The 40,874-nt window shown below is 59.1% G+C and carries 34 protein-coding genes and 2 pseudogenes (1 of these 36 only partly in view); 16 read left to right on the top strand and 20 right to left on the bottom strand.

Annotated elements, in window-relative coordinates; genetic code table 11:
- Window positions 1–939: 939 nt before the first annotated feature.
- Complete coding sequence (locus tag AC1DUP_RS31470) at window positions 940–1,236, top strand: hypothetical protein (RefSeq protein WP_113296442.1); 297 nt, start codon at window positions 940–942, stop codon at window positions 1,234–1,236.
- A 318-nt stretch (window positions 1,237–1,554) separates the two neighbouring features.
- On the opposite strand, the gene AC1DUP_RS31465 is transcribed toward AC1DUP_RS31470, so the two are convergent.
- On the bottom strand, window positions 1,555–2,730 hold the full coding sequence (locus tag AC1DUP_RS31465; protein ID WP_477836681.1) for an adenylate/guanylate cyclase domain-containing protein: 1,176 nt from the start codon (window positions 2,728–2,730) through the stop codon (window positions 1,555–1,557).
- Between the two features lie 252 nt (window positions 2,731–2,982).
- On the opposite strand from AC1DUP_RS31465, the gene AC1DUP_RS31460 reads away from it, so the two are divergent.
- Window positions 2,983–3,180: a hypothetical protein gene (locus tag AC1DUP_RS31460; protein ID WP_113296441.1), complete on the top strand. Its 198-nt coding sequence runs from the start codon at window positions 2,983–2,985 to the stop codon at window positions 3,178–3,180.
- Window positions 3,181–3,327: 147 nt separating this feature from the next.
- On the opposite strand, the gene AC1DUP_RS31455 is transcribed toward AC1DUP_RS31460, so the two are convergent.
- The 7 genes from AC1DUP_RS31455 to AC1DUP_RS31425 form a co-directional block, all read right to left on the bottom strand.
- Window positions 3,328–5,163, bottom strand: coding sequence for an ABC transporter ATP-binding protein (locus AC1DUP_RS31455; RefSeq protein ID WP_477836680.1), 1,836 nt, complete (start codon window positions 5,161–5,163; stop codon window positions 3,328–3,330).
- Between the two features lie 34 nt (window positions 5,164–5,197).
- On the bottom strand, window positions 5,198–6,394 hold the full coding sequence (locus AC1DUP_RS31450) for an aminotransferase class V-fold PLP-dependent enzyme (RefSeq protein ID WP_477836679.1): 1,197 nt from the start codon (window positions 6,392–6,394) through the stop codon (window positions 5,198–5,200).
- 48 nt (window positions 6,395–6,442) lie between these two features.
- Window positions 6,443–6,973, bottom strand: coding sequence for a RidA family protein (locus tag AC1DUP_RS31445; RefSeq protein WP_477836678.1), 531 nt, complete (start codon window positions 6,971–6,973; stop codon window positions 6,443–6,445).
- A 21-nt stretch (window positions 6,974–6,994) separates the two neighbouring features.
- Window positions 6,995–8,203, bottom strand: coding sequence for an amidohydrolase/deacetylase family metallohydrolase (locus tag AC1DUP_RS31440; RefSeq protein WP_113296437.1), 1,209 nt, complete (start codon window positions 8,201–8,203; stop codon window positions 6,995–6,997).
- 1 nt (window position 8,204) lies between these two features.
- On the bottom strand, window positions 8,205–9,074 hold the full coding sequence (locus tag AC1DUP_RS31435; RefSeq protein ID WP_477836677.1) for an ABC transporter permease: 870 nt from the start codon (window positions 9,072–9,074) through the stop codon (window positions 8,205–8,207).
- Window positions 9,074–10,015 carry an ABC transporter permease gene (locus AC1DUP_RS31430; RefSeq protein WP_162748517.1) on the bottom strand — a complete coding sequence of 314 codons (942 nt, stop codon included), beginning with the start codon at window positions 10,013–10,015 and terminating at the stop codon, window positions 9,074–9,076. Before AC1DUP_RS31430 ends, AC1DUP_RS31435 begins: the two co-directional genes overlap by 1 nt.
- Window positions 10,016–10,093: 78 nt before the next feature.
- Complete coding sequence (locus tag AC1DUP_RS31425; protein WP_477836676.1) at window positions 10,094–11,620, bottom strand: ABC transporter substrate-binding protein; 1,527 nt, start codon at window positions 11,618–11,620, stop codon at window positions 10,094–10,096.
- Between the two features lie 522 nt (window positions 11,621–12,142).
- On the opposite strand from AC1DUP_RS31425, the gene AC1DUP_RS31420 reads away from it, so the two are divergent.
- Genes AC1DUP_RS31420 through AC1DUP_RS31395 form a run of 6 tightly spaced genes read left to right on the top strand, consistent with a single transcriptional unit; the run spans window position 12,143 to window position 21,365 of the window.
- Complete coding sequence (locus tag AC1DUP_RS31420; protein WP_477836675.1) at window positions 12,143–13,141, top strand: NAD-dependent epimerase/dehydratase family protein; 999 nt, start codon at window positions 12,143–12,145, stop codon at window positions 13,139–13,141.
- Window positions 13,142–13,174: 33 nt separating this feature from the next.
- A complete protein-coding gene (locus AC1DUP_RS31415) occupies window positions 13,175–14,353 on the top strand; it encodes a glycosyltransferase family 2 protein (protein WP_477836674.1) in 1,179 nt (392 codons plus the stop codon).
- Window positions 14,347–17,358: a glycosyltransferase gene (locus tag AC1DUP_RS31410; protein WP_477836689.1), complete on the top strand. Its 3,012-nt coding sequence runs from the start codon at window positions 14,347–14,349 to the stop codon at window positions 17,356–17,358. Before AC1DUP_RS31415 ends, AC1DUP_RS31410 begins: the two co-directional genes overlap by 7 nt.
- Before the next feature lie 6 nt (window positions 17,359–17,364).
- On the top strand, window positions 17,365–18,456 hold the full coding sequence (locus tag AC1DUP_RS31405; RefSeq protein ID WP_477836673.1) for a glycosyltransferase family 2 protein: 1,092 nt from the start codon (window positions 17,365–17,367) through the stop codon (window positions 18,454–18,456).
- The gene (locus tag AC1DUP_RS31400; protein ID WP_477836672.1) at window positions 18,453–20,201 is read left to right on the top strand and encodes an ABC transporter ATP-binding protein; all 1,749 of its coding nucleotides are present in this window, start codon (window positions 18,453–18,455) and stop codon (window positions 20,199–20,201) included. The genes AC1DUP_RS31405 and AC1DUP_RS31400 overlap by 4 nt, the downstream gene beginning before the upstream one ends.
- 3 nt (window positions 20,202–20,204) lie before the next feature.
- Complete coding sequence (locus AC1DUP_RS31395; protein ID WP_477836671.1) at window positions 20,205–21,365, top strand: glycosyltransferase family 2 protein; 1,161 nt, start codon at window positions 20,205–20,207, stop codon at window positions 21,363–21,365.
- Here the strand turns inward: AC1DUP_RS31395 and AC1DUP_RS31390 are convergent.
- Entirely contained in the window at window positions 21,362–22,276 is a 915-nt protein-coding gene (locus AC1DUP_RS31390) for a DMT family transporter (RefSeq protein WP_477836670.1), read from the bottom strand. The genes AC1DUP_RS31395 and AC1DUP_RS31390 overlap by 4 nt on opposite strands.
- A gap of 298 nt (window positions 22,277–22,574) precedes the next feature.
- Here AC1DUP_RS31390 and AC1DUP_RS31385 point away from each other — a divergent pair, with 298 nt between their 5' ends.
- Window positions 22,575–23,777, top strand: a complete 1,203-nt coding sequence (locus AC1DUP_RS31385) for an ROK family transcriptional regulator (protein ID WP_477836669.1) — start codon at window positions 22,575–22,577, stop codon at window positions 23,775–23,777.
- Window positions 23,778–23,868: 91 nt separating this feature from the next.
- Here the strand turns inward: AC1DUP_RS31385 and AC1DUP_RS31380 are convergent, their stop codons facing one another.
- Complete coding sequence (locus AC1DUP_RS31380; protein ID WP_477836668.1) at window positions 23,869–24,870, bottom strand: NADP-dependent oxidoreductase; 1,002 nt, start codon at window positions 24,868–24,870, stop codon at window positions 23,869–23,871.
- Between the two features lie 50 nt (window positions 24,871–24,920).
- Window positions 24,921–25,736 (bottom strand): oxidoreductase, encoded by an 816-nt coding sequence (locus AC1DUP_RS31375; RefSeq protein ID WP_477836667.1) that lies wholly within the window; start codon window positions 25,734–25,736, stop codon window positions 24,921–24,923.
- Between the two features lie 85 nt (window positions 25,737–25,821).
- On the opposite strand from AC1DUP_RS31375, the gene AC1DUP_RS31370 reads away from it, so the two are divergent.
- The gene (locus AC1DUP_RS31370) at window positions 25,822–26,283 is read left to right on the top strand and encodes a winged helix-turn-helix transcriptional regulator (protein WP_113508620.1); all 462 of its coding nucleotides are present in this window, start codon (window positions 25,822–25,824) and stop codon (window positions 26,281–26,283) included.
- A 125-nt stretch (window positions 26,284–26,408) separates the two neighbouring features.
- Here AC1DUP_RS31370 and AC1DUP_RS31365 read toward each other — a convergent pair whose 3' ends face one another.
- The 7 genes from AC1DUP_RS31365 to AC1DUP_RS31335 are packed head-to-tail and all read right to left on the bottom strand — an operon-like array spanning window position 26,409 to window position 34,276.
- Window positions 26,409–28,436, bottom strand: coding sequence for a beta-N-acetylhexosaminidase (locus AC1DUP_RS31365; protein ID WP_477836666.1), 2,028 nt, complete (start codon window positions 28,434–28,436; stop codon window positions 26,409–26,411).
- Between the two features lie 25 nt (window positions 28,437–28,461).
- Window positions 28,462–28,932 (bottom strand): GNAT family N-acetyltransferase, encoded by a 471-nt coding sequence (locus AC1DUP_RS31360; protein WP_477836665.1) that lies wholly within the window; start codon window positions 28,930–28,932, stop codon window positions 28,462–28,464.
- A 13-nt stretch (window positions 28,933–28,945) separates the two neighbouring features.
- Entirely contained in the window at window positions 28,946–29,872 is a 927-nt protein-coding gene (locus AC1DUP_RS31355) for an ABC transporter ATP-binding protein (protein WP_477836664.1), read from the bottom strand.
- Window positions 29,869–30,684 carry an ABC transporter ATP-binding protein gene (locus AC1DUP_RS31350; RefSeq protein ID WP_113309519.1) on the bottom strand — a complete coding sequence of 272 codons (816 nt, stop codon included), beginning with the start codon at window positions 30,682–30,684 and terminating at the stop codon, window positions 29,869–29,871. Before AC1DUP_RS31350 ends, AC1DUP_RS31355 begins: the two co-directional genes overlap by 4 nt.
- Window positions 30,681–31,583, bottom strand: coding sequence for an ABC transporter permease (locus tag AC1DUP_RS31345; protein WP_113296421.1), 903 nt, complete (start codon window positions 31,581–31,583; stop codon window positions 30,681–30,683). The genes AC1DUP_RS31350 and AC1DUP_RS31345 overlap by 4 nt, the downstream gene beginning before the upstream one ends.
- Window positions 31,583–32,563 (bottom strand): ABC transporter permease, encoded by a 981-nt coding sequence (locus tag AC1DUP_RS31340; RefSeq protein WP_477836663.1) that lies wholly within the window; start codon window positions 32,561–32,563, stop codon window positions 31,583–31,585. The genes AC1DUP_RS31345 and AC1DUP_RS31340 overlap by 1 nt, the downstream gene beginning before the upstream one ends.
- A gap of 18 nt (window positions 32,564–32,581) precedes the next feature.
- Window positions 32,582–34,276, bottom strand: coding sequence for an ABC transporter substrate-binding protein (locus AC1DUP_RS31335; protein ID WP_477836662.1), 1,695 nt, complete (start codon window positions 34,274–34,276; stop codon window positions 32,582–32,584).
- Window positions 34,277–34,468: 192 nt separating this feature from the next.
- Here AC1DUP_RS31335 and AC1DUP_RS31330 point away from each other — a divergent pair.
- From AC1DUP_RS31330 to AC1DUP_RS31310, 5 genes and pseudogenes are all read left to right on the top strand, one after another.
- Window positions 34,469–34,693: pseudogene (locus tag AC1DUP_RS31330) on the top strand (Ku protein); the annotation flags it as partial.
- Between the two features lie 290 nt (window positions 34,694–34,983).
- On the top strand, window positions 34,984–35,349 hold the full coding sequence (locus tag AC1DUP_RS31325) for a hypothetical protein (RefSeq protein ID WP_477836661.1): 366 nt from the start codon (window positions 34,984–34,986) through the stop codon (window positions 35,347–35,349).
- A gap of 442 nt (window positions 35,350–35,791) precedes the next feature.
- On the top strand, window positions 35,792–36,556 hold the full coding sequence (locus tag AC1DUP_RS31320; RefSeq protein WP_477836660.1) for a class I SAM-dependent methyltransferase: 765 nt from the start codon (window positions 35,792–35,794) through the stop codon (window positions 36,554–36,556).
- A 937-nt stretch (window positions 36,557–37,493) separates the two neighbouring features.
- Entirely contained in the window at window positions 37,494–37,985 is a 492-nt protein-coding gene (locus tag AC1DUP_RS31315) for a P-loop nucleotide/nucleoside kinase family protein (RefSeq protein WP_164576934.1), read from the top strand.
- Between the two features lie 173 nt (window positions 37,986–38,158).
- Window positions 38,159–38,248, top strand: a pseudogene (locus tag AC1DUP_RS31310) (SOS response-associated peptidase); the annotation flags it as partial.
- A 146-nt stretch (window positions 38,249–38,394) separates the two neighbouring features.
- On the opposite strand, the gene AC1DUP_RS31305 reads toward AC1DUP_RS31310, so the two are convergent.
- The gene (locus AC1DUP_RS31305; protein WP_477836659.1) at window positions 38,395–39,513 is read right to left on the bottom strand and encodes an alkene reductase; all 1,119 of its coding nucleotides are present in this window, start codon (window positions 39,511–39,513) and stop codon (window positions 38,395–38,397) included.
- A gap of 154 nt (window positions 39,514–39,667) precedes the next feature.
- On the opposite strand from AC1DUP_RS31305, the gene AC1DUP_RS31300 reads away from it, so the two are divergent.
- Window positions 39,668–40,027 (top strand): winged helix-turn-helix transcriptional regulator, encoded by a 360-nt coding sequence (locus AC1DUP_RS31300; protein ID WP_477836658.1) that lies wholly within the window; start codon window positions 39,668–39,670, stop codon window positions 40,025–40,027.
- A 38-nt stretch (window positions 40,028–40,065) separates the two neighbouring features.
- Here the strand turns inward: AC1DUP_RS31300 and AC1DUP_RS31295 are convergent, their stop codons facing one another.
- On the bottom strand, window positions 40,066–40,874 hold the 3' portion of the coding sequence (locus AC1DUP_RS31295) for an MBL fold metallo-hydrolase (RefSeq protein ID WP_477836657.1). The gene runs 70 nt beyond the window's last position; the window shows 809 of its 879 coding nt (coding positions 71–879); its start codon lies off the right edge, out of view; the stop codon is at window positions 40,066–40,068.

The raw sequence follows: 40,874 nt of genomic DNA, 5'->3' as shown, positions 1-40,874 counted from the left end.
TCGGCACCTTGCGTGCGACGAGGTGGTGAAGCCGCCGTCGATCGGCGAGGGATAGTTGCTGATAGCATCGGGACATGCCAAAATCTCCAAAGTGAAGCCATTGAAATCATTGGCATGTCGCACTTGGAAATAGAATGTACCCCCTTACASATGAAAATCGCATAATCTATCTTATGGAACTATTAGCTGTATTGTGAAAAGGCACCTCCGTCTTTCGCAAAGCAATGCACGTCAAAATCTCCAAACTCCAAAAGATGTGCATTCTCAACGTTTACGGGTAAGCGGTTGTATCAACGGCCAAAACTCCGATTGAAGGCCCTACACCATATACAGCTGAGACGCCCGCGTATCTTCCAATCCAAGACGATCTGGCGCTCGCCCGGAATGGCGCGAGAACTTCGTCACAGCATGCGATTACGATCGCTGCGTCGCCGGAGCTTGCGCATCGCATCAGTTAGGCAAGAATATCGTCGGCCGATTAGCTCGAGCCACCAATGCTAACTTCGTGCAGTTGCCGTCTCTGTGGGAGCCGAGTTCTCCAACCACATCGTGTGCTAACGTATGAGTATCGATCACCTACTGGCTTAAACTCGCCTAGCGTCGATCGTCGCGCTAGCGCCGACCAGTCAACAATGTCACTTTGAGCTGCTACCGGGCACGACTCTATTCGCAGCCCCCCGGATCAGGACGCCGAACACGCAGCTGCGAACGGCCATCAGTGCGCTTCATTGTTTCTGATGCAGCCGGTTGCCGAACCCGGCGGTACCGTGCCCCGACATGTCACCGCAGTCGCGAGCAATTCCAATTGTTCACCATTCCCTGAGAAGTCCAAGCCGATTGACCACTGTCGGATGATCTATTCAGCAATTTCAGATAATACCGGAGGCATCGATAGCTGGATCGCCTCGGAGTAACATCGTGAAATCTCGATTGTCGTCCATGTTTGTACTTTCAGCATTCGCGCTGCTTGTTGGTTCGACGCTTGCTTCAGCCGAAGGCTGGCAAACCGACGCGCAAGGCACTTCCAACTGGCATGTTTCGCCTCCAATCGGGCAGTGCAACGTCAGTCGTGCCAGGAACAGAGCGATACGCGCCGGGATTTATCGAAGCGAGATCGTCTATCGCGACGAGAACCTACTAACCTTCAGGGGGCTGACGCTTAACGGAGATCGCAAGGAGATCACCTTTGGAAACGAGGCAAGCTGCCCGGAACTGGAGTCGAGAGACATTCCATAGATTGCAGACGGGCCGAAGCTGCGGCTTCAGTCTTTTCGCAGGAAGTAAAGGATCCTCCATACGCAGCTCCTGCGAATACCCGCGCCACGCCCTGTAGCATTCTCAGACCTTCAGGGCTCACAGCAGCTCTCGATCTTCCCAAGGAAGACACGGAGAAGATCTGCTTCCACAATGCCGAGGCCTTGTTCGGGCACTACGCAAAGCTCGCATGATGCGCGGCCACATACGTCTGCGAGGTGGCGCAGATGACACGGCGTCCGCTCTTCTGACGGTTCATTCCCGCCCGCTAAAGCCCGCAGAATCCGATAGCGTGAATGGTCAATCTGGCCAGGCGTAAATCGCGGCTGGACGAGCGACGCCCTTGAGTGGAAAAATGCCCGCTTTCTCGAAACGGCCTGGCGTCTGCGAAACGAAATCGGCGGATGCCAGCAGGCTGTGGCCGATTTCGTCGGCCAGCTTCTCCATGCGCGCCGCTTCGTTGACCGCCCTGCCGATCGCCGTGAAGTCGAGGCGGCGGGCCGCACCGACGTTCCCATAAAAGACCTCGCCGACGTGAAGGACGATATCGACGAGAAGCCCTGGCTGTCCCGCTTCCTCTCGCCTGCGATTGACATCACCATTGGCGTCCATGGCGGTTCGAGCCGCCGATAGCGCGCGGCGGCATGCCTCGGCCGGGTTGTCTATATCGGCAGGGAAGATGGCGAGCAGACTGTCGCCCATAAACTTCAGGATCTCGCCGCCCTCCTGCTCGACCGGGGCGCCGATCGCCTCGAAGTGTTCATTGAGCCAGGCAACGATGCGTTCGGGCGCATGCCTTTCATTGAGTGACGTGAAATTCTTGAGATCAGCCAGAAGGATCGCCGCATAGATCGCGGTACCGTCGCCGCGCCGTATATGGCCACCTAGGATACGACTGCTGCTTCCGGCACCCGTGTAGACCGCGAGCACGTCGGTGGCAACGCGTGTGGTCGCGATCCGGCAACAGGTAAGAGTGAGGGCTGGCATCAACCGCCGCAGTTCGGCAATCTGATGATCGGAAAATCCCTCGGGATGATCGACAGCGAGGGAGAAGCTGACACCTGCAAGCGCAGTATCCCCGGGAAATCGGGCCAGTTTCATCAGGTAATCGGTGGCTCCAAGCTCGGCTAGCTCCGTCAGCAGCGGAATCGGCGGCGCGTCCGGTCCGGGCGGCAATTTCCAGCGGGCGTAATCGAGGTCGTTCGCCAGGAGATAAGCAACAGGCGAGCGCTGGAACAACTCTTGGCCCGCTTCGTCATGTCCTTGAACTTCCGTCAAAAAGCCGGACGATCGGTACCATGCGACCGAAGACCCGCGTTGTACGGGATCAATCGACGGCATAGCGATCGACGCACGGATGATCGGGTATCCGAGGTCCATCAGCCGCTCCGCCACACCCTGCAGAACGGTCTCGATCGTATCGGTCGATAGTCCCTCGGCAATAATCCAGTCGATCAGTTCCTGCAAATGTGGCATCATATATCTCTTGGCCTCCGGGATTTGTGGAGGTCTGTCGTTCTACCGCAATTTCGTCAATGGTCCATTGGCCGTGTTATTCACGGGCACAGGACCGGAACGCAACAAAAATGCTTGATGCTCGCGTCGGCGGCACCAAAAAGGATGGAACAAAATCAACGCAGGCGCGTAATCGTTCTCTGGGACACCACGAACCTATTATCGCCCTAACAAGAAGCACAACCCACCTCGAGGAAGGAGAGGAATGTGTCTATGACCTCACGCAATGCTCACGTTGTACCGCACGACGATCACGTGGTCACCGCCAAGGAGGCCCTGGAGGGACTTTATCTGAGGCTTGAAATGGAGGCGGAGGTTCGCTTGGTCGCTGCGGCGTTGCGCGCCGGCTGGACGGCGGACGAAGCGCTTGAAGCGATTGACCAACTTCGAGCCGACGATACCAGGCACTAGGGCGTGGTGCGTGCATTCGCACTTGTTAAAGACGCCCTAACTCGTTGAATCCAAGCATCAGGCTTCCGAAAATCGATTTCGATTTTCGAGCCAATGCCGTAGGCTTTCTTGAAGCAGCCACAGATGTCGTGGCGGCGAAAGCCGCCCTCAGTTTGCCACCAGATGCCCCGGCGATACCTCGCGGTACCCGAGCGGCTTGATCTTATAATCGACAGGCCGGATCGGGCTTTTGATCTCGTCGTTAGCAACAACGCGTTTTTCGCGACGGCGGTCGGGATCGGGGACCGGCACAGCTGCCATCAACTTCTTGGTATAGTCATGCTGCGGATTGCCGAAAACGGCCGCTCGCGGGCCGATTTCGACAATCTCACCGAGATACATGACGGCGACGCGATGGCTGACGCGCTCGACGACGGCCATGTCATGCGAGATGAACAGGAAGGCGAGGTTGAGGCTCTGCTGCAGATCGAGCATCAGGTTGATGACCTGCGCCTTGATCGAAACGTCTAGTGCCGAGACGCTCTCATCCGCCACGATGACCTTCGGCTCCAGTGCAAGCGCACGCGCAATACAGATACGCTGGCGCTGACCGCCGGAGAATTCATGCGGGAAGCGCGAAGCCATGTCGGGTGTCAGTCCGACTTTGGCGAGGAGGTCTGCGACGCGCTCCTTTGCCTGCTTTGCCGTACCCATCCTGTGCTCGAGATAAGGCTCGGCAATGGCATCGCCGACGCGGATACGCGGATTGAGGCTGGCGAAGGGGTCCTGGAAGATCATCTGCACGGTCTTGCGCATCTCGCGCATGCCCGCCTTGCCGAGCGCCAGCACATCCTTGCCATCGGCAATGACAGAACCGCTCTGCGCCTCAATCAGCCGCATGATTGCGCGCCCGGTTGTCGACTTGCCGCAGCCGGACTCGCCGACGAGCGATAGCGTCTCGCCCGCATGGAGATCGAAGGATACGTTCTCGACCGCATGGACGCGACCGGTCAGCTTGCCAAAGAGGCCCGAATGAATATCGAAGCGCTTGGTGAGGTTCTTCACCTCCAATACCGGACGGGCGGCTGCCGCGACTGTATCGGCCGTCTCGACCGGCGTGTCAGATTCTCCGGTCGCCGTATTGACGACAGGAAAGCGCAGCGGCCGCTCGTAGCCCTGCATGGAGCCGAGTACCGGGACGGCAGACAGCAGGGCGCGGGTATAGGGATGTTTGCCGCGGTGAAAGATATCCGCCGTCACCCCCGTTTCCACTTGCTCGCCGCGATACATGACGACGGTACGGTCGGCGATCTCGGCAACGACGCCCATGTCATGGGTGATGAACAGAACCGAGGTCCCCTCCTCTTCCTGCAGCATCTTGATCAGATCCAGGATCTGGCCCTGGATCGTCACGTCGAGTGCCGTCGTCGGCTCGTCGGCGATCAGGAGCTTCGGCCGCGAGGCAAGCGCCATTGCGATCATCACGCGCTGGCGCATGCCGCCGGAAAAGCGGTGGGGATATTCGTCGAAGCGCGAGGCGGCCGAGGGGATGCGCACTTTTTCAAGCAGCCGGATCGTCTCGGCGCGGGCTTCTGCCTTCGACATTGGCCTGTGGCAGAGCAATGCCTCGGATATCTGGTCGCCGATCGTGAAGAGCGGATTGAGGCTCGTCATCGGCTCCTGGAAGATCATAGCGACATCATTGCCGCGAACCTTGCGCATTTCGCCTTCCGGCAGGGCCAGAAGATCGCGCCCGCCGAGCATGATCTTGCCTTCGATGCGGCTCGAATCCAACTGCAGAAGGCGCATGATCGACAGGGAAGTCACACTCTTGCCGGAGCCGCTTTCGCCGACGATAGCGACTGTCTCTGCCGGTGCGACATCAAAGGAAATATTGCGAACGACCGGCTTCCAGGCGCCATCGACCAGAAACGATGTCGTCAGATTCTGGACGGAGAGGACCGGCTCTGCCGCTGCGATGGATTGTGCCTGGATGCCTGTCATGATCGCTTCCTTAAAATTCGCCCCGGATATCAGATCAGTCCGGCCACTTCAGCACGCCTTCGAAACGACGCTTGCTGCGATCTTCGATCGGTGTCGCGATGATCTCGTTGGAGGCACGCGCCTTGTCGAGCTCTTCGGCCAGGCGGCTGGCGACGATCTTTTCCTGGCCCGGATGCAGGTTGCAGGGGTCGAGATAGAAGTAGCGATGCTCGACTTCGTGGTCGCGGACGACGATCGGCGGAGAGCCGCGGCCGAGAGCATCGGCAAGATCCCAGGCGGTGATATGGGCCTCATCGGTATTGATGATCACGCGCATGCGATCGAGCGGGTTGTTGGTCGGGTCCGGTTCTATCAGCGCGGTAACGCCGGGGCGGCCGTCAAGCGTCTGTTTCCAGAGGTTGAGATAGCTCGTCTCGCGCGCGCGGATACCGGCATTATCGCGCTTTTCCCAGGCCTCCAGCGCCGCCATGACGCCAAAAATGCTTTCCTTGCCGACCTTCATGCCGCGGCCGATGCCCATGTTCTGCAGGAAGGCGTAGCGCACCAGCTCCTTTTTGCCGGCGACGATGCCCGAGGTTGGGCCGCCCAGGAACTTGTGGCCGGAATAGAGCGCCACATCGGCCCCCTGCTCCAGGAATATCTTGAGATCATATTCCGAGGCCGCATCGACGATAACGGGAACGCCCTTGGCATGGGCGATCTCGACGAATTCCTTGAGGTTCAGCAGGCCATAGTCGACGACATGATGCGAAACGACATAGACGGCGGCCGCCGTCTTTTCGGTAATTGCCTGTTCCATATGGAAACGGTGGGTGGATGTCGCCTGGCCGACCAGCACCGCCTTGCCCCCGGCAAGCCGGATCGCCTGATCGACGGGCGCGCCGTAGCTCACGATGTGGCCCATCTGGACAAGAACTTCGTTCTTTTCCGGGACGACATCCGGCAGCTTCTCGATGGCGAGCAGATTGTTGCCAGTGATGGCGCCTGCGACGGCGAGCGAAATGCCTGCCGAGCACGAGGCGGTCACGAAACCCGCCTCGCCGCCGGTCAGCCGCGCGATGACGGCGCTCGCCTTGCGCTGCAAATCGTTGACCTCGACGAAATGCGGTAGGATCGACGACATGGCGGCGATAGCCTCGGGAACGACGATCGAGGCGCCGAGGCTGGTCATGGTGCCAGAAACGTTGATGACCGGGCGAAGGCCGATCGATGTGCGGATGTCCTCAGACATGGGTGTCTCCAATTTCAATCTGTTGGGCCCGAGCAATCATGCGCATCCTCATCTCAGCGCGACGATGGCCTCGATTTCGACGGTGATGTTTCCTGGCAGCGATCCGAAGCCGACTGCAGAGCGGGCATGTTGCCCGATCTCCTCACCAAAGACATCGATGAGGAGATCCGAGCAGCCGTTGATAACTGCAGGATGGTCGACGAAATGCGGCACGGCATTGACCATGCCGAGCAGCTTGACAACGCGCTTGACACGCGAAAGGTCGCCGAGCGCCTCATGCATGACGGAAAGCAGATTGATGCCGGTCAGCTTTGCATGCTGGTAGGCGGCTTCGACGCCGACCTCGGCGCCGACCTTGCCGACATGCATGAATCCATCTGGCTCGCGAGGCCCCTGCCCCGACAGGTAAAGCATGTTGCCCTCCTGCACATGGGTGACGAAGTTGGCGATCGGCGGCGGTGGAGCCGGAAGCTGGATGCCAAGCGCTGCTAGCCGCTCGTAGGGCGACGTGCTGGGTTGACCTGCGGTAACGGGCGGGCCGGCGGTGGCGGAAGACTGGTTCACGCAAACTCCTGTCATGCTATGTCTTGAGTTCTGGTCTTACCGGTAGGAATAACCGTGGCTGTGGCGCACGAGCTTGCGGGCGCGCGGCACATAACGGCTGGAAGTGAAGGCCTCGTTGCCCAGCACCGCATAGCGCGGCTCGAAAAGCTTCTTCAGCACCGAGACGTCACCATTGGAATCTGTCGCCTCAAGGTCGGAATCGACGAGATCGAAGACAGTGAACTCGGCGGTAGCACCAACAGTCAGACGGTTTTCCATCGACAGCTTGATGACGGATGCCGGCGCATGGGTCACAGCATTGATCACCTTGTCGAAGGGCATGCCGACTGACAGAAGCTTCGACATGGTGGTGGCCAGATCCCAGACCGGGAAGTTCAGCGAATGGCCATGCAGGTCGGTTGAAATCGAATACGGCAGGAGACCGCGGGCAATCGCCGCTTCCGCCACCTTGAAGGAGAAGGAGGCGCCGCCATGGCCAATGTCGAGGCGGATGCCTTCGGATGCACAGCGTTCGGCGAGATTGAAGAGGTCTTCATCCTCCATGATGCTGGAGCCCGCCTTGCCATTGAAGCAGTGGGTGACGACATCGCCGGGACCGAGGATTTCAAGCACTTCATCGTAGAGGGCCGGCGGCTCGCCGACATGCACCATCATCGGCACCTTGAGGATCTTGGCGATCTTCTTGCCGAGCTTTACGGGGGTGACACCCCAGGAGCCGGTGATCACATGGCTGGCGCGCACCTTGATGCCGACGATATGCTCGCTGTTTTCGGCATAGCATTCGAGAATACGGTCAAGATCGATATCCCTGATGTCGCGCAGTTCCGCGACGCGGTTGCAGGCCACCAGTCCGATGGAGCCGAGATTGAGGAAGGCCTTGATGCGTTCCTTGGACGGCTCGATGATATATTCACGGAAGCCGTGGAAATTGGCCTCCCCGGCAGAACCGGCATCGACCAGCGTCGTTACACCGCGCTCGACGCCGCATTCGGATGGGCGCAGCGAGATGTCCGTGCCGCCGTGCCAGATATGCACATGCAGGTCGACCCAGCCGGGGGAGACAAAGGCGCCCTTACCGTCGATGCGTGTCACGTCGTCAGCCGCCGCCAGGGATGGGCCGAGGCCGGCGATCTTGCCATCGGCATCGACCAGGATATCGATCGCGCCATCGGGCGTGCCAGTGCCAAAGCCGACAGGCCTGATATTGGTGAGGAGGAGCGGCTTGCCCGCTTTTTCACCGGTCATTTTAGAGATCCTTTCGAAGTTTGGGATCGAGCATATCGCGCAGACCGTCACCGACCATCTGCAGCGAAAGCACCGAGAGAATGATGGCGATACCCGGAAACAGCGTCATCCAGTCGGCCTGGCCGATATATTGCCGGCCAGCGGCAATCATCGTGCCCCAGGTCGGGATTTCCGGGCTGACGCCGAGACCGAGGAAAGACAGGCCCGCTTCCGCAAGCATTGCGCTCGCAAAGAGGAACGTCGCCTGCACCAGGATCGGCGAAAGCAGGTTTCTCAACACATGCCGGGTCATGATGTGGAAGGTCGAAATGCCGAGCGCCTGAGCCGCCTCGACATAGGGCAGTTCGCGGATAACGAGCGTCGAGGCGCGGACGATGCGGGCCAGGCGCGGCGCATAGACGATCGACAGCGCGATGATCACAGTCGTCAGCGACGGACCGAGAGCCGCAACGAGTGCGATCGCAAGCAGGATGTCGGGAAAGGCCATCATCGCATCGATGAGGCGGGCGATCGGCGTGTCAAGATTCTTGAAGAAGCCGGCGAGCAGGCCGAGCGTAACCCCGATCACTGCCGAAAGTGCTACGACCGCGACGCCCACGAGCAGAGACAGGCGGCCGGCAAAGATCGTGCGTGACAGCACATCCCGGCCGAACTCGTCCGTGCCGAAGAAATATGTCCCGCTCGGCGGCTTCAGACGGTTGATGATCGAAAGCTTCGACGGCGAATAGGGTGCAACCCATGGCGCCAGGATCGCCAGCAGCACGAAAATTGTGAGAATGAGCAAGCCAACGACGACTGTCTTGCGCTTTAAAAACTGGCGGATGAATTTGCGGCCTTCGCTTTCGACCGGCTTGATCACGATATCCGTCATCAGTAGCGCACCCTCGGATCGACGAGCAGGTAGAGCATGTCGATCACAAAATTGATCAGGACGTAGAGCGCGGCGATCACCAGAAGCGCTCCCTGGATAACAGGATAGTCACGACGCAAAACAGCCGAGACCACGAGATTGCCGACGCCCGGAAGGCCGAAGACGGTCTCCGTCACGACTGCGCCCGAGATCAGCACGGCAGCGGTCAGACCAAGGACGGTCAGGATCGGGATAAGTGCATTCTTCAAAGCGTGCTTGAGGATCACCCTGCGTTCGATCAGGCCTTTGGCCCGAGCTGTCCGGATATAATCGTCACCCAGCACATCGAGCATCGAGGCGCGCGTGAAGCGCAGGATGAGCGCGGAGGAGACGATGCCGAGCGCGAATGCAGGCAGCGTGAGGTGATACATGCGATCGAGGAATGTCGAGCCCGGTCCGCCGTATCCGGAGACCGGGAACAGGCCGAAGCGGACGGCGAACACCTGCATGAGGATGAGGCCGAGCCAGAAGCTCGGAATGCTTGCGGCAAACATTGCAAGCGTCGTTGCCGCCTGGTCGATGAAGGAACCCCGGCGGTAGGCGGCATAGATACCGATCGGAAGGGCGATGAGGCTGGCGATAACAAGCGAAAAGATCGTCAGGAAGAAGGTCGGTTCGGCGCGATCGAACAGCGCCGCGGTGACCGGCATGTTGAGGAAAATCGACTGTCCAAGATCGCCCTTCAGGAGCTGGCCGATATAAAAGAGATATTGCACGCCGATCGATCGGTCGAGGCCAAGGCTGGCGCGCAGATCGGCGATATCCTGCGACGTCGCATCCGGACCGAGCATGACGGCCGCCGGATCGCCGGGGGTGACGCGCACGATGATGAAGACGATCGTGACGACGAGAAACATCACCACGATCATGCCGAGCAGGCGCTGGAAAATGTAACGTATCATGAAGTCTGTCCCGGTGCCGGGCAGGCACGATGGAAAAGGGATGCCGGCGCAGGCGCACCGGCATCCTGCGATGGAGCGTTACTTCTTGACGGATGCGTTCCAGAAATACGGCCACGGAGCCGGTTCGACGCCTTCAAGCTTGGTCGATTTGGCCGAGACGGCGTTGAAATCGCCGATCTTCATGTAGGGCAATTCGTCATACATGGCCTTCTGGACATCGGCCCAGAGTGCGATGCGCTTCTGCGGATCGACCTCGGAAGTGAAGGCATCGACGGTGGCCTTGCGCGCCGGCGTATCCCACCAGCCGGGCGAGCTGGGAGACAGCGAACCGATCAGTGCCGGTTCCGGCAGGAAGGGGCTGTGGGTGATGTAGATATCCCAGAGCTTCGGATCTGTGCGGCGCTGCGTCAGCGTCGCCCAGTCGACGACCTGCAGATCGACGGCGAAGCCGGCAGCCTTCAGATATTCGGCCGCGACCTGCGCCATCTTGTAGTGGAATTCATACTGGCGGCTGGTGAGAATGCGGATCGGCTCACCATTGTAGCCGGCCTTCTTTGCCGCTGCGGTGGCCCCTTCTGAATCGGCGACGTTATAATTGCCCTCGACACCTGCATTCGTATTCCAGACGTAGGGCTTGGGATAAATGTCGCCGTCGAGCGTATAGAAATCCGTGCTGCCGAAAGCGGCGGCGAGCATGTCTTCCATGCTGAGCGCCTGGCGGATTGCCTTGCGGACCTCGACGTTCTTGGCAATGCCTTCCTTCGTGTTGAACACGAAGACGGGATAGCCGAAGGGCTTCAGGATGACGGGCTGCGAAGCGCTCGATGCCTTCAGCTTGTCGAAGGATTCGACCGGGATCGAGTCGACATAATCGTACTGACCTGAAACGGCGGCCTCGACGCGCGTGTTCGGATCCGGAACCGGCACGAAGCGGATTTCGTCGAGATACTGGTGGCGGGCACCGCCATAACCGTCACTCTCGCCGTCACGCGACTTATAGCCGTCGAAACGGACGAGCTGGATGTACTGGTCCGCCTTGCGCTCTTTCAGCATGTAAGGACCGGTGCCGATGAATTCCTTCATCGGTTCATCCTGCTTTTCAGCGGGAATGATGATGGCGGCGGAGTTGTTGAAGGCGAGCAGCGAGGTCAACGGCGCATAGGGTTGCTTCAGCGCGATCTTGACGGTCGCCGGATCGACGGCGGTGATGGAGTCGATGAAGCCTGCGACCTGCTTGCCGCGCGAGGCGATCTTGATCCAGCGGTTGAGCGAGGCAACGACATCTTCCGAGGTCATATCGGAGTTATCGTGAAACTTGATGCCGGTGCGCAGCTTGATCGTATAGGTCTTACCGTCGGCGCTGATTTCCGGCAGGCTTTCGGCCAGAAGTGGCGTGACATTCCACTTCTTGTCAAACGTGTAGAGCGTTTCGAAAATATGCTGCGTGACGATGCCGACGAGATCGGCGGTCGAGGACATAGGGTCAAGCGTCGGCGGCTCGCCGATCGTTGCGACGTTGATAACGCCGCCCTTTTCCTGAGCCATCAAGGTTGTCGGCAAGGCGACCAGCGCAGTGCCGAGAAGGAATGCGACAAAAGTCTTCATTTCATGCTCCCGGTTTAATGTTCCACAATTATGTTATGTCGGTTTTTATAATAGAATAGCGAGGGAAGTGGTTCTGTCAATCGGGAAAGTGGCTCCATCGGTAAAAATGAGCAGGAGCGCGGCCGGATCCAAAATCGCCCGCAATTTCAGTTGTTTCGCGATGGCGCAGGCAAGCTCGCCAACCTGGAATTAAATGCGCCGGGGTCGCGTATCCGTCTCGTTCTTTAATCGTTCCGGTGGTTCAACCGGAAGAGGCAAACGATGTCGGACTTAAGTCCGTGTTGGTCAGCGCGCAAAAAAGTTAGAACGCGATTACGTTGCTTTTATCGAGGACATCGAGGTGCGCCGAAGGCGGACATCATATCCTTTTCTGAAACGGTGCATTGGATGGAGATCATTCTTGGCGCATCGATTTGCATTTAGAGCCGTTGCAAGAATCCCAAGTAACCGCCACTCGCCCGGACTGAACAATCAAAGTCCTAAATCCCAGAAATGCGAAACATGTCATCTGCTGGAGAAGTCATGAAGAAAGTGCTTGTAGCAGGCGGAGCCGGTTTTCTCGGATCGCATTTGTGCGATAGGCTTTTAAATCGCACCGACATCGAAAAATTGGTTGTTGTTGATAATCTTTGGACTGGCCGCGAGGCGAATATCTCCCACATCCGGGACCCCCGCTTCTACTTCGTGCGGTCCGACGTGGAAGAGCTTCAGACGTCGGACAAGTTTGACGAAATATTCCACCTTGCTTCTCCGGCCTCGCCGCCGTGGTACATGAAGGAACCCAAGAGAACCATTTCGGCAAATCTCATTGGAGCCTTCCGTCTTCTGGACCTCCTGAAAAAAGGGGGCCGCTTCTGCTTCACCTCTTCCTCGGAAGTCTATGGCGATCCGCTCGTCTCACCGCAGCCGGAGTCCTATAAGGGCCAGGTCGATTGCACCGGGCCACGCTCATCCTATGACGAAAGCAAACGCTGCACGGAGTCCTTGCTGTTCGAGATGCAGCGCACGCAGGGTCTGGACGTCAAAATCGTTCGACCCTTTAACGTATATGGACCGAGGACGCGGCCAGACGACGGGCGAGCTGTCTCGAACTTCGTCGCCCAGGCCCTGACCGGCCGCCCCATTACGGTGTTCGGGGATGGCCTCCAATCCCGAAGCTGGGGGTATGTCGATGACATCATTGACGGCTTCGCAAGTTACTTCTGGATGAACGAGACCGATTACAGGGGCCCGCTCAACGTCGGGAACGATCGGGAGATATCAGTCCTGGAAGTAGCTCAGTATGTCTCGCGCCTGATGGGCGGGATTCCGATCGTCTTTGAGCCCTCACCGCCGCATGATCCGACAAACAGACGACCAGATCTGACGAATGCAAACTACGTGATGCCCGAATGGTCGTGCACGATCAGCTATGAGGAAGGCGTTGCAAAAACACTGGACTGGTTCAGTCAGGAGATGAAAATTGCCACGGCACAGGCAGCTCAGGCGGGCTCCCGCCCGCTGGCCAAGGCGGGACGCTAAACGGTTCACCGGCATCTGGCACAGAGAGTAGCAATGAGGGACGTCATACCGCGTGACATGAAAGACAATGTCTTTCCTGTGCCTATCCAATACCTGGATCTTTCGTCGGATGACGTCGGTGCGAATGTCCCGGCGATCGACGCCGGGCTCGTCGTCTTCGTCTTCGAAGGCCTTCCCGTCGGTCAGGCCTATATCGAGAGGTCAGAAATCCCGGGCGCCCTGGCTGCGCGCGCCGTCTTGCCAGAGACCATCGAACACGCTCGGGACGTGATGCGGGCACCGATCAGGAACCGCGACGTCAGCCTCCTGATCTGCACCAAGGATCGGCCGGACGAACTAGCTAGATGTCTCGCATCAATCCCCACGCAGTCTTTGCCTCCGGCTGAGGTGATCGTCGTCGACAACGCGTCAGCCGGTGATGGCACGCGTCGGGCCGTCGAGGCAGCCGGTGCAACCTATGTGCGCGAAAACAGGGTCGGATTGGACTACGCCCGCAATGCCGCCGTGCGCGCGGCAAAGACCGAGTTCGTGGCGTTCACGGATGACGACGTAGTCCTGCACGAGCGGTGGCTGGAGAACCTGATGAAGGCCTTTGATCAGCCGGATATCGGATGCGTCACCGGCCTTGTCCTTCCTGGAGAGCTTTCCACGCCCGCGCAGCTGATCTTCGAAACCCATTGGGGATTTGGCAGAGGCTATAAGCGTCTGGATTTCGGCCAGGACTTCTATCGCCAAAGCGCACCATACGGGGCGCCTGCCTGGCTGATCGGCGCGGGCGCAAGCCAGGCATTCCGCCGCCAGATATTCGACGATATCGGATTGTTCGACGTGCGGCTGGATATGGGCGCAGCCGGGTGTTCGGGCGATTCGGAATTCTGGAATCGCCTTCTCCATTACGGCGGCACCTGTCGCTACGAACCGACGGCGGTTTCCTGGCATTTCCATCGTAAGGATATGAAGGGGCTCGCCAGGCAGATCCGCCAATACATGAGCGGCCATGTGGCGGCCTTGCTGGTGCAGTACCAGAACACCGGCAACCGGGGCAATCTGCGGCGCATCCTGGTCGCCTTGCCACAATATTATCTTCAGAGGTTGAGGAAACGGCTGCCCAAGGGGGCGACCTCGGACAACTTCTTTCTCAGGGAGGAGATATTGGGATGCCTGAACGGCGCCTGGTATGTCCTTCGCCGCTGGAAGATGCCGGCATGGTAACCGGACCGAAGCCGGATATATCGTTCCTTATCCCCGCTTATAGCGCGGCGGAAACTCTGGCAGACTGCCTTGGCAGCTTGCAGAAACAGTCGGTGTCAAACTGGCAGGCAGTCGTCGTCGATGACGGTTCGAAAGACGATACCTGGAATGTGCTCGAAGGCTTTGCGAAAGCCGACAGCCGGATCCTGATCCATCGTCAGGCGAATGCCGGCGCATCCGCGGCGCGTAACGCGGCCGCCGGGTTTGCGACCGCTCCTCTGCTCTGCATGCTTGATGCGGACGACTGGTTGGACGCCGTTTTCATCCAAAACATGCTACCGGTTGCGACCGATGGCCAACAACCCATCGTTGCCTATTGCAGCTATCGCCGTGTCACGCCGGACGGCCGGATGCTGAGTGTCGAAATACCCCCTGATCTCGCAGGCGACAGGGCAAAGCGGGAATTCTCGTCGTTCTGTGCGCTCGCTATTCATACGGTGGTCTTTCCCAGAGACCTTTTCATCCGGTTGGGCGGTTTGGATGTCCAACTGCAGACTTGCGAGGAATGGGATCTCTGGCTCCGTATGGCCTTTGCCGGAGTTTCGTTCCGGCAGGTCGAAGGATGCCTTGCCTTCTATCGCATGAAAACCGGCTCGCTCTCGGGTGATCCGCTGAAAATGCTGAGGGATGCCGTCCGTGTCACCACCAGCGCGCAAGCGCTGCGCTTGAAAGAAGGGCTGTCGCCGGATGCTGAGGACGCCCGATGGACGGCGCCTGCGCTCGGTCAATTGCGAATGCTCACCTGGGCCGCCTCAGTCAACCTGTGCGCGGGAGACGAACTTGCCGCGCTTGCAGAGGTTCTGCCCGAATTTCCCAACTCTTCCGGTTACGAAAACTTCCTGACCGAAGGGATATTGCATGGATTGCAGATCGGTCTGAAGGTAGCGCGCCCCGCCGATCTCGTCGATTCGTTGGAACGTTGGACGCCGGCCTTCCTCGATCTCATACAATTGCTTGAACAGCACTCTCTACCCGGAACCGGTCGCCGGATGGAAGAATTGATTGTCTGGTCAATTTCGGCACCCGACATGTCTCGCTCCTTCGCACTCGGCCATCTCCAGGTGGCCGCCATCGACACCGAGAAGCTCGCCTGGATCACCCGGGTTGACGAGGCCGATACACTGCTCCTGCACGTCTTTGCCGCAGGGCTATATGTCGGATCGCATGTCGGCGCCTTGTGGGGAGACCTTTCTGTACGCACTCAAGTCCAACTCATTATCGATGAGTTGCAGGCCGGAAATTGCTTGCCGACGCCTTTAACGTTCTCTTATGCGCGCTCTTGGACGGCCGCAGCCCTTCGCAATAGGAGGGCTTTCGGCAAAATCGTCCGGCAACGCAGCGGGCGACGGCGCCAGATCGAACATCTCTTCAAAGCGGTACATCTGACCGCGCTCGTCGAAACTGCAGCTGGCGGACGAGCGGATAATGTTCCACTCTTGCTGGAGGCGAAATCCCGCTATCAGCAGCGGCTCGCCGCCCCCTTGGTCGCGACGACGGACCAGTCTCCCGAAGCAGGAGACCACCAAACGGTACTGCATGAAGCAACGACAAAAAAAGAATATTGGGAGCGTTTCTTCGAACGCCCGGACCCCTGGAACTACGTCTCAGTCTACGAACAGGTCAAATACGAGCAGACGCTGAGCCTTGTTCCCGATGGGGTCGCAAGAACCCTGGAGCTTGCCTGCGCGGAAGGTGTGTTCACGGCAAAACTCGCACAGAAGGTCGGTTTTGTGACAGCAGCGGACATCTCCAGCCGCGCGATTGAAAGGGCATCCGAGAGATGCCGGGACCTTCCAAATGTGGAGCTTCGCGTCCTGGATTTCGTCGAAGCCGAACTTCCGCCCGAGCAGGATCTAATCGTCTGTTCGGAAGTTCTCTACTACCTGGATAACGAGGCAAGCCTGGAACAGGTATGCCGGAAAATCGCGGGTGCCCTGAAGCCGGGCGGTTACCTTGTCACGGCCCACGCCCATCTCCGGCGCGACGAGCCCGGCAGGACCGGTTTCGACTGGAACAATCCTTTTGGTGTGGGAACAATCAAGGAGGTCCTGTCAAACCTTCCTGACCTTGTGCTGGAAGAAACGGTTGAGACCGAGCTTTATGCCATTCACCGGTTCGCAAAGCGAAATACGGCAATACCGGTCGTGCGTATCGAGCCCCACGGTGTGCCTCTCGATACGGACGTCGTCAAAGACATTATCTGGGGCCCGGCGGGCATCGACCGCGAGGTCGCATGGACGAACGAGGTCGGGACCTCAGTTCCGGTGCTCATGTATCACAGGATTGCGCTCGACGGGCCGGACTCGCTCCGTCGCTTTCGGGTCGCACCGGAAACCTTCCGTAAACAGATGCAGTTCCTGCGGCGGCAGGGCTATTATGCGCTGACGGCCGAAAGCCTGACCAGCCTGTTATGTGAGGGCAAACCCATCCGCGGGCGACCCGTCGTTCTGACTTTTGACGACGCCTATCTCGATTTTCTCACCGACGCATTCCCGATCCTGGTTGAAAACGGGTTCAGCGCGGACGTCTTCGTGGTGACGGACAAGGTGGGCGGCAGGTCGGATTGGGATGCCGGTTACGGGGATACGGCACCGCTGATGTCCTGGAGCGATATCCAGAGCCTGCAGCGGCAAGGAATCCGTTTCGGGTCTCATCTGGCGTCTCACAGGCCGGCAAGTTCGCTCGACAACACTACATTGCTGGGCGAAGCAGTACTTTCACGCGACGCCCTGGAAAGCCGGCTGGGTGAGGCCGTGACGTCCATCGCCCTTCCCTTCGGTTCTACCGATTTCCGTGTGCCTGGCATTCTTGCTCACGCGGGCTACGAGATCGGCTTTTCGACAAAGCCCGCGAGAACGAGCTCTGTGGACCACCCCTTGTCACTGCCACGCCTTGAAATTCGCGGTGACCTCCCCCTCACTGCCTTTGCCGAGCTGATGGGCCAACCTGACGCCTTCATTGGATAGCGAGCCATGAACCTCGATCCTCTCCCCTTGGTCACGGTTATCATTCCTGCTTACAACGCCGAGAAAACACTCGCGAATACGCTTCGCAGCGTATCGAACCAGACTCATCAACGCCTTGAAATCCTCGTGGTCGACGATGGTTCGTTGGATGGAACGTACGAACTGGCAAACGAATATCGCCTTCAAGATCCACGCATCAGGGTCCTGAGACAGGAAAACGGCGGCGTGGCTCGTGCCCGCAACTACGGAATCCACGAAGCGGCAGGCAGCTACATCGCCCCGATCGACGCCGACGATCTCTGGCATCCCCGCAAAATCGAATTGCAACTCCGAGCGCTCGCAAGCCTTCCCGGCGGGCGCGGGGTCGCCTACAACTGGTATGCTGCCATAGACGCGAATGACGTGATTTTCGCCCATTCGAGACCCGTGCTGTATAAAGGCGGCGTCTTCGAAATCATGGTCCGGGAGAATTTTATCGGTAACGGTAGTACGCCGCTCATGCCGCGCACTGATGTTCTGGCATGTGGCGGCTACGATCCGTCGCTGCGCGACCAAGAGGCCGAGGGATGCGAAGACTACAAGCTTTACCTGGCGCTGGCCGAAAGGCTGCCTTTCGCCCCCGCCGTTGATTTTCTGACCGGATACCGTTTTACCCAGGGAAACATGTCGAGCAATGCCTGTCGCATGCTGAGATCTCATGCCTTGGTAATGACAGAGGTCAAGAGACGTTACCCGCATCTTGCTGCCGCCGCCACCGCCGCCGAATTCGATACGGCACGGTGGTATTTCGCCAAGGCGTTCTCCAGCCAGGACCATGATCAGGTCAGAAAGCTGGCGCCGATAATTGCCGGGCGGTTCCCGTTGAGGCTCGCCCTTCACGGTGCCCGCCTTGTCTGGCGTTCAGCCAAACGTCGAGCACGGCGATTGGCAAATCGATTGCCAGACCGCGCAACCGGCAAGCCACCTGCCCCGCCGATAGGGGAAGGGACGACAGCCGTCGCTTTTCCCGAGAATGGCACGTCATTCCGTCACCGTTTTGAAGTGACGGCTATTGGCCAGACTGGCGAATTCATCGAGCCACGCGCGGGTGGCGCATGACGACGAGGCGAAAATCCGCTTCCGGCAAGCCGACGGGTGCCTTCAACCTGGTCGTCGCAGCCCGTTTCCGCGAGCTTCTAAAACTCGTGCCGTCGCTCCGGCTGAAGACGTCGGTGATGATCGTGATTGGCATCCTGAGCGGCCTCATGGAAATGGTGGGGATCACTTTCCTTGTGAGCCTCGTTTTTGTTCTCGGCCAACAGGGCTCTGCTTCCGGCACTGCAATCGCCGGGCTGCCCGCGCTTTTCGGCGGGTTCGAAGCCGCGATATCGAAGTCGATGCTGGTCACCATCCTCATCTGCGCGATCATCCTCCGGATCGTTCTGGGCTTTGCCAATTCGATCATCGCGAGCATCGTCAGCCATCAGATCAGCGGCAGCATCCGACATCGTCTTTACTTAAAGATCCTGACGATCCCATTTCAGCGGTTTCAGCATTACGAACGCAGCGACCTCATGAATGTGATCGCAACGGAATCCTATGCGGTCGCTTCGGCTCACGCGAGCCTGGTCCGCCTCGGAATCAATCTCGGGACCATCGTCATCTTCGGCATCGGAATGCTCATAATGGCATGGCCGATCGCCGTACTCGGGCTTGTTTTCGGCGTTATCCATAACCTGACTCTCGGCCTGTTTGCCGGGGCCTATCGGCGTGTCGGGGTGACCGCCCTTGCGGCAATGGAGGACCTGACACAACTTACCTGGACCACACTGCAGACCTTGAAGGCAGTGAAGAGCTTCGGTCTGGAAAAGCGCCACGAAAGCATTTTCGATGTCCTTTCCACAGATGCCGGTAAAACATGGTCCCGTTCCGACCGGATGGGTGCGGTAACTTCACTTCTGAGCGAGGTACTGACATTCGGCGTGATCCTGACGATCATTCTGTCTTCGCAATTTCTTCCGGTCGACTTCCGCGCGGCGTTGTCGGCCACCATTCTTCTTTACAGGCTTCAACCGCATATCAAGGAGTTCGATTCCCAGATCCTTGGCCTCCATGCCATGGAGGCCTCCTTGCAGAACATTCTGACGATAATTTCCGAGGCGGACGATGTCAGACAGGTGGCCTGCGGAGAAAAGCTCAAACATCAGCGGAAGGAGATCGTTTTCCACGATGTTTCGTTCTCCTATGAAGGGAACATCGTTCCCGCCGTCAGCCATGTCAGCTTTTCCATCAGGACAGGGGAGACGACCGCCCTGACGGGGCCAAGCGGCTCCGGCAAGACAACTATCCTCAACATGCTGCTCGATCTCATTCAGCCGAGTGAGGGTCGCATAACCCTCGACGGCAAGGATCTTTCAACCATCGAACGATCGAGCTGGCTGCGGCTACTCTCAGTCTCGGGCCAGGACGTCGAATTGATGGAAGGCACGGTCCTCGACAACATCCGGTTCCGCCGCGAAATTTCCGCGGAAGATATCCGCTGGGCCGCAGATGTGGCTTGCGCGACGGAGTTCATCGAGAAACTGCCTTCCGGCTTCGATGAATGGCTGGGCGATGAGGCGATAAGGCTTTCGGGTGGCCAGCGCCAGCGCATCGGCCTGGCGCGTGCGCTTGCTGGCCGGCCTGAGATACTGCTCCTGGACGAAGCTACCAATGCGCTTGACGAGGCGACCGAAGCGCGCGTGCTTTCCCTCCTGCTCAAGGAATACCAGGGTCGAACACTGATTATCGTCAGCCACCGATCGTCCGTTGCCAGCCGGATGAAGCATCAGATCTGTCTCGTCCCGCCAGTGATACAGGAATAATCAATGGATCGAGGAGACGCTTTTTATTCCGCCCAGCCCTTGGTTTCAGTCGTCATTCCGGCCTTCAACGCTTCCACATATATTGAGCGTACGCTTCGATCCGCGGCACGCCAGACCTATCCGGCCCTGGAGATCATTGTTGTCAATGACGGTTCGACGGACGACACGGCAAAACTGGTCGAGCAAATCGCGATGACGGATCCACGGATCCGCCTCCTCTCTACACCGAACCGTGGTGTCGCTGCCGCTAGGAATGCCGGCATCGAGGCATCATCAGGTCGATTTGTGGCATTCCTTGACGCCGACGATCTCTGGCACCCGACGAAAGTCGAGAAGCAGGTAAACGCTCTCAATCGCTTATCCTCGCGGTGGGCTGCGGTCTATGCGCTGCATTATATTATCAATCAGAACGACGAGATCATTCGGCCCGGCGCATCCAATGTCGCAAGGGGATATATCTATGCCCGGCATCTGACTTTCAAATATATAGGCAATGGAAGCGCGCTTCTTGTGCGACGGGACGTTGCGCTCGAGATCGGTGGGTTTGATAGCTCATACGCAGCAGCAGGTATCGGAGGCTGCGAAGATCTCGATTTCGAGTTCAGGCTGGCCGCACGCTATTGTATCGAAGTCATCCCCGAACGCCTGGTGGGATACAGAGAATATCCCGGCAATATGTCATCCAATCACGTACGAATGGGCCAAGGTGCTTTAGAAGTTGTAAAGCGCTCGCTGGCCGCAAATCCGCAGGTTCCGAGATATGCAGCCAGGAGCGCTGTCGCGCTCACTCAAAAATACGCGTTCTGGCAATACAGACAGGCCAAGAGTCTGCGCCTGCTGCTCGCCACTGCATGGGTAATTTTTCAACACGACCCACGTTTCATACTTCGGTTGATATGGCAAGCGAGCCGACGTATCGTGAAGCGAGGAATGACTTTCAAGGCAACAACAGAGCGCGGTGAAAACCCGCTGCGACTGAATGAACCGAGATTCGACGATCAAATCGTCCTTACGCCTGTTGAAAGCACGGAAGAAACGGCTCGGTCACGACGCCATCTGATGCGGCTGACCGCGATCGACGCCAAGTTGAGTTCGATACATGAGAGCGCCGAGCCAATTGGGCTCCCGGGCGGTGAAATTACCACAAGACCGCACGACCCTTAGTGCCCGTCAGGCGGAACGTCAGATTTCGACGTGGTTTCAACGATGTTCTTGCGATGGAAGATGAAGAGGCCTGCGAGAACGATGATGACCGAGCCGACCAGAATCTGCCTGTCGGGCAATTCGCCGAAGAAAATGTAACCAAGGACGATTGCCCAGAGCAGCAGGCTGTATTGGAGCGGCGCAAGCAGGGATGCTGGGGCAAGCTTCAACGCGCGCGTGATCATCATATGCGCGCTGCCTGCGACGATGCCGAGCGCCAGCATGCCGGCGAGGTCAAGGGCGGAGGCGGCACGCCAATCACCGATGCTCAGGAACAGACCGGTGACCAACGCACCGACGGTCTGCCATGTGACGAGCGTCACATCGCTCGTCTGCCGCAGCCGCCGGCCAAGGATCAGCGTCAGCGCGAAGGAAAGGCTGCCGATTAGGCCGAAGATCGACGGCCAGGACAACATGGCCGTCGAGGGCCTCAGCGCAATCAGCACGCCGACGAAACCGAGGATGACAGCGAGCCAGCGGCGCCAGCCGATCGTCTCGCCCAGGAAGAAGTGCGAAAGGGCGGCGACGTAGATGGGGCCGGCCATGTAAAAGGTCATGACATCGGCAAGCGGAAGATAGGCAACTGCGGCATAGAAAAAGGCGACATCCCCCGTCGTCAGGATAACCCGCAAGATTTGCAGGGGAGTGCGCTCGACCTGAAAGAGCGAGCGAGGTCCTTGCCGGGCGATCATCGGGGCAAGAATGAGAAAGGAACCGAACGAGCGGATCACCAGAACCTGGCCGACGGCAAAGCTCGCCACCAGCCATTTGCCCATGGCGTCGTTCAGCGAAAACAGGAAGTCGCCGAGGAGCATCAGAAGCACACCGAAAAGCACTGCGTTTCCCGCGGTCTGGCTGACGCGCAAATTCATGATTCGTCCCAATTGGTTAGCCCTCTTGTCTCCCATAGAACTTCATCCTGCGATCGTCGATCCGTGAGTTAGGATTTCCATGGCAGAACTCTAATCATTGAGAGGAATTCCGTGCTTGTCCGGCGTCGTCAATCGCATCGATAGCAGCGACACTGCCGTTAAAGTGATATGTGAGGAGCGACTGGAACAATCGGCATCAATTGTCGTCGCGATCACATTGAAAAGACTGCACACTTCTCCCCTTCCCCGCATGGTCGTCTTGTGGCAATGGTGGTGGTTCAAACTCTATAAAGACATCATGAAAGCGATTTCAGGCACCAATCTCGAGCAGGCCAAGTCACACAACAGGCGTGTCGTGATTGAGGCTATCCGCACCAACGGTCCGCTGTCGCGCGCCGCGATCGCCCGTATGACGGCGCTGACGGCGCAGACGGTCTCGAACATCGTTGAAGAATTGCAGCGCTCGCATCTGCTCGTGCCTGCGAAAGCGCAGAAGCTTGCCCGCGGCCAGCCAATCATTCCCTACTCGATCAATCCGCATGGGGCCTATTCCATTGGGCTCGAACTCGGCCGCCAGCGCGCGAGCGGCGTGCTGACCGATCTCTCGGGCGCAGTCTGTGCACGCATCGAGCGTCATGTCGAACATCCCGATCCCGAACAGGCGATGCCAATCCTCGGGTCCATTGTCGAGGATTTGCAGGGAGTGTTCTCCTTTGACCGCAACAGGCTGCTTGGTGTCGGCATGGCCCTGCCTGGCCGTTATGCGGAGGGCGGCGTCACATCGCTCAGCCCGCAGAACCTGCCTGGCTGGCAGGATTTCCCCGTCGGCTACGAGCTCGAACGGCGCGTGAAGGTGCCTGTGCTCGTCGAGAATGACGCGACGGCTGCGGCCATCGGGGAGCGCCTGCACGGTGTTGCCCGCGGCTTCAGCAGCTTCGTCTATCTCTTCCTTGCGGGCGGCGGCGGTATCGGCGCCGGCATGTTCCTCGACGGGCATCTCTACAAGGGCAGCCGGCACAATGCCGGCGAGATCGGCCACATCATCGTCGAACCGCATGGCCGGCTCTGCAGCTGCGGCAAGCGCGGATGCCTCGATCGCTACGTGTCGCCGACTGTCGCTTATGAGTTCATGGGCATTGCGAATGCTGAAGAGCTTTTGCCGGATCAACTCGACGCGCTGATTGCCAGAGGCGGCGAAGGTCTGGATGCCTGGCTGGATCAGGCGGTCCAGCCGCTGCGGCAGACCGTCGATTTTCTGGAACTGGCTTTCGATCCGCAGACCATCGTGCTTGGAGGCAGCATATCGACATCGCTGATGCAGCGGCTCGCCGCGCGGCTGGAACCGCTGCACATTCCCATTGACCCCGACCAGAGGCGCACGTTACCCCGCGTCATGATCGGCATGACCGGCAAGGATACAGCGATCCTCGGTGCCGCTGCCCTGCCGATCTTTTCCGAGACCAATCCACGCTTTGACGTTCTGCAAAAGCCGGTCGGCTAAGCCGAGGCTCGCTGGTCAAGTCAGGATATGACGGCCGCTACCATGCCGCCGCCGAGAAGAAGATATTTGCGCAGTGGTCATCGGCCTTCTCTCACTTCATCGCAATGACGACCTTACCCTTCGCACGTCCCGTTTCCACATAGTCCAGTGCCTCGTTGGTCTTCTCGAACGGGAAGACCCGGTCGATGACGGGGCGAATGGCGCCTGCCTCGATCAGCGCGGTGATCTTGCCGAGCTGAGCGCCGTTTGCGGTCATGAAGAGGAAAGAATAGCCGATCCCCCGGCGTTTCGATCTTCGCCTGATGCCCGAACTCAAGAGGCGCATGACCTGCCGGAGCAGCCAGCCGGAGCCATTCTCCCTGGCGAAATCGGGATCGGGCGGACCGGAAATCGAGATCAGCCTGCCACCCGGCTTCAGGACGGCGAGCGATTTTTCCAGCGTATCCTTGCCGAGGCTGTTCAGCACGACATCATAGCCCTTCAGCACCTTTTCGAAGTCGTCCTTCTTGTAGTCGACCACCACGTCGGCGCCGATGCTTTTCACCAGATCGATGTTTGCCGTGCTCGTGGTCGTCGCCACGTGGGCGCCGAGATATTTGGCCAGCTGGATGGCGACCGTGCCGACGCCGCCGGAGCCCGCATGAATCAGTATCCTCTGTCCCTTCTGCAGGTTGGCACGCTCGACCAGAACCTGCCATGCGGTCAGCGCCACCAGCGGGATCGATGCGGCCTCTTCCATGTTGAGATTGGCGGGCTTCAGGGCGACATCGGCTGCATCGATGGCGATATACTCGGCAAACGTCCCGATGCGATCCTGGCCGGGCCGCGCATAGACCTCGTCGCCCGGCTTGAACTGCCGGACATTCGCCCCGACCCGGACCACGACGCCCGCGACATCATTGCCGAGCACCAGCGGAAACCGATAAGGCAGGATGAGCTTGAATTCCCCGTCCCGGATCTTGGCATCCAGCAGGTTCACGCTGGCGGCATGGATCTCGACCATCACGTCGTTTTCACGCAATTGCGGTTCAGGGCTGTGGCCGAGCCTGAGGGCGCCGCCTTTCTTGTAGCGATCGATCAGGAGTGCTTTCATGAGGGCGAACTTTCGTTTCTATGGTGAGCCGGCAAAGTGACAAGGCAGGCTCAGCCGGGAAGTTTGTTGAATTTCCGAAGGCTCTTGTCGACGAAGGACTCGGGCAGAAAGCGGCGGATAAAGCGCACCTGTCCCGCCGCTTTTCCGGCCGTGTAGCGTCTCTTTGGCGATGGCGCATTGGCGGCTCGAACGACAGTTGCGGCCACCACTTCGGGTGCATCGCCCTTCGCGACGATTTCGCGCATCAGCTTTTCGGCATCGGCACGTACCGCATCGTAGATGGCGAGCGGCCGGTCCGGCCGCGTGATATTCTCTTCAAAGGAGGTGCGGGTGACGCCCGGTTCGACGAGCACCACACGGATGCCTTGCGTGCGCACTTCGTGGTCGAGGGATTCCGAATAACCTTCGATCGCATGCTTGGTCGCTGCGTAGAGCGCGTTGAAGGGCGCCGGGATCAGTCCGAGGATCGAGCTCAGGTTGACGATCCGGCCGCTGCGTTGCCGCCGCATCACCGGCAGTACCGCATTCGTCATCCGTATGGTGCCGAAGACGTTGACGTCGAACACGGATTTCGCCTGCGCCGTCGTCGATTCCTCGGCGCCACCGAGCAGGCCGATCCCGGCGTTGTTGACAAGAAGATCGATCCGCCCTGCCCGGCTTAGAACCTCGTCAACAACGCCCTGCACGGATTGATCGTCGATGACATCGCAGATCAGCATCGTGATTCCGTCGCCGGTCTCGGGCATCGACCTTCGGCTGGTGCCGAAAACACGGTAACCGTCGCGCCGCAGCGCTTTCGCCGTCACCAGCCCGATGCCGGAGGAAGCCCCGGTGACCAGGGCAATGCCACGTTCTTTCTTGCTCATCTCTGCCTTCGTTTTGTCATGGACCATCCGTGTACATTCTGTTACTATCAAATCGATACTAAGTCACTACCAAAAAGATATCGACATGAAAAAACTTTCGGATCAGCCCTGCCTTATCGCCCGCAGCCTGGCACTTGTGGGCGATGCGTGGAGCATGCTGATCATGCGCGACGCCCATGCAGGGCTGACCCGCTTCGATGATTTTCGAAAGAGCCTCGGCATTGCCCCGACGATGCTGACGGGGCGGCTGTCATCGCTGACCGAGGAAGGGCTGCTGGAAAAACGTCGCTATTCCGAGCGCCCGCCGCGCGACGAATATGTGCTGACAGAGGCCGGCCGCGACTTTTTGCCCGTTCTGTTTGCGATTGGCGCCTGGGGCCGCAAGTACCGCGGCGGCGGCGAAGTAACCCGTTTCTTCGATGCCGAAACCGGAACCGAGATCGATCCCGTCACCATCGACCGCGCGACCGGCGCTCCTGTGGGAACCCGTCCCATTCGCATCGCCGAACCCGGATGCGCAGCTCCGCCGCCGGATCAGCAGGACTGACTGCTAGCGCAGCTCGCTTCGGCGTGTCTGCAACGCTCGAGCTCGCAGCTTGAGAGCGATGTGAACATCCATTGCCATAACCGTCTCCGGTGATGGCAAAAATGATCCTTAATCCTAATCCGAGCTTATGACTGCTGCAGCCCGTAGAGTAGTGGCATCAGCCCTGCGAGCGCCTTGAAACGCTCCCACGACTTGGACGACGGTTTCGTCCAGCCCGTTTCGGCAAGCGCGGACAGGCGCGGAAAGACGAGCCGATCGAAGACGGCGCGATCGGTCATCGGTTCGGACCAGATGCAGGCCTGAATGCCGCGAAGCTTCTGCTTCTGGGTTTCCGTCCAGCCGCCGATCGGATCGAAGGTGTAGAGCTTCTCGGCATCCGACGTGCCGGCCCAACTGGCGCCCGGCTCGTCCCAGTCCGGCCGCAACGCCATGTCGAGATAGTAGACCTGTCCCGGGCAAACGACGATCTCATAACCGCGATCGGCAAGCTCGGCGGAGACCTCGACATTGCGCCAGCTGCAGAGATAGCTTTTCGACTTGTCGATGACGTCGCCATGCGCCGCTTCCTCCCAGCCGCCAGTGGTGCAGCCTCTGGAAGCCAGGAAGCTCTGAATGCGTTTCAGGAATTCGGCCTGCAGGATTGCCGCACCCGAGCCATGGATGTCGTCGGCACCATGGGTGTTGGTGATGACATTCAGGCGCTTGGCATGCGCATCGGCAACCTCATCGCCGGCGAGCGAGCGTAAGCGAGCGAGCGCTTCCGGCGAGCCGGACCACGCGCCGAGCGGCACTTCGTCGGCGCCGACATGGATTGTCTTGAAGGGGAAAAGTTCGATGAGCTCCGAGAAAATGGTCTCGATGACCTCATAGGTCTTTTCTCGCGTCGGATTGACGCAATTGTCCGGAAAGCCCTGAACGGAATAATAGCTTCCCGCCTCTTCCGGATCGCGCAGCTCCGGTATTGCCTGCAGCATGGCGTAGCAATGGCCGGGGATGTCGATCTCCGGCACGACCTCGATGCCGAGAGCCCCGGCGTAGGCGACGATCTCGCGGATGACCGGTTTAGTGTAATAGCCGCCTGTGCGCGCCGGGCTGGAACCGAGCAATGGCGGCACGGCGAGGCCGTGGCCCCGCCAAGCGCCGATTTCGGTCAGTGCCGGATAGGCATCGATCTCGACACGCCAGGCTTCATCATCGGAGAGGTGCCAGTGGAAACGGTTGAGCTTGTTCCAGGCGAGTACCGCCATCAGCTTCCTGATTTCCGCCTCGCCATAGAACTGGCGAGCGACATCGAGATGCAGACCGCGCCAGCCCATCGAGGGTTCATCGACAATCTCACCGGATGCTGGGAACTGGAAGGTCCGCGGGTGCTGGCGCGCGCCGCGCCAGATCTGGCCGAGCGTGATGAGGCCGTAGAGGAAGCCGGTGTGGCTGCTCGCCTCGACGGTGATTGCCTCCCCTTCGAAGCTTAGGCGATAAGCCTCTGGGCCGAAGCCGTCAGCTTTCGTTATGATTACAGCCGCGGCACCCTCTGCGGCTGAGCGAATGATACCCTCGACGGCGAAGAGATGATCGACCAGCGCTTTGAAGCTACCGGCTGCCGCCTTCGCCTCCCGATCCTCGGCCTGCAGCGTGAAGCCTGCCGGCAAGGGTCGCCGCGAGGCGACGGCCACATGGTTCGGCCAGGGGATGATCGAAACCTGCACCGGCACGCTGGTTGGCACGGGAAAGATCTCGGCGCCGCGCTTCAACGGTGCATTGCTGGCGGCCGAACGTGTCGGTTCAAGCGTCAGTGAAACGGTACTGCCGTCAGCAAAAGCGAGATAGGCGCTGGTTGCGCCATCCGTCCAATGGCGAAATTGCCAACTCAGCGCATGCACCGAGATCGTCCAGGTTTCGCCCGTGCCGAGAACGAAGCCTTCCAGCGGCCGGAATTCGGTGAAGTTCGAAATCCTTTTCGAAACCGTAGCGCCCTCGACGCGTCCGGCGGGATCGATCCGGCCCGGCCCGCTGACGCAAAGCGAGAAGCCTGAAAGCGGCTCGGCGGCCAGGTTCTTGAGCTGCAGGACATAAGAGAAATCCTTGCCATTGGCAGGCGGATTCCAAATGGTTTCGAGCCGCAAGGCTGAAGATCGCGGTATGGACATGGTCATTTCTTTCTGTTCGGATCGGTTGAAATCAGCTCTTGAGCATGCCGGCATAGATGCCGGGAGCGGAATCGGGGATAGGAATGGCGCCGACGGCTTTCTCGTAGAAGGCGGAGGGACCAACATCGCCGATGATCGCATAGGCGTAGCCTAGGGCCTTCAGGTCATTCAGGCTGGCGAAGAGCAGTGCCCTGCCGATACCAAGCCCGCGAAGGCTTTCGTCCACACCCGTTGGCCCGAAGAAATCGCGTGCGCTCGCCTCATGACACGAAAAACCGACGAGCTTGCCTTCGCGCGTGGCAATGAAACAGGTCGGTGGCTGGCGCGTCATCGCAACCGTTGCCTCGCTTGCCCAGGCCTCACCAAACTGTTCGTCAATCCAGCGGACGATCAGCTTCAATTCGGGTGGTATCGCGCGGCGGATGGTGACGCCAGACTTTGCCATAGCGTCGGCTGATTTTGTGTCCTGCGGCAAGGTCGACAGATTGACGAGATAATCCATGGAAGACATCCTCCTAGGTCTGAGCGCCGAGCGCGCGCATGAAATGATTGGAACCGATCTGCTCGATGACGGCGGATTCGGGACGGCTGAGCGAGCGGACGCGTTCAGCCTGCTCGAGGAAGCGTGCGCTGCCGCCGGTCACGAACGGCCGTCCGCCATCCGGCACCGCAGAGAGCAAGAGCTGCGTATAGGGATGGCGCGGGTTGGAGAGCACCGCTTCGGTATTGCCCCATTCGACCATCTGGCCGGCAAACATCACAACAATCTCTTCGGCCACATGTGCCGCCGTCGCGATGTCATGGGTGATGTAGAGCATCGCCAGTTCATTCTCCTGCTTCACCCGCGCGAGCAGATCGAGGATGTCCTTGCGGATGGAAACGTCGAGCATCGAGGTCGGCTCGTCTGCGACCAGCACGCTTGGCGCGACGGCGAGCGCCCGGGCAATGTTGACGCGCTGGCGCTGCCCGCCCGAGAGTTCGTGCTGAAACTTCTGCTTCGAGACGGCCGCATCAAGACCGACGCTCGCCAGCAATCCGGTAATGCCGTCCTCAAGGGCAGCCCGTGACGTGTCATGGCCGTGAAGCTGCAGAGGCCGGGCAAGATGATGGCTGACTGTAAAGGCCGGATTGAGTGACGAGAACGGGTCTTGAAAGACCATCTGCACGTCCTTGCGATAGAGACGTTCCTCCTTCGCCGTTCCGCGGGCCGTCAGGTCCTGTCCGCGAAAGAACAGGCTACCGCCGGTCGGCTTGTCGAGACGTGCGATGATGCGGGCGCACGTGGTCTTTCCACAGCCGGATTCGCCGACGAGCGCCAGTGCGCGGCCGGGAAAAAGCGAGAAGGAGACGCCTTTGAGTGCGTGAACCGGGCCGAACTGACGCCGGATGTCTTCAAGCCGAATGACGGGTCCGGCGATGGACGGATGTGCCTCGGCGTTCATGCCAGTGCTCCTGAAAGATGCATTCTGCCTGGAAGCTGGGGAATGGCGTTCCAGAGCTTGCGCGTATAGTCGTGCAGCGGCGCTTGGCTCACTTGGTGGACGTCGCCCACTTCGACGAGTTCTCCCTTCAGCATGATGCCGATGCGCTGGCAGAGCTGCGCCATGAGATGCAGGTCATGGGTGATGAACAGCACCGAGAAACCGTAGCTTCGCTGCAGATCGACGACCTGTTCGAGGATTTCACGCTGGACCACCACGTCGAGCGCCGTCGTCGGCTCGTCCATGATGATGAGCTCCGGTCTCAGCGCCAGGCAGATGGCGATGACGATGCGCTGGCGCATGCCGCCCGAGAACTGATGCGGATAATCGCTGATGCGCTGGGGCGGTATGCCGACGAGACGGAACATCTCCTCACCGCGCGCCCGCGACTCCTGACGCGAGCAGCCGGTGTGGCGGTAGAGCACATCGTGAAACTGCGCCTCGACGCGCATCAAAGGATTGAGCGAATTCATCGCGCTCTGGAAGACCATGCCGATGCGCTTCCAGCGGATCTTCTGCAACTCCCGCTCCGGAATTTTGAGAAGATCCCGCCCGTCCATGCGGATGCTGCCGCCGCTGATCCAGGCCGGGGCCTTGGAAAGACGCGTGATGGCATAGGCAATGGTGCTCTTGCCGCAGCCGGATTCGCCCGCAAGCCCGAAGATCTCGCCTCGCCCGATATTGAACGACACGTCCTTGACGGCCCGGAACTCGCCCCTGTCGAGCAGGTAATCGACATTGAGCTTTTCGATTTCCAGCAGATTGTCGCTCATCGTCCGGCCTCCAGTTCGCGGTTGCGGGCGCGGGTGAGACTAAACCAGCGCGACAACGCCGGCCCGGAGCGGAGCTGCGGATTGGCGATCTCGTCAAAGGTGAAGTTGAGAAGCGCAAGGCCAAGGCCCGTCAGCGCGATGCCGATCGCCGGCACGCCGACGTCCCACCAGGCACCGACCATGATTGCCGAGGCATTCTGGGCATTGTAGAGCATCGTCCCCCAGGACACTTTCAGCGGATCGCCGAAGCCGAGATATTCGAGCGTCGTCTGCGCAACGATCGCATATATGATGCTGCCGACGAGGTTGATGCCGATCAGCGGCGTGAGGTTCGGCAGGATCTCGACGAAGATGATCCGCCAGGCCGGCTCGCCGATCATTTTCGAGGCCGTGACGAAATCGCGATTGCGCAGCGCCATCGTCTGTGACCGCGTCATGCGTGCTCCCCACGGCCACGATGTCAGGGCGATGATCGTCATGATCGTCATCGGCCCGACCGTACCGGCAAAAGAGGCAAGCAGGATCAGCAGCGGCATGTTCGGCACGACCAGCACCGCGTTCGTTGCAAGATCGAGGGCGGCATCCGTTTTGCCACCGACATAACCGGCGACGAGCCCGATGGCGGTGCCGATCACGGTGATCGCAATGCCCGTCGCAAAACCGACGGTGAGCGAACTGCGCGCACCCCAGACGAACTGGCGATAGACGTCGCGGCCCATCTTCGTCGTGCCGAGCACATGTTCGATGGACGGAGGCTGGTGAGAGCGGCCGACACGGGCGCCGGGTTCGCCGGGCGCGATGATCGGTGCGGATAGCGCCATCAGCCAGAGGCTGACGACGAGGATGAGGCCGGCGACGGCCTTCTTCTGGCGAAGAATGGATCTCAGCGTGAATCCCATTAAACGGCCTCCCGCAGTCGGGGGTCGATAAACCCGTAGATGATATCGACGAGGAAGTTGGTGCCGAGCGTGGCGAGCGTCATCAGAAGCAGCTGTCCCTGGATGACCGGATAATCGCGGGCAATGCTCGCCGTATAAAGCGTCAAACCCAGTCCCGGGTAATTGAAGACGATCTCGGTGACGATCGAGCCGCCGAAGACAGCGCCAAGCATCAGCGCAAGGTTTGTCAGGACAGGGAGCATGGCGTTACGCGCGCCATAGCTGAACATGACCGTGAGGTGACTGAGGCCCTTGGCACGGCCCATCGTCACGTAATCCTCCCCGAGAATCGAAATCATAGACGAGCGCATGGTCGTCTGGAATTCGCCGATCAGGAACGGCGACAGCGTCAGCACGGGCATGATGGCGTGGATGAAGACACTGCCCGCGAAAGTGAAGTTGAGCGTGGGATCGAGGTTCGGATCATAGGCATAGCCGACCGGAAACCAGCGCAGCGACACCCCGAAGACGAAGAGCGTCGTCAGGCCCACAATGACTGGTGGCACTGAAATCATCACGACCGCAAGCGGCGAGACGATCGTGTCGAAACGTCCGCCGCGCCGCCAGGCGGAGATTGCACCCAGAACCACACCGATGCAGAGCGAAAAGATGATGGCGGTGACGACTAGGAAGATGGTCCAGATTGTCGAACGGCCAAGGACCTGGACGACTGTCTGAGGATAATATTTCACGGAGACGCCGAGATCGAAGGTCGCAAGCCCCTTCAGGTAGTCGACGAATTGCAGTAGCATCGGCTGATCGACGGCGCCGAAGCGCGCCTTGATCGCCTCGACGGCTGCGGGTGTGGCCCGCGGCCCGAGCTGTGCGATCATCGCATCGACAGGGGTCCCCGGCATCAGCCGGGGAAGGATGAAGTTCATCACGATGGCAAACGCCAGGGCGACCGCATAGACGCCAAGGCGCCGTCCGGAAACACGCATCTTCCTACCTCGCCGGTGTTATTGGACCGGCTTCAGGCGGAGCAGATGCATGAGGCGCATCCGGTTGTTGTCGTGATCTTCCGGGTTCATGACCGGGTCCTTGTCGGTCACCCAGCCGGTGAAACGCTTGCTGGAAAACTGGTACCAGGTCGGGCCGTTAAAGACAGGCACGACTGGGAAGTCGTCGGCAACCAGCAGCTGGATATCGTTGAAGATCTTCTTGTGATCATCGTCCGACGTCGCCTTCAGATACTGATCGAAGAGCGCATCCAGCTTCGGGTTCTGATAGCGCGAGGGAGCGCCGGTGATGCGTCCGCCATAGGCCGTCGAGAGGCTCTGGTAATAGCCGCGGAACGGCGTCGCACCGTCAGCGCGCGAATTCATGACGACCTCGAAGCTGCCATCGAGGATCTGCTTGCGCCACTGTTCGTATTCGGGCGTGGCGACCGATGCGTTGATGCCGGCCGCGCGCAGGCCTTCGACGGCGATCTGCACGGCGTCGATCCAGTCGGTCCAGCCGTTGGGAACGATGATCGGGAAGGCGATCGGCTTGCCGGTCGGGGTCGTGCGGAAACCATCAGACCCCTTCTTGTAACCGGCATCGTCGAGGATCTTGTTCGCCTTATCGGTATCAAGCCCCATGAAGGCGTCCTTGTCGCCCTCCGCATTCTTGTTGCGCCAGCCTTCAAAGCGCGGCGGCAGGCCAGAGGCATGCTCATTGACGACGGGATAGCCGAAACCGGCGATATCGACCATCGACTTGCGGTCCATGGCAAGGCTGAAGGCGTGGCGGAAGTTGAGATCCTTATAGGCTTCCAGATTGCCTTCATCCTTGCTCTTGAAATTCATCTGAAACGCGACGGTTTCGGCCGGCGGCTGCCAGTAACCGTTATGGTCGGCATCCAGCGCCACGAACGTCTTGTCGATCTCGGGAATGAAGGAGCCGATCCAGTCCATGTTGCCTTCGGGCAGGATGGCGAGCATCTGATCGTTGCCGGAGATCTGCGGCAGCCTCAGGCAATCGACATGCAGCGAGGCGGCATCCCAATAGTTCGGGTTGCGGCACTGTTCGTAGACCTGCGGGGTAAAGCGGCGCACATCCGTCATCGGGCCGGATCCGACCGGCTTCTCATTCTTGAAGGCGGCAGGATCGGAAACATCTTTCCAGATATGCTCAGGCACGACGGCGAGATCGGCAAGCGTCTCCGGGAAATCGGAATTGACGGCCTTGAGCTTGATCGCCACCTCGGTCGGCGACGGCGCCTCGACGGAGGCCACGGTCTCGCCGACGCCAACCGTATCGAGTGCGGCATTCTTCAGCATCAGATCGATCGTGTATTTGACGTCGGCTGATGTCAGCGGCTGGCCGTCTGACCATTTCACGCCCGGCCGCAGTTCATAGGTGATCGACTTCATGTCATCGTAAAACTTGTAGTTCGTGGCAAGGCGCCAGACCGGCTTGCCGCCGTCCTGCGCGTTGAAGATGACGAGCGGCTCATAGATGAAATCCATGGTGCTCTGCCGGCGGCCGGCAAGGTCGAAAGGATTGAAGTTCTGCACCCAGCTCGTCTGCTCTTCGATATGCATCGTCAGCACGGATTCGGCGGCTGAAGCAGCCGATACCCCAAACGCCACGACCGCTGTAAGGGCGGTCGCCGCGGCCCAACCGGCACGCGCGGAAACACTGCGGAATACGCTCTTATCCAGTCCCATTTTTACGTTCCCTTGGTTTTTATTTTTGAAGTCAATCAAATTGATTTAATCAAGCTAACGCAAGATTTCTGATCCGGTCAATCGGGTGGATGAAAAATGAAATGAGGTATTGGCCAAACGAGAGGTAAATTGGCCATTCTGCAACCAAGAACTGGCCAATTGGCTAAGCACCGCTGGGATTGGCCATTCTCGGCCACGGGCAACCGCGTCAACCGCATCTTCATAGACAGCGAGACCGAGGATCCTGTGCCGAAGGAAGCCCAGACCAAGGGCTTCGAGATCGACAACGGTCAGTACATCATCATCGATCCGGAAGAGGTCGCCGCGACCATCCCAGAGAGCAACAAAACGCTCGAGATTGAGGCCTTCATCCCGTGCTCCGACGTCGACGACGTCTACTTCGACAAGCCGTACTATGCCATCGGATCGTTCACACCAAAGACCTCGCCGAAGGAATGGCTTCCGATGGTCCCGAGGGAAGCCAAGGAGACGGCTGACCTCTACTTCGATGGCAAGATCGACCAATGGTTCGTCAAGCAGGACAAGACCGGGGTCGTGTTCGTCATGAACGCCAAGTCCGCGGACGAGGCTCATGCAATCCTGGACAAGCTTCCAATGGGCGTCGCTGGCGTCATGAAGTTCGAGATGATTCCTCTTGGACCGATCAGCCCCCTCCGCATGATCATRACGAACCCGGAGAAGTGAAGATGGCCTTTTACACCAAGGACRATCCTCCGCCCGTCGGCGAGTTCAAGAACCTCGAGGAAGTGTCGGTCCCGACGACGAAGATGCTGGCGATCGGCACTGTGACTGCGGCAGGCACGGCCGCGGAGCGCGACRAGATCAGACCCTTCGAGATCCGGGAGACGATCCGCCTCTATCTCGGCGGCAAGATCGAGCAGATGTTCTACAAGACGGAAAGCACSCCGAGAGGCGTCGTGTTCATCATGAGCGTATCYAGCAAGGAAGAAGCGCACGACCTCATCAAGGCTCTGCCTCTCGGCGTCGCAGGTTTCATGGAGTTCGAGCTCATCCCGCTCGGCCCGCTGAAGCCTTTGGGACTGCTGCTTTGAGGAAACTCCCCTGTTCGGGATCTAGCGAAAATCGTGGAGAACTTTGCATCAGCGATATCGACGTGGTCTTCTGCGTGGGTGWCACGTAACGGCACGCCCTAGAAATCCGCGCCCGGCTACCACTCCAGTCCGAAAGTCGCTGGATATGCAAGCGGTCGGACTCATCCTCGTCATGCTTTTCCGAGAAGGAGGTCAGGGGGCCAGTTGACAGTCCCAGACGATATGTATTTTCTAACCCGCTAATATGGCGATCAGCGCGCGAACCGGATTTCGATCTGGGCTGGGGCGTATGGCAGAATGACCGCGCCACAGGTTGCATTCCTATAAAAGCAGTTGTTGTGAACTCGGAMCGAGCAGGCAGATGAGCAACGCTTCAAATTCCGAACACRTCACGTCGACTGGGCATAAGCTCAGCGCYGGAGGACACCTYGACGTTCATTACATGGCGCTGAAGGACGAATATGATGCCACCCTTCGTGCTGCCGGTCTCCGACCTGGCTGGTCAGTGCTTGACGCGGGTGCGGGCAATGGAGTCTTCCTGCCTTTAATGGCGGAGTTGCTGGGCGTAGAGGGGCATATTGAGGCTTGTGATTTAGCACGCGAAAATGTCGAGGCGATCGAAGGCTTGATTGCAAGCCAGCGGTTTGCCTGTCCGATAAGCGTGCGAATCGGTAACATCCTCACGCTGCCCTATGAGACTGGCACCTTCGATGCGGTCTGGAGCGCGAACGTCGTCCAGTATCTGAATGACGAAGAGCTAACACAAGCGATCGCTGAGTTCTGCCGTGTCGTAAAGCCCGGCGGACTCGTTGCGGTGAAGGAGGTCGATATCTCGGTTTGGCAGTATCAGCCGCAGGACCCCAAACTGATTTGGCGTCTGCTCGACGCGCTGTCTGATGATGTACAGATGTCCGGCGCGATGAGCGGAACGCGCGTATCGGCGTGGTTTCGAGCAGCGGGCCTTGAGAATGTCTCTGCAATCACGACTCTCGCGGAGCGCCGTCAGCCGCTCAGGCCCGTGGAGCGGCAATACATTCGCAACAATCTCGAATTCTTATCCGGGCTCGCCCGAACATGCGACTTGTCTGAAGCGGATCATCGCCAATGGAAAGCGATCGGCGAAGAGCCAAAACGCCTGATTTCAGACCCCGATCTCTGCTACCGCGAAATGTGGGTACTCAGCCTGGGTACCGTGTCGAAGTGCTAAGCCACCCTCCTCCGCCCAGGAATTGGCTCACCATTTATCGCGATGGCCTCGGATTCCCGCGCCGACAGTGACGCCACCTACAGTTTGAGCCCGACTGAACTGGCGCGGGATTAATGAATTCGAGCGGGAGCTGCGGGCGTCAAACTCAGTGGAAATTTTCTACCTCGCACTTTCAGGGTATCGATGTGAAGATCCCTGACTTATCCCGAGCCCGCGACTATGCCGAGCGAGTTCCCAAAAGCTTGGGATTTTCGATAGGTCCAGATCGCAAGCTCGGCATATTCCACTAATCTGCGCTCGGCCGGAACGCTGCGATCTTGTTGAAAAGCCCTGCCCGAACTCTCAACGGCAATCAATCGGAACTCCGCGCGCGGCAGTTATCTTTCAGGAGGAATTCAGCGCTCCATCAGGACTTTCCCGACTTCTACCGTCATCCTGCCCGCACAATCGCTGCAGCAGGTGGGTCAACAAGATGACGATGAGTGACAGGAGCCGGAAGGCTGCGGCCATCGTTGAACAATCTCTCGCCTTCCAGCAGCCTAACTCGGTCCGGAACATGCGCATGGCCAAGGTAGCGTTCCGGCACATATTCACCGAGCGGCCGACACTTTCCGGGCCGGACAAGTTGTCGTAAAAGACGCCGCTAGCTTTGTTGCAACAGAGGCGATTTATTATGCCGAGCTTGCGATTTGGACCTGTCTACGCGGCTCACTTCGCACCGCGCTTCCCCGTTGGACCTTCCCCATCGATAAGGCCGGGATGCACGATCGCCACTGGACTATGGCCAGTAGGTTTGGCATCCTATTATCATGACCTTCGTATTTCACATCGCCATCGCGAGCAGCGGACGAATTAACCGCCCGGCCTGATGCGTCGGGCCGGGTCTATCCGCAGGTGAATATCACGATGCTAGCCGCTTCTGCGAAGGTCTTTGATTATGCTCTTAGAACAACCCACTCTATACCTCGTGTGCGGCAAGATAGCGGCTGGAAAGTCAACACTTACAAGCGCTTTGGAGAAAAGGCCGAATACGGTTTTGGTGAAAGAAGACTATTGGCTGGCCCGGCTATACCCCGGCGAGCAAAATAGCCTTGCCGATTATGTGCGCAATTCGACGCGCTTACGTGATGCGATGGCCGCACATCTCGTCGATCTGCTGCGATCCGGGCTATCGGTCGTGCTGGATTTCCCTGCAAACACTCCAGCGAGTCGAGCATGGATGCGCACCCTGTTTGAGCAGGCTGGATGCGCCCACCAACTTCACTTTCTTGACGTAGCGGACGAGGTTTGCAAAGCCCGGCTTCGACAGAGGAATGTGGCCGGCACGCACGAGTTTAACGTCAGCGATGAAGACTTTTCCCTCTTCACCAAGCACTTTGTTCCCCCCGCTCCCGATGAAGGGTTCGACGTCGTGTTACATCGTTCATGATGATTGACCGTCCACTACCGGGTCCGGCGCGTCGGTAGCGGAGGCCGGCCGATTGGCCCAATCCACTCGCCATCAGGGGACCGATTCTCCCCTTGTTCGATCGTTTTTGGGAAGCCGTGAGCATGCGACAACGCAGCACTCGCGGTCGACCCGACCAAAACCTGTCGGCAGTCCATCCCGCCAGTCAGGAGCCGGGAGGGAAAGTCCCAAATGCCTGGTTCGGAAGGGATGAAAGCAAGGAGCTTATGTTCTTAGCATCCATGTCCCAATGCTGTCCTAGCATTCGTCATCGGCGTGATCCGGAAGGCCGCTTCTTCGGTCGAGGCGCGTTGAGGTCCAAGCTCGCAAACCGGAGGCCGCCGCAAGACGGCCCCCGACCCCAACGCTAGCTGGGAGCGCTTAAGGCTTATTACGCGACGGCTCGTTCGGTCGCGGTCGGATAGTCCAAATAGCCCGCGGCTCCCCCGCTGTAGTAGGTATCGGAATTGCTGGGGGTGAGCTTTATGTCTTTGGAGAAGCGCTCGACCAGGTCGGGGTTGGAGATGAACGGCGCTGCAAAGGCAACAGCATCGGCGAAGCCATCACGGATGACAGCATTCCCAGTCTCGAAGGTGTAGCCGCCATTGGCAATCAGATTGCCGGAATAAAGCGGCCGGAAATGCTTGGCGACGCCTTCGCCGAGAACTTCGATAGGGGAACCTGTCAGATCGCTTATGGGATTCATCAGCTGCAGATAAGCGAGATGACGCTTCGACAATTCACCGACCAGGTATTCGAAGGTCGCCAGCGTTTCGGGTCCAGCGATGACATTGCCGAGGCCAGTCAAGGCGGGGCTGAGCTTCATACCGACGCGTCCCGGCGCCCAAGTGTCTACGAGGGCGTCGATAATCTCAAGGGGGAACCGGGCGCGATTTTCAGTTGTGCCGCCATAGTCGTCCGTCCGCTGATTGAGCGCTTCATAAAGGAAGGTTGGGATCAGATAGGTGCTGATCCCATGCAGTTCGACACCATCGAAACCAGCAGACTGTGCCAGCCGAGCGGCTTTGGCATAGTCCTCCACAGTGCGCGCGATATCGCTCAGATCCATCGCCCGAGGCGTCTCGGTGTCCTGGAAGCCGGATGGCGTATACGCTTTCAATCCCGGGTTCACGGCCGATGGGGCCAAAGGCAGAGCGCCATCGAGCAGGTCCGGATGTGATGACGATCCGATGTGACCGAGTTGGACGAAGATACGTCCTCCAGCCTCGTGGACGGCGTCCGTGACTAGGCGCCAACCGTCGGCCTGTTCCTGAGTGTAGAGGCCCGGCACGTTTATGAAGCCGACGCCTTCGCGGCTCGGCCAAGTCCCCTCCGTGAGGATCAGCCCGGCAGATGCGCGCTGTGCGTAATATCGTGCCTGAAGCTCGTTGGGAACGAAGCCGGGATTGTCCGTACGGGCGCGCGTCATGGATGCCATGATGATGCGGTTGGGTAGATCGACGTCGCCCAGGCGGATTGGATCCAGCAAGGGCTGGCTTGGATTGCTCATGTCTGTTCACCTATGTTGGCAGCGCTGTCCGCGGGTTTGCGCCTGAATGGGGAAGGACGATGCCCGTCGACACCATCGCCGAATTCAAGTAAGACCAAGCATACCTGCAATCCAGTACTGACTATTTCGTAAGTGTCTGAATTTGGAGATCACAATGAGCGAGACGAATTTCCATTGCGGCTTGGAAGCGGCTCTTGAAATCCTTGGGGGCAAGTGGAAGCCGCTCATTCTCTTTCATCTGGCCAGTGGGGCCAAACGCACGGGTCAACTCCGCAGGCTTGTGACCAACGTTAGCGAGAAAATGCTGATCCAGCATCTCAAGGAGATGGTTGATGATGGCGTCATTCGTCGCATCGACTTCAAGACAGTCCCGCCTCATGTCGAGTACGAGCTCACCCACTTCGGCCACAGCCTGGCCGAGGTTCTCGCCCCGTTGTGCGAATGGGGAACGCGTCACTCTTCTGAAGTCGCCATCATCGTCCAAAACCGCCAGCGAGCGTCAGAGGCGGCATAGTGCCCATAAACAGACACCCATCGTAGCAAGCCGAGCCCTCACCCCGGTAAGAACCGATATGCGGACCCCTTCCGCGCGACATATCCGGTTCCCGGATAGGTCCAATGGTATCCTAGCATCCGAAGCTTCTCGTTCTCCGCCTTGTCCAACAAGGCCGCCCTATTCGAGATCGCGAGCTCCGGTTCGGTATCGAAGCCGAAATGCCAGCGCGGGTTCTCAAAGGAGATGATATCGTTTGGGATTACGTCTCCGGCAATTAGCAGGTTTCCGTCTCCTGCTAGTTCCAGGGAGATGTGTCCTGGCGTGTGCCCGCGTGTGCTGACCACGTTCATGCCGGAGAGGATCTCATCCCCAGGCTTCACCATCGTCAGCCGATCCTTGACGGCGAAGAGATCGCGCTGAGCGCCGCGCGCGAAGGCGTGAAGTGGCTCCGGCATCTTCGCCTCATATTCGGGATCCGCCCAGAACGACCACTCGGCCTCGTTGACGTAGTAGTGGGCGTTGGGAAAGAGCAGAGACCCGTCGGCCGTCGTCGTTCCGCCGGAGTGATCGGGATGGGCGTGGGTGAAAACCACCTTCGTGATCGAAGCAGGATCCACGCCAACCGATGCGAGATTGGCGGCAAGCCTTCCGTCGCTCGGCTGGAAATTACCGCCCGCCCCGGTATCGATCAGGATGAGGTCGTTTCCGTTCCGGATGAGCGGGATGTTCGTCTGAAGCGGAGCGCTGTCGACGCCTCCACCGAGGCGGCCAAGGATGCGACCGATTTCGTAAGGATGGCCATCCGGCATCAATATGTCGGACGGCAGCGTGATGTATCCGTCACTCAGCACCGTGATGTCAAAGC

The organism is Rhizobium sp. 01L419 (assembly GCF_056400025.1).
This window is presented reverse-complemented; position numbering and strand designations above follow the sequence as displayed.

Bases quoted from the DNA above. Each gene is read 5' to 3' on its own strand.
- AC1DUP_RS31470 (WP_113296442.1), top strand. From the start codon at position 940: ATGTTTGTACTTTCAGCATTCGCGCTGCTTGTTGGTTCGACGCTTGCT.
- AC1DUP_RS31465 (WP_477836681.1), bottom strand. From the start codon at position 2,730: ATGCCACATTTGCAGGAACTGATCGACTGGATTATTGCCGAGGGACTA.
- AC1DUP_RS31460 (WP_113296441.1), top strand. From the start codon at position 2,983: ATGACCTCACGCAATGCTCACGTTGTACCGCACGACGATCACGTGGTC.
- AC1DUP_RS31455 (WP_477836680.1), bottom strand. From the start codon at position 5,163: ATGACAGGCATCCAGGCACAATCCATCGCAGCGGCAGAGCCGGTCCTC.
- AC1DUP_RS31450 (WP_477836679.1), bottom strand. From the start codon at position 6,394: ATGTCTGAGGACATCCGCACATCGATCGGCCTTCGCCCGGTCATCAAC.
- AC1DUP_RS31445 (WP_477836678.1), bottom strand. From the start codon at position 6,973: ATGACAGGAGTTTGCGTGAACCAGTCTTCCGCCACCGCCGGCCCGCCC.
- AC1DUP_RS31440 (WP_113296437.1), bottom strand. From the start codon at position 8,203: ATGACCGGTGAAAAAGCGGGCAAGCCGCTCCTCCTCACCAATATCAGG.
- AC1DUP_RS31435 (WP_477836677.1), bottom strand. From the start codon at position 9,074: ATGACGGATATCGTGATCAAGCCGGTCGAAAGCGAAGGCCGCAAATTC.
- AC1DUP_RS31430 (WP_162748517.1), bottom strand. From the start codon at position 10,015: ATGATACGTTACATTTTCCAGCGCCTGCTCGGCATGATCGTGGTGATG.
- AC1DUP_RS31425 (WP_477836676.1), bottom strand. From the start codon at position 11,620: ATGAAGACTTTTGTCGCATTCCTTCTCGGCACTGCGCTGGTCGCCTTG.
- AC1DUP_RS31420 (WP_477836675.1), top strand. From the start codon at position 12,143: ATGAAGAAAGTGCTTGTAGCAGGCGGAGCCGGTTTTCTCGGATCGCAT.
- AC1DUP_RS31415 (WP_477836674.1), top strand. From the start codon at position 13,175: ATGAGGGACGTCATACCGCGTGACATGAAAGACAATGTCTTTCCTGTG.
- AC1DUP_RS31410 (WP_477836689.1), top strand. From the start codon at position 14,347: ATGGTAACCGGACCGAAGCCGGATATATCGTTCCTTATCCCCGCTTAT.
- AC1DUP_RS31405 (WP_477836673.1), top strand. From the start codon at position 17,365: ATGAACCTCGATCCTCTCCCCTTGGTCACGGTTATCATTCCTGCTTAC.
- AC1DUP_RS31400 (WP_477836672.1), top strand. From the start codon at position 18,453: ATGACGACGAGGCGAAAATCCGCTTCCGGCAAGCCGACGGGTGCCTTC.
- AC1DUP_RS31395 (WP_477836671.1), top strand. From the start codon at position 20,205: ATGGATCGAGGAGACGCTTTTTATTCCGCCCAGCCCTTGGTTTCAGTC.
- AC1DUP_RS31390 (WP_477836670.1), bottom strand. From the start codon at position 22,276: ATGAATTTGCGCGTCAGCCAGACCGCGGGAAACGCAGTGCTTTTCGGT.
- AC1DUP_RS31385 (WP_477836669.1), top strand. From the start codon at position 22,575: ATGAAAGCGATTTCAGGCACCAATCTCGAGCAGGCCAAGTCACACAAC.
- AC1DUP_RS31380 (WP_477836668.1), bottom strand. From the start codon at position 24,870: ATGAAAGCACTCCTGATCGATCGCTACAAGAAAGGCGGCGCCCTCAGG.
- AC1DUP_RS31375 (WP_477836667.1), bottom strand. From the start codon at position 25,736: ATGAGCAAGAAAGAACGTGGCATTGCCCTGGTCACCGGGGCTTCCTCC.
- AC1DUP_RS31370 (WP_113508620.1), top strand. From the start codon at position 25,822: ATGAAAAAACTTTCGGATCAGCCCTGCCTTATCGCCCGCAGCCTGGCA.
- AC1DUP_RS31365 (WP_477836666.1), bottom strand. From the start codon at position 28,436: ATGACCATGTCCATACCGCGATCTTCAGCCTTGCGGCTCGAAACCATT.
- AC1DUP_RS31360 (WP_477836665.1), bottom strand. From the start codon at position 28,932: ATGGATTATCTCGTCAATCTGTCGACCTTGCCGCAGGACACAAAATCA.
- AC1DUP_RS31355 (WP_477836664.1), bottom strand. From the start codon at position 29,872: ATGAACGCCGAGGCACATCCGTCCATCGCCGGACCCGTCATTCGGCTT.
- AC1DUP_RS31350 (WP_113309519.1), bottom strand. From the start codon at position 30,684: ATGAGCGACAATCTGCTGGAAATCGAAAAGCTCAATGTCGATTACCTG.
- AC1DUP_RS31345 (WP_113296421.1), bottom strand. From the start codon at position 31,583: ATGGGATTCACGCTGAGATCCATTCTTCGCCAGAAGAAGGCCGTCGCC.
- AC1DUP_RS31340 (WP_477836663.1), bottom strand. From the start codon at position 32,563: ATGCGTGTTTCCGGACGGCGCCTTGGCGTCTATGCGGTCGCCCTGGCG.
- AC1DUP_RS31335 (WP_477836662.1), bottom strand. From the start codon at position 34,276: ATGGGACTGGATAAGAGCGTATTCCGCAGTGTTTCCGCGCGTGCCGGT.
- AC1DUP_RS31320 (WP_477836660.1), top strand. From the start codon at position 35,792: ATGGCGCTGAAGGACGAATATGATGCCACCCTTCGTGCTGCCGGTCTC.
- AC1DUP_RS31315 (WP_164576934.1), top strand. From the start codon at position 37,494: ATGCTCTTAGAACAACCCACTCTATACCTCGTGTGCGGCAAGATAGCG.
- AC1DUP_RS31305 (WP_477836659.1), bottom strand. From the start codon at position 39,513: ATGAGCAATCCAAGCCAGCCCTTGCTGGATCCAATCCGCCTGGGCGAC.
- AC1DUP_RS31300 (WP_477836658.1), top strand. From the start codon at position 39,668: ATGAGCGAGACGAATTTCCATTGCGGCTTGGAAGCGGCTCTTGAAATC.